We start from the raw sequence: 56,445 nt of genomic DNA, 5'->3' as shown, positions 1-56,445 counted from the left end.
TCAGCTCGCGGTACTCGGGGCGGAAATCGTGCCCCCATTGCGAGACGCAGTGCGCCTCGTCGATGGCGAACAGCGCGATCCGGGCGCGGTCGAGCAGCGACAGGAAGCGCGGCGTGAGCAGCCGCTCGGGCGCCACGTACAGCAGGTCCAGCTCGCCGTCGCGCAGCGCGCGCTCGACCGCCTGCGCTTCCTCCGCGTCCAGGGTCGAGTTGAGATAGGCCGCGCGCACGCCGAGCTGGCGCAGCGCCTCCACCTGGTCCTGCATCAGCGCGATCAGCGGCGAGACCACTACGCCGGTGCCCTCGCGCAGCAGCGCGGGCACCTGGTAGCACAGCGACTTGCCGCCGCCGGTGGGCATGAGCACCAGAGCGTCGCGGCCGGCGGCCACGTGCTCGACGATGGCGGCCTGCTCGCCGCGGAAGTCGGCGTGGCCGAAGACGCGCTGCAGGATCTCGTGCGCGTCGGCTGGAGAGGGGGAGAGCATGCGACTAGGATACCGCCGACGCGTCGCAGCCCCGGGGATCGGGAGCCCGGCGCCCGGCGGCGCGAGCGCGCCGGGGTGCATGCGCCGGTCGGACCCGACGCCGCCGTCGCGCCGGAATCCGCGCCGGTGGCGGGACGCGAGCCGCCGCGTCCGCGCGGCGTTGCGAAAACGCGACGCCCCGCGGCCGGTCGGCGCGCGGGGCGTCGAGGCGACCGGAGCATCGCGCCCCGGCCGCGACCGCATCACTGCAGCAGCGAGCGCAGCATCCAGGCGTACTTCTCGTGGGTCTGCAGGCGCTGGATCAGCAGATCCTCGGTCGGCTCGTCGTCGCCGTCGTCGGCGATCTCGATGGCCTCGCGCGCGCTGCGGCACACGGCCTCGTTGCCCTGGACCAGCTGGCGCACCATCTCCCGCCAGTCCGGCGCGGTCTCCAGGCCCGGCTCCTCCTTGATCGAGGACAGGGCGATGAATTCCGCGTACGAGCCCGGCGCGTTGTAGCCCAGGGCGCGGATGCGCTCGGCGATGTCGTCCAGCGCGTTCCACTGCTCGGTGTACTGTTCCTCGAACATGTTGTGCAGGGCGTTGAACATCGGCCCGGTCACGTTCCAGTGGAAGTTGTGGGTCTTGAGGTAGAGGGTGTAGGCGTCGGCCAGGAACACCGACAGGCTCTGCGCGATCTTCTTGCGATCCTGGTCGGGAATGCCGATATCGATGGCCGGTGCCGACGATTCGGGCGCCGGCGAGGCGACCGGCTGCGGCGACCGGTCCGCGGACTTGCCGGACTTGCCGGACTTGCCCGCCTTGGCGGGCGCGGCGGCGGACTTCTGCTTGGGGGTCTTGCTCTTGGCCATGGGCGGCTCCGTTCGTTGTCTGGGCTGCGACCACGATAATGTGGCCTTCGTAGCGTACATGTGACTGGCAGGACGCGATTGCAAGCGGCGATGAACACCCCACTCCAACCCGAGCGTCCCCAGCAACGCGTCCGCCCCGACGAGGCGCAGGCGCGGGCGCGCCGCGCGATCGACGGCGCCTTGTCGCGCGATCGCGGCCGCCTTCATGGTCTGTGGTCGCAGTGGCGCGCGCGGCCCGGCGACGCCGCCGCGCGGGAGGCGTTCGAGGCCGCCCTGGCCGCCTCGGTCGCCGCGCGCGAGGCGCGCGCCGCGGCGCTGCCGTGCCCGCAGGTGGACCCGGCGCTGCCCATCGCCGCCGAGGCCGAGCGCATCGTCGCGCTGATCCGCGAGCACCCGGTGGTGGTGATCGCCGGCGAGACCGGCTCGGGCAAGACCACGCAGCTGCCCAAGCTCTGCCTGGCCGCCGGGCGCGGCGCCGCCGGCACGATCGGCTGCACCCAGCCGCGGCGCATCGCCGCGCGCGCGGTGGCCCGTCGCGTGGCGGAGGAGCTGCAGACCCCGCTGGGCGGGCTGGTCGGCTTCCAGGTGCGCTTCAACGATCAGGTCGGCGAGCGCACCGCGGTGAAGTTCATGACCGATGGCATCCTGCTGGCCGAGATCGCCTCCGACCGCTGGCTGTCGGCCTACGACACCCTCATCATCGACGAGGCCCACGAGCGCAGCCTCAACATCGACTTCCTGCTGGGCTACCTCAAGCGGCTGCTGGAGAAGCGGCGCGACCTGAAGGTGATCGTGACCTCGGCGACGATCGACACCGAGCGCTTTTCGCGGCACTTCGGCGATGCGCCAGTGGTGAACGTGGAAGGGCGCGGGTACCCGGTCGAGGTGCGCTGGCGGCCCCTGGGCGGCGCGCTCGGCGGCGCCGGAGGCGAGGCGGCGGAGGACGGTCCGGTCTCGGTGCTCGACGGGATCGTCGCCGCCTGCGACGAGATCATGCGCGAGCGCGGCACCGGCGACGTGCTGGTGTTCCTGCCCGGCGAGCGCGAGATCCGCGATGCGCACCAGGCGCTGGAGCGGCGCAAGTACCGCCACACCGAGGTGCTGCCGCTGTACGCGCGGCTGTCGGCGCGCGACCAGGACCGGGTGTTCAATCCGGGCCCGTCGCGCCGGATCGTGCTGGCGACCAACGTCGCCGAGACCTCGCTGACCGTGCCGCGCATCCACTACGTGGTCGATCCCGGCCTGGCGCGGGTCAAGCGCTACAGCCCGCGGCAGAAGCTCGACCGGCTGCACGTGGAGCCGATCTCGCAGGCCGCCGCGGACCAGCGCAAGGGCCGCTGCGGCCGCATCGCGCCCGGTACCTGCATCCGCCTGTACGACGAGGCCGATTTCCTCGCGCGCCCGGCCTATACCGACCCGGAGATCCGCCGCGCGGCGCTGGCCGGGGTGATCCTGCGCATGCTGTCGCTGGGGCTGGGCGAGGCCGCCGGTCGCGGCGGCGGGCGCCGGCGCGGCCGGACGCCCGACGCGCCGGCGAATCCGCGGCTGATCGAGGACTTCCCGTTCGTCGAGCCGCCCGATGCGCGCGCGGTCGCCGACGGCTGGCAGCAACTGGCCGAGCTGGGCGCCGTGGACGGCGAGCGCCGCCTCACCGACATCGGCCGGGCGATGGCGCGGCTGCCGGTGGACGTCAAGCTGGCGCGGATGCTGGTGGCCGCGCAGGCCCACGGCTGCCTGCGCGAGATGCTGGCGATCGCGGCGTTCCTGGGCATCCAGGACCCGCGCGAGCGCCCGGCCGACCAGCGCGCCGCCGCCGACAACGCGCATGCGCTGTTCGCCGATCCGCGATCGGAGTTCGTCGGCATCCTCAAGCTGTGGGAGGCGTACCGTGTCGCGCACGAGGAATCGACGCAGTCGCAATTGCGGCGCTGGTGCGACAAGCACTTCCTCGGTTTCCTGCGCATGCGCGAATGGCGCGAGCTGCACCGCCAGTTGAAGCTGCAGTGCGAGGAGCTGGGCTGGTCGGAGCGACCGGCCGAGGCGGCGCCTGAGCAGGGCGGCGCGGCCGCGCGCGCCTACGCCGCGCTGCACCGGGCGCTGATCGCGGGTCTGCCGACCCAGCTCGGCCAGCGTGGCGACCGCGGCCAGTACGAAGGACCGCGCGGGCGGCGCTTCCAGCTGTTTCCGGGCTCCGCGCTGGCACGCAAGCCGCCGCCGTGGGTGCTGTCGGCCAACCTGCTCGACACCGAGCGAGTCTGGGCGCTGACCAACGCCGCGATCGAGCCGGACTGGGCGATCGCCGAGCTGCCGCACCTGCTGGCGCGCCGCCACTACGACCCGCGCTGGTCGCGCGCGCAGGGGCGGGTGATCGGCAGCGAGCAGATCGGCCTGTTCGGGCTGGTGCTGGCGCCGAAGCGGCCGGTGGACTACGGCCGGCTGTATCCCGAGCAAGCGCGCGCGCTGTTCCTGCGCGACGGCCTGGTCGCCGGCGAGATCGACCTGCGCGCGCCGTTCCTGGCGCGCAACCTGGCCGTGCTGGCGCAGGCGCGCGAGGAGGAGGCCAAGCAGCGCCGTGCCGGCCTGGTGGTCGACGAATCCTGGATGGCGCAGTGGTATCACGACCGCATTCCCGCCGGCATCGTCGATGCGCGCGCGCTCGACGCCTGGTGCCGGCGCGCGTCCGAGGCCGAGCGCCGCGCGCTGGAATGGACGCGGGACGACCTGCTGATGGGCGAGGAGAGCGACGCGGCGCGCTTTCCGCCTGTGTTCGCGGTGGGCAACGCGCGGCTGGAGGTGGTCTATCGCTTCGAGCCCGGCGCGCCGGACGACGGCATGACCCTGCGCCTGCCGCTGCACCTGCTCAACGCGCTCGACCCGTCGCGGCTGTCGTGGCTGGCGCCGGGCTTCGTCGAGGACAAGGCGGCGGCGCTGATCCGCGGCCTGCCGAAGGCGCTGCGCCGCAATTTCGTGCCCGCTCCGGACTTCGCCCGCGCCTTCGCGCAGGCGCATCGCGAGCCGGAGGCCGATGCGCTGACCAGCGCGCTGGCCCGCTTCCTGCGGCGGCTGACCGGCGTGGAGATCGCCGCGACCGACTTCGACGAGGCCGCGCTCGAACCGCACCTGCGCATGAACCTGCGCCTGTTCGCTGCCGACGGCCGCACCGTGCTCGCCGAATCGCGGGACATGGAGGCGCTGCGCGCGCGCTTCGGCGCCGAGGCGGACGCCGCCTTCGCCGAGCGCGCCGCCGAGGGGCTGGCGCAGTCCGGGCTGACCGCGTTCCCGCAGCGGCCGGTGCCGGTCTCGGTGCCGGGCGCGGGCGGGATCGTCGCCTATCCCGCCCTGGACGACGACGGCGACAGCGTGTCGCTGGCGGTCTATCCGGACGCGTCCGAGGCCGCCAGGCGCCACGCGCGCGGGGTGCGGCGCCTGCTGCGCCTGGCGCTGGAGCCGAAGCTGCGGCAGGCGCGCAAGCAATTGCCGGTGCCGTCGAAGACCGGCCTGCTGTACGCGGCGATCGAGGCCGGCGCGCCGCGCGCAGACGTCGAGCGCGGCGGCGACCCGCTGCGGACCGACCTGGTCGAGGGCGCCTTCGAGGCGCTGGCGGCCGACGGCCTGGAGGCGATCCGCGATGCCGACGCCTTCGCCGCCCGCCGCGAGGCGATCTCGCGCGCGCTGTTCGCCGAGGCGACCCGCCGGCTGGCCCTGGCCGAGGAGGTCCTCGACCGTGTCGCCGAGATCCGCGGCCGCCTGGAGGGCGGACTGATGGGCTGGGCGCGCGGCAACCTCGACGACATGCGCGCGCACCTGGATGCGCTGGCGCCGCCGGGCTTCCTGCGGCAGGCGCCGGAGGCGTTGCTGGCGCAGATGCCGCGCTATCTCAAGGCGCTTTCGCTGCGCGCCGAGCGCGCGCTGCGCGATCCGTTGCGCGACCAGCAGCGGATGCTGGAACTCAAGCCGTTCGTGGATGCGTTGCGCGAGGCCGAAGCGGCTGGCCGCGCGGACGCCCCCGAGTGGCGCGCGTTCCGGCAGGACATCGAGGAACTGCGCGTCTCGCTGCACGCGCAGGAACTCGGGGTCCGCGGCCAGGTGTCGCCGAAGCGGCTCGCGGCCGCGCTGTCGCGGCTGCGCGCCTGACCGGGGAACCGCCGCCGAAAACCGTGACCGTCGGCGCCGATGGCCGCGTCCGCAGCGTGCTAGCGTGGTCAGACCCGCGTCGTCTTGCCGGCGCGCGGGCGACGCGGCACCGGCGCCGGATGCGCGGCGCGCTGCCTTTCGGGCCCGTAAAACGATCGGAGGGAACCATGAAGATCATCGCATTGGCTTGCACGCTCGCGCTCTCGGCCTTGCCCGCCGCCGCCGCACTGGCTGCCGGGCCGCCGGCCATGCCCTGCACGGCGGAGACGGAGGGCGAGCATCAGAACGTGGTGTATCCCCGTTACTACGAGGTCTTCCTGTGCACGGGAGGCACGTGGATACCGATCAAGCGCTGCTTCTACGAGAGCGGCGCGGAGTGCATCTACTGGTGATGCCGAGCCGCTCGTGCCATGGCCTTCCGGCACGACGTGGAACTGCGCGCGGCGGCACGGTCGCGCAGGGGTTTCGGCAACTGCGGCGACGTCCCGTTCAAGAAGCACGCCACGTGCTGCGCGGACCTGCTGCCGGGAGGCGCCGTCCGATCCGGCGCCGGGGTGGTGGGACCCCGGAGACCCGGCATACGTGCGGCGTACCCACCCGGCAGACCGGCTGCCGACGGCGTGATGGCGGTATCGTCTCCAGCGCGTGTTGGGTGCTAGGTTAGAACGCGCCGGGTGGCGTGGACGCCGCCCCCGCGCACCCTGCAGGACTGCACGGGCGGCTGGGCATCATCGAACTCAAGGAGAGATCACGATGAAGAAGCAATCGATCAGGGCCGCTCTGTTGGCGTTGTCGCTGGGTTTCGTGGGCAGTGCGTCCGCGGTTCCGGCCACGCCCTGCAACGCAGCGAACGAAGGCGCGCAGGAGTACGTGAGCAACTTCCCCCGCCCCGGAGGGGCGATCTTCCAATGCTTCGGCGGCACGTGGCACCGCGTTGCGGTGTGCGACGACTTCGGGAACTGCATCTGGATCTGATCCAGTCGCCATGCAGGACAGCCGCCTCGCGAGCGCGCGGTGGCTGTCCTGCGTTCGGCGTCACTCCACCCGCTGCACCTTGGCGGTGGTGTTGTAGCCCTCCACCTGCATCCACCACGCGCCCATGAAGCCCGGGCGGATGCGGACCTTGACGTCGCTGCGGCGCACGCCGGCCAGGGTGGCGCTGTCGGTCTGCTCCCAGACTTGGCCGTTCTCGAGCGTGTAGCGGCGGCCCTTGCCGAAGCCGCGGAACTCGCCGGCGATGGCGCTTTCGATGGGCTCCTCGGAACCGAAGTGGAAGAAGCCGCGGTTGCGCTGCACCACTTCCTGCCGACCTTCCTCTCGCGCCTGCTCGGCCGCGGCCGCGGTCTCCTCGCCCACCCGCCGCTGCAGCCAGGTATTGAGGGCGGCGAGTTCGGCCGGGCTCAGCTTGTCGAGGCCGGCGGCGCGGAACTCGTCGGCGGTCATCTGCTCCTGCAGCGGCGGCGCCTGCTGGGCGAGCGCGGCGGAGGATGCGGCGAGCAGGAGGGCGGTGCACAGCAGGCGAACGGGGCGGAGGCGGCGCATGGTCTGTTCCTCGTGGCGACTGCCCGCTAGTGTAGGTCGTCCGCTCCCCGATCCGTGATGCCGTGCCGGTTCCGCCCGTCGATTCTGCCGAAGCCCTGCTTGCGCTGCCTGCGGCGGCCATGACGCCCGCCTTGCGCGCGCTGGTGGCGCCGGCGCTGCGCGAGGCGGCGGCCGCCGGCGGTCCGGCGGAGCCGTGGCCGGTCCTGGCCGACACGCTGCAGTCCCTGGCCCTGCTCAACGCCGATGCCGACGTGGTGGCGGCGGCGATCCTGCACGTGCTGCCGGAGCCCGAGGCCGGCGCCGCCGCGGCGCTGGCGCGCGACCATCCGGCGGTGGCCTCGCTGCTGGAAGGCCAGCGTGCGGCCCGCCAGGTCTGGGCGCTGCACGCCGAGCGCGGTGGCCGCGGCAGCCAGGAGGGGCTGCGGCGTCTGTTGCTGGCGATCGTGCGCGACCTGCGGGTGGTGCCGATCCTGCTGGCCCGCCAGCTCGCGCACATGCGCGCGGCCGCCGCCCGCCCGGAGGCCGAACGCCGCGAACTGGCGCTGCTGACCCGCGACCTGCACGCGCCGCTGGCCAACCGGCTCGGCATCTGGCAACTGAAGTGGGAGCTGGAGGATCTGGCCTTCCGCTACCTCGATCCGGCCACCTACCGGCGCATCGCCGGCCTGCTCGACGACAAGCGTTCCGGGCGCGAGCGCTACATCGAGCAGGTCAAGCGCACCCTGGGCGAGGCGCTGGCCGCGCAGGGCCTGCGCGCCGACGTGGCCGGCCGGCCCAAGCACATCTACAGCATCTGGAAGAAGATGCAGCGCAAGAACGTGCCGATCGGCGAGCTCTACGACCTGCGCGCGGTGCGGGTGCTGGTCGACGACATACCCGCCTGCTACGCCGCGCTGGGCGTGGTGCATGCGCTGTGGACACCGGTGCCGAGCGAGTTCGACGACTACATCGCCCGGCCCAAGCGCAACGACTACCGTTCGCTGCACACCGCCGTGATCGGGCCCGAGGGCAAGACGCTGGAGGTGCAGATCCGCACCTTCGACATGCACGAGCAGGCGGAGCTGGGCGTGGCGGCGCACTGGCGCTACAAGGAGGGCGGGGCGGGCGATGCCGCGCTGGAGCGCAAGATCGAATGGATGCGGCGGCTGATCGAGTCGCACCAGGAGGGCGGCGACGATGGCTCTCTGGCCGGGGCGCTGGATACCGAACTGGTCGAGGACCGCATCTACACCCTGACCCCGATGGGCGAGGTGATCGACCTGCCGCGCGGCGCCACGCCGCTCGACTTCGCCTACCACGTGCACACGATGGTCGGCCACCGCTGCCGCGGGGCCAAGGTCAACGGCCGCATCGTGCCGCTGGACCATCGCCTGCGCAGCGGCGACCGCGTGGAGATCCTCACCGGCAAGACCGCCGAGCCGCGCCGGGACTGGCTGGTGGCGGCCAACGGCTACCTCGCCAGCGGCCGCTCGCGCGACAAGGTGCGGGCGTGGTTCCACAAGCTCGACCGCGAACGCAACGTGCAGGCCGGTCGCGAACTGCTCGAGCGCGAGCTCAAGCGCCTCGGCCTGCAGCAGGCCGATCCGGCGCCGGCGCTGAAGCGCTTCCACGCCGCGACCCTGGACGACCTGTACGTGCTGGTCGCCCTGGGCGACGTCGGCCCGCACCAGGTCGTGCGCGCGCTGGGCGAGGCGGAGGCGGACGCGAAGGCGGCCGCGCAGAAGACCGCTGCGGCCCCGGCGCCCCCGCGCACGCCCCCGCGCGCCCCGCGCCGGACCAGTTCGGAGTTCAGCGTGGTCGGCGTGGACAACCTGCTGGTGCAGATCGCGCGCTGCTGTCGGCCGCTGCCCGGCGAGGCGATCGTGGGCTACCTGACCCGAAGCCGCGGGGTCAGCGTGCACCGCGCCGATTGCGCCGCCTTCGAGCGGCTGGCGGCGCGCGAGCCGCAGCGGGTGCTGCCGGTGGAGTGGGGCGGCACCGGTGGCGCGCACGAGGCCGAGGCCGTGGTCGAGGGCATCGACCGGCGCCACCTGCTCAAGGACCTCACCAACCTGATCGCGCAGGAGGACGCCCACGTGCTCGCCATCCACAGCGAGGGCGCGCGCGGCGTCGGACGGGTGCGGCTGCGGCTGCAGTTGCGGGTGCACGACCACGGTCAGTTCGCCCGCCTGCTGGGCAAGATGGAGGCGATCCCGGGCGTCGAACGCGCCAAGCGTGCCTAGGGTGTGTTAATGCGGACGAAGCGCATCCGCAATACCGGGTCAGCGAAAAGGCGAGGACGCAGCGATCGTCCGCGGCTGCCAGATGAACTTGGGTGGTCCAGCCTCCTCGGGATCGGCCGATGGATTGCGCCGTCCTTGTCGTGCGCCTGTGCCGTCGGGATGCACCTCGACGACAGTGCTGTCGAGGCCGACCGACTCCAGCCGAGTCCTGACCAATTGCTCGGCCTGCAGGCGCGCGAACACGCGATCGATGGTCTGGGTGATGGCAGCAGAGGGGCGGAGATTGTGATTTTGATGCAAAAGGGAAGGGTCTGCTGCAGTGCGATGCTCTATACTGACGTCTTTTGGAAGAAGAGCGATTCGCCGTGATGAGAAAAAATCATGGGCCGGCCCTGGGATTATTGCCACGGGCTGCCGTCATCCTGCTGCTGAGCGCAGGTCTTGCCGCTTGCGGCGACAAAGAGGCGATCGGCGGTCAGGCGTCCGCCACAGGGCAGCAGCAGGTGGAAGATACCTCGGCTGCGGCCCAGAGCGAAGGCCGCAAACTGGCCGGTTATGTGGCGGCTTTTAATGAGCTCTCCAATGAGTACGGTCTCCCGTACCAGGCGGCAAGCTATTTGCGGCAGGATTTCTCCAAGGCGACGGCCAACAGCACGCTGGTTTTCTCCGTATCCAACCTGGATCGACCGCTTGAGAATCTCAAGCAGGCGCGCGGCATCGAAGGTGACGGCTATCAGGACCTCGATGCGATCGCGGACAGGCTGATCGCAGACCTGGATACCTTGTTTGCGCAGCATCGAGAATTGGATGTCTACTATTCTTCCAATGCGTATAAGGACGATGGCGTCGCCAAGGGCAAGGCCGCCGATCCGACGATCCGCAATGCGTTCGAAAGCGCGCTGGCAGCGCTGGATGAGTTCGACGCTGCGCTGGAGGGTCATCTCGATGAGCGTCGCCAGGCCGAGCTGGAAAAGCTGAAGGGCCAGGGCGACAAGCTGCCGTATTACGCTCTGCTCAATATCCAGCTCGGCCAGGATCTGGTCGGCGCCCTGGTCGAGCAGAACGCGTCCGGTGAGAAAATGGCGTTCGAGGCCACCGATGATGTGGCCGCGCAGTTGCAGCAGGCGGCTACCGACCTGAAGAACGAATACCTGCGTCAGAAGGAGACGGCTGGCGAAGGGCGTGCGCCCGCTTTTGCCTATGAGCATCTGGCCGGTGCCATGATCGATGTCCTGGCCTATTACCGCAAGCTGAAGCAGGATGGCGATGCCGATCAGATCGGCGGCATGGTGGATGCCTACAATCGTGGCGTGGCCAGCGCCAACGAGCTCTGAGGGTCATTGCGGGGGAGGGGTCGATATTCTTGCGAAACGGAATGTCGGCCCTTTGTCCGATGCCGTCTGCGTATCCATGAAAGGTTTTCGCATCCTCATCTCCATCGTTTCGCACGGCCCTGTCCGCAGCGCCCGCCAGCGCTCGCGCGCGGACCCTTTCGGGTGACGCCAGCGTTCAGTGTTCTCCTCTATGCTGCGCGCGTGATCCGCCGTGCCCGTCCCGAACCCCCGCAGCACCAAGGCCGGCGCGAGCCGTCGTTCGGGGACGACGGCGGCCTGGAGTCGGCCCCGCCGCGTCGCCGTGCATTCGCGGCCGAGCCACCGGCATGGCGACGACCCGTGCCGATCGCGCTGGCGGCCGGCGGTTGCCTGCTGCTGGCGTTGCTCGTGCTGCGGCAGCCGCTGGCCGACCGTTTTTGGCCGGAGACCCGGGCGCAGGCGTTGCGCGAGCAGGCCGCCACCGCGCTCGCCGAGGGCCGCCTGACCGCCGCCGACGGCAGCGGCGCGCGCGAGCTGTTCGAGGCGGCGCTGGCGATGGACCCCGACCGCAACGAGGCGCGCGAGGGCCTGGCGCAGGTGGCGCGCGCCGCGCTGGCGCAAGCCGACGCCGCGGTGCGGGAGGATCGGCTCGACGACGCCCAGGCCGCGCTGGCGCTGGCCCGGGCGCTTTCCGCGCCGAGGGCGGAGGTCGAGGGCGTGGAGGCGGCGTTGCGCGAACGGCAGATCGCCCGCGCCGGTCTCGACCAGGTGCGCGAGCGCGCGCATGCGGCCTATGCGCGCGGCGATCTGTACGGCAGCGCCGATTCGGCGCTGCCGCTGTTCCGGCGCATCCTCAGCCTGCGGCCGGACGATGCCGATGCCCTGCGCGGGCGCGAGGACGCGCTGGCGGTGGTGCTGCAGCAGGCTCGCGAAGGCCTGCGCCAGGGGCGCTACGCGGAGGCGGCGCGCGCGGTCGCGGTGGCGCGCGAGTTCGACCCCGGCCATGTCGATCTGCCCGATACCCAGGCGCGGCTGGGCGAGGAGCGCGATGCGCTGATGCGCCACGCCGCGGCAGATCGCGCCGCCGGCCGCCTGGACCGTGCGGAGGCGCGCTACCTGAAGCTGCAGGAAGCCGACCCGGAGGCGGCGGACGTGCGCGAGGGCCTGCTGCAGCTTGCCGCGGCGCATGCGCGGCGGGCCGAGCGCGCCGCGGCCGACTTCCGCTTCGCCGATGCGGACGCCGCACTGGCCGCGGCGGCGCGGCTGGCGCCTGGTACCGGCGTCGCCGAGGCCGCGGCGCGGCAGGTGGAGCGGGCGCGGCAGTCGCATGCGCGCCTCGAGCCCACGGGCACCCCGCAGCAGCGGCGCACGCGGGTGCGCGCGCTGCTGGCCGAGGTGGCCGCGGCCGAGCGACGCGGCGACCTGCTGACGCCGCCCGGCGACAGCGCCTACGACAAGTTGCGCGCCGCGCGCGCGATCGCCCCGGACGACGTCGAGGTGCGGCGCGCTGCGGCGCGCCTGTTGCCGGCGGCGGTGGACTGCTTCGAGCGCGAACTGCGCGGCAACCGGCTCGGGCGCGCGCGCGCCTGCCTGGATGCCCGGGTGGCGCTGTCCGAGGACGAGGCGGCGCTGGCCGCCGCGCAGCGGCGTCTGGCGCAGCGCTGGCTGGGCGTGGGCGACGAGCGCCTGGGCGCGGGCGAACTGGCGAACGCGCAGGCCGCCTACGAGGCCGCGCGCGCCCTCGATCCGACGCTGCCGGAGCTGGACGGGTTCGCCGAGCGCCTGCGCGCGGCCGCGCCCAGCGGCGGCGGCACGCGGTAGCCTGCGCGCGACCGCTCAGGACGAGAGGAACAGCCGCCGCACCGTCTGGCGCGCGGCCTCGACGGAAAAGTGCCGCGCCACGTTGGCCAGGCCGCCGTCGGCCAGCCGCCGCCACAGCGCGGGGTCGTCGTGCAGCCGCGCGACCGCGTCCGCGAAGGCCTGCGCGTCCTGCGCGACCAGCACGTCCTCGCCGTCGCGCAGGTGCATGCCCTCCGCGGCGATCGGCGTGGCCACCACCGGCTGTCCGTGGGCCATGCTGAGGTTGATCTTGCCCTTGACGCCGGCGCCGAAGCGCAGCGGCGCCACCGCCACCCGGCAGCCGTCCACGTAGGGCGTCAGGTCGGGGACGTGGCCGTGCACGCGCACGCCGTCGCGGCCGTCGCGGGCGAGCAGGTCGGGCGGCGGGTCGGCGCCGATGCAGTGGAAGACGAGCGCAGGCAACCGCGCGCGCAGGCGCGGCCACACCGCGTCGAGGAACCAGCGCACCGCGTCGGCGTTGGGCGGGTGGTGGAAGCCGCCGACGAAGACCACCCCGTCGCGCGCCTCCCATGCCGGCCCCGGGCCGGCGACCCGGTGCAGGTTGGACAGCAGCTCCACCCGCGCCTGCGGCGCGTCCGCCGCGAGCACCGCGCGCTCGGCCTCGCTGACGACCAGGGTGGCGTCGGCGGCGGCCACCACCGCGAGTTCGCGCGTGCGGGTGGATGCGGCGATCGCGGCGAGCGCGCGGTCGCCCTGGACCTCGGCGGCGCGGCGCTCGCGCAGGTAGTGCAGGTCGACGCTGTCGAACAGCAGGCGCGCGCGGGGCGCGTGCCTGCGCAGCAGCGGCAGCAGCGGCGCGGCGACGAAGTGCCGGCTCAGCATCGCCACGTCGAAGCGCGCGGCGTGGCAGCGCAGCCAGCGCGGCAGGCCGCCCATGTAGGGCGCGTACCACGCCTCCACGCCCATCGCCTGCAGCGCGCGGGTGTGGTCGCCGGCGTAGCGGCCGTCGGTGGGCACGAAGGCGACGTGGGCGCCCTCCTCGATCAGCATCCGCATCAGCGCGACCAGGCGCAGCGAGCCGGAATCGCGGTCGGGCCGCGGGGTGGTCTCGTCGACGATGAGCACGCAGCGCTGGCGGCGGTGCACGGTGGCGGGCGTGGGCGCCTCGCCCGGTGCCGGCTGCTGGGCGAGTTCGGCGGCGCGGTGCGCGGCGAATACCGCGCGGTTGCGCACCTGCGCGGCCTTCATGCCGGATCCGGTGTCGGTGCCGGCGCTGGTGCCCTCGTCGTGGACCACCCGCGCAGCCGGCTGGTAGAGCGTGCGCAGCCCGGCGGCACGCACCGCGAAGGCGAGGTCGGTGTCCTCGTAGTAGGCCGGCGCATAGCGCGCGTCGAAGCCGCCCAGGCGCTGGAACAGCGCGCGCGGGATCGCCAGCGCCGCGCCGCTGACGTAGTCGGCGTCGCGCAGGTAGGCGTAGCGCGGATCGTCGGGCGATTCGAAGCGGCCGTAGTTCCAGGCGCTGCCGTCGGAAAAGACCACGCCGCCGGCCTCCTGCAGGCGGCCGTCCGGGTACAGCAGCTGGGCGCCGACCAGGCCCGCGCGCGGCACCTCGTCGAGCGTGCGCAGCAGCGCGTCGAGCCAGCCCGGTTGCGGCACGGTATCGTTGTTGAGGAAGACCAGCACCTCGCCGCGCGCCAGCCCGGCGCCGGTGTTGCAGGCGGCGATGAAGCCGCCGTTGCGGGCCTGCCTGTGGTAGCGCAGGCCGCCGATGCGCGGCAGCCGCTCGCCGCTGTCGTCGGGCGAGGCGTCGTCGATGACCAGGATCTCGCAGGCGGCCGCCGGCGGGTGGGCGGCGAGCGCGCGCAGGCAGGCCAGGGTGTGGTCGAGGTGGCCGTAGACCGGCACGATGATGCTGGCCCGCACCGCCGCGCCCGGCGCAACGGCGGGCACGGCGAGGGGGGCGGAGGCATCTTCCGGCGGCGGCAGCCACAGCGCCGCGGCCGGCGCCGGCCGCGGCCGCAGCGCGTTGCGCAGCCGCAGGGCGATGCGTTCCAGGGTGGCCCGCCAGCCGCGCGTGCGCAGGCTGCTCCAGGCCCGTCGCGAGAGACCGAGCGCCCGGGCGAGCCGGAAACGCGCCTCGGCCGGGGAGAGCGGCATCCTGTGGAACTCCAGCTGACTGTGGCGGGGCGGCAGGCCGGCGGGGGAAACCCTGCTGGGCTAGACTGCGGCCTGCCATTGTCGCATCCCGGAGAACGTCCTGCAGATGCCCAGACCTCAGGACTCCATGGCCCGTATCGATTACGACGAAGACGATCACGACGACGACCCCGGACGGCCCGACTGGCGCCGCCGCCTGCTCATCGCCGCCCTGGCGGCGGTCGGCCTGGGACTCGGCTTCCTGATCCCCTACACGATCTATCTCAACCAGCAGGTCAGCCGCCATTTCGGCGAGCTGCGCTGGCAGGTGCCCACGCGCGTGTACGGGCGGCCGCTGCAGCTGTCGCCGGGGCTGGCGATGGACGCGCAGACGCTGAAGCTGGAGCTGGAGTCGGCCGCCTACCGCGAAGGCGACGGCGAGCGTCCGGGGACCTACGCCGTGGCCGGGAACGGCCGCTGGACGATCGCCAGTCGCGGCTTCCAGGACGTGGACGGCGCGGTGGCGCCGCGGCGGATCGAGGTGAGCCTGTCGGGCGGGCGCGTTTCGCGCCTGCGCGAGGCCGGCAGCGGCGCGCGCCTGGAGACGGCCCGGCTGGATCCGGCGCGCATCGCCACGCTGTACGGCCAGAAGCAGGAGGAGCGGCGGCTGGTGCGCGTCGAGGACGTGCCGGTGCTGCTGACCGACGCGCTGCAGGCGGTCGAGGACGACGACTTCGCCCACCACCACGGCATCGACGTGCCCGGCATGCTGCGCGCGGCCTGGGTCAACCTGCGCGCCGGCGAGGCGCGCCAGGGCGGCAGCACGCTGACCCAGCAGCTGGCGCGCTCCGGCCTGCTCGGCATCGGCCGCGAGCAGACCTACACGCGCAAGTTCAACGAGATCCTCTACGCGATGCTGATCGAGGCCCGCTACGACAAGGGCACGATCCTGGAGGCCTACCTCAACCAGGTGTACCTGGGCCAGCGCGGGGCGCAGGCGATCCACGGGGTCGCCGCCGGCGCGGAGTTCTGGTTCGGCCGCCGCCTGGACGACCTGGACACCGAGCACGTCGCGCTGCTGGTGGGCATCATCCGCGGCCCCTCATACTACGACCCGCGTCGCCACCCCGAGCGCGCCAAGGCGCGCCGCGACTTCGCCCTGGCGCGGATGCGCGAGGCCGGGCTGATCGACGCGGCCGAATACGCGCGCGCGGTCGCCGCGCCGCTGGGCGTGAGCAGTTCGCCGGGCACGCTGGCCGCCAACCGGTTCCCCGCCTACGTGGACCTGGTGCGCCGCCAGCTCGCCGCCGACTATCCGGCCGACGTGCTGCAGGGCGCCGGGCTGGTGGTGATGACCGCGATGTCGCCGGCTGCGCAGGGCTACGCCGAGGGCGCGGTGCGGCGCACGATCGAGGCGCTGAGCAGCGAGCGCCGGCCCGCGCTGCAGGCGGGGCTGGTGGTCACCGACGTGCACAACGGCGAGGTGGTCGCGGTCGTCGGCGCCGCCGACCCGACCGAGCACGGCTTCAACCGCGCGATCGAGGCGCAGCGCCCGGTCGGTTCGCTGCTCAAGCCCTTCGTCTACCTGCTCGCGCTGGCGCGGCCGACCGAGTTCTCGCTGGCGACCTGGGTCGAGGACGCGCCGGTGAACCTGGTGCTGCCCAACGGGCGGCGCTGGAACCCGGGCAATTCCGACAACCGCAGCCACGGCACGGTGCGCCTGATCGATGCGCTGGCGCGCTCCTACAACCAGGCCGCGGTGCGCGTCGGGTTGCAGGTCGGCCCGCGCGCGCTGGTGGAGCTGCTGCGCGAGCTGGCCGGCATCGAGGCCGAACCGAATCCGGCGCTGATCCTGGGCGCGGTGGACCAGAGCCCCTATGCCATGGCGCAGCTCTACCAGTTCCTCGCCTCGGGCGGCGAGCGGCCGCCGCTGCGGATGGTGCGCGGCGTGCTCGACGCCGAAGGCCGCGTGCAGAAGCGCTACGACGCCCCGCCGGTGAAGGCGCAGCCGGGCGATTCCGCCGCCGCGCGGCTGATCACCCTGGCCCTGCAGCACGCGGTGACCTCGGGGACGGCGCGGCAACTGGTCAACGACGGCCTGGCGCGGCTGAAGGCGGCCGGCAAGACCGGCACCAGCAACGACGGCCGCGACAGCTGGTTCGCCGGCTGGACCGGCGATCACCTGGCCGTGGTGTGGATGGGCAACGACCAGAACGAATCGACCGGGCTGTACGGCGCGACCGGGGCGATGCGCGCGTGGTCGGACCTGTTCCGGCGCCTGCCCAGCGCGCCGCTGGAAGTCGACGACGCGGGACTGGACTGGCAGTGGGTGGTACGCAACGCCGCCACCGACCCCGACTGCCCGGGGGCGCGCCGGTTCGCCTTCATGCGCGGCTACGCACCGCCCTACGAGCCCTGCATGGCCTATCCGGGTTCGCCCTACGATGCGCCGGGCGCCTACCCGGGCGCCGTGCCGCCGGCGCCGGGCGAGGCCGTGCCCGCGGCGCCGGAGCGCGCCAGCGGCTGGCGCCGGTTCTTCGGCTTCGGCGATCGCGCCCGCGAGCCGGCCGCGGACGCGCCGCCCGCGCAACCCGCGCCCGCCCCCGCGCCGGTCGAATCCACCCCGCCCCCCGAAGGAACCCCGCTGCCATGAAGCCGACCTCGCGCCCGCGCACCGTGCGCACGTGCGGCCTGTTGCTGGCCGGCCTGCTCGCCGGCTGCGCGTCCGCGCCGCCACCGCCGGCGCCCGCCGCGCCGGCGCCGCTCACCGATGCCACCCCCGAGCAGATGGTCGCCGCGATCCGCCAGGCCGCCGGCGACGGGGAGGGCGAGCTCTCGGTGCAGCCGCTGCGCGACAGCCGGGTCGAGGACCTGCGCGAGCGCGCCGCCCGCGAGGAGGCCGCGCGCGACTACGCCGCGGCCGCGGCCAGCCTGGATGCGGCGCTGGAGATCGTGCCGCAGGATCCCGCGTTGCTGCAGGAGCGTGCCGAGATCGCCCTGCTGCAGGGCGAGACGGCGATCGCCGGGGAACTGGCGCAGCGCGCCTATGCGCTCGGCGCGCAGGTCGGCCCGCTGTGCCGCCGGCACTGGGCGACCCTGCAGCAGTTGCGGCTGCTGCAGGGCGATGCCGAAGGTGCGGCGCAGGCGCAAGCCCAGATCGACGGCTGCAAGGCCGGCGTGCTGGACCGCTTCTAGGTCCCGGACGCATGGTGGAGACGGCGCAGGAGACGCCGGAAGCGCCCGTCCGGGGCAGCGCGCTGGCCGCCCGCGCCTGCCAGGCGCTGGAGGACGGCGGCGCGCTGGCGCGCGCGCTGCCGCACTTCCGCGCGCGTCCGGCGCAGCAGGCACTGGCGGCCGCGGTCGCCGACGCCTTCGCCGATCGCGAGGTGCTGCTTGCCGAGGCCGGCACCGGCACCGGCAAGACCTTCGCCTACCTGGTGCCGGCGCTGCTGTCCGGGCTGAAGACCATCGTCTCCACCGGCACCCGCGCGCTGCAGGACCAGCTCTATCACCGCGACCTGCCGCGCGTGCGCGACGCCCTGGGCGTCGGCGCGCGGACCGCGCTGCTGAAGGGGCGCGCCAACTACCTGTGCCTGTACCGGCTGGAGCGCGCCAAGGGCGAGCCGCGCTTCGCCTCGCGCGAGCACCTGGCGCTGTTCCAGCGCGTGGTGTCCTGGAGCGGGCGCACGCGGATGGGCGACCTCGCGGAGATCGAGGCGCTGCCCGAGGAATCGCCGCTGATCCCGATGGTGACCTCCACCGTCGACAACTGCCTGGGCGGCGAATGCCCGTTCTGGAACGACTGTTTCGTGGTGCAGGCGCGGCAGCGCGCGCAGGCGGCCGACGTGGTGGTAGTCAACCACCACCTGCTGCTGGCCGACCTGGCGCTGAAGCAGGAAGGCTTCGGCGAGATCCTGCCCGGCGCGCAGGCCTTCGTGGTCGACGAGGCGCACCAGTTGCCGGAGCTGGCCGCGCAGTTCTTCGGCGAGGGACTGAGCGCGCGGCCGCTGGTGGAGCTGGCGCGCGACGCGATCGGCGAGTGCCGCGAGGTCGACGGTGCGCTGGCGGCGGTGCAGCCGTCGGCGCAGCAGCTCGAGCACGCGGTGCGCGCGTTGCGCGCGGCGATGGAGCCGTTGCCCGCGCGCGGCACGCTCGCCCGCGCGCTGCACGACGGCCAGGTGCAGGAAGCGCTGGAAGCGTTGGCCGACGCCCTACGCGACCTGGCCGAGACGCTGGCGCCGCTGCGCGAGGCGGCGCCGGGGCTGGACGCCGCCCATGCCCGCGCGCTGGAGTTCGTCGCCCGCCTCGATCGCTGGCGGCTGCGGCCCGGCCCCGGCGCCTTCGACGACGAGGCCGCGGCGGCGCCCGAGGCCGCGCAGGATGGCAGCGGGGACAACGACGTGCGGTGGTACGAGCTGTCGCCGCGCGGCTTCCGCCTGCAGCGCACGCCGCTCGACGTCTCCGCGCCGCTGCGCACGCACCGCGAGCAGTCGCGCGCGGCCTGGGTGTTCACCTCGGCCACGCTGGCGGTGGACGGCCGCTTCGACCACCTCGCCGGGCGGCTCGGCCTGGAGGCGCCACGCACGCTGCTGGCGCCCAGCCCGTTCGACTGGGCGCGGCAGGCGCTGTGCTTCCTGCCGCCGCGGCTGCCGCCGCCGGCCGCGCGCGACTACAGCCAGGCGCTGGTGGACGCGGTATTGCCGGTGCTGCACGCCTCCGGCGGGCGCGCGTTCCTGCTGTTCGCCTCGCACCGCGCCCTGCGCGAGACCGCGGCGCTGCTGCGCGGCGGGCCGTGGCCGCTGTTCGTGCAGGGAGAGGCGCCGCGCAGCGTGCTGCTGCAGCGCTTCCGCGAATCGGGCAACGGCGTGCTGCTGGGCGCGGCCAGCTTCCGCGAGGGCGTGGACGTGGTGGGCGACGCGCTGAGCGTGGTGGTGATCGACAAGCTGCCGTTCGCCGCGCCGGACGACCCGGTGTTCGAGGCGCGGCTGGAGGCGATCCGCCGCGCCGGCGGCAACCCGTTCGCCGACGAGCAGCTGCCGCAGGCGGTGATCGCGCTGAAGCAGGGCGCGGGCCGGCTGATCCGCAGCGAGCGCGACCGCGGCGTGCTGGTGCTGTGCGATCCGCGCCTGACCGGCCGCGGCTACGGCCGCGTGTTCCTCGGCTCGCTGCCGCCGTTGCCGACCACCCGCGAGCCCGCGGACGTGCAGGCGTTCTTCGCCGCCGCGCCGGTGGACGCGGCCGAGCCGGCAGGCGAGGGTTTCCCCCAGCTGTGACCCGGCGCGGCCGCCTGCTACGGTGGCCGCAACCCTCCCGTCCGGTCCGCGCCATGAACGCTGCAGTCCAGTTCGGCAGTGCCTCGTCGCTTCAGGCCCAGGCCACCGCGCCGCCGCCGGCCGGCGAGGGCGCGGAGCGCAACGCGGCCTGGTGGAACGGCCTGTCGGCCGACCAGCAGCAGGCCTACCTGCAGGCGCAGCCGGCCGCGATCGGCGCCCTGGACGGGCTGCCGGCCGAGGTCCGCCACGAGGCCAACCTCGCGGTGCTGCGCGAGGACGCGGCCGGTGGCCACGACCGCGACAGCGCCCGCGCCCTGCTGGAGCGGATCGAGAACTCGCACAACGGCCCCGAAACCGAACGCATCCACCTGCTGGGCTACACTCCGCCGGGGCCGGGCAACTCGCCCGACGCGCGCGTGGTGGCCAGCATCGGCAACCCCGACACCGCCGACAACGTGGCCGTCTACGTGCCCGGCACCGGCACCGACCTGTCCAACATCGGCGGCTCGATCGACCGCATGGACGACCTGCGCGCGCAGGCCGAGCTGGTGCCCAACTCAGGCACCACCTCGACCATCGTCTGGCTGGGCTACGACGCGCCCGACAACCTGCTGCAGGCGACCCAGGGCGGCTACGCCCGCGACGGCGCGCCGGACCTGCGCGACTTCACCGAGGGGCTGGCCGAGGCGCGGCAGCACCCGGACGGGCGCACCACCGTCATCGGCCACTCCTACGGCTCCACCGTGGTGGGCACCGCCGACGCGATGGCCGGGCGCGGCCTGGCCGCCGACGACATCGTCGCCATGGGCAGCCCCGGCATGGGCTACGAGGCGCCGGAGCGGCAGGGCTGGTTCGACGGGCCGATGGTGGACAACGTCGGCGACATGCACATCGATGCCGAGCACTTCTGGGCCGGCGCCGCCGCCAACGACCCGGTCACCTATACCGAGGTGCACGGCAACAGCCCGGTCGACTGGAGCTTCGGCGGCCAGCGCATCGGCACCGACGGCGCCTCCGGGCATTCCGAGTACTGGGACCCGGGTACCGAGGCCCTGCGCAACCAGGCCTACATCGTGACCGGGCGCTACGACCAGGTGGACACGGTGCGCCGCCGCTTCGGCTGACGGCGCCCGGAGCCCGCGCTTGAGGTCCCGCACGCCGTTCGCGCTTCGTTCCCTGGCCGCGCTGGCCGCCGCCGGCGCGCTCGCGCTCGGCGCTTGCCGCGCCGCCGACGTTCCGGTACAGAGTGAGCCCATGCAATCCAAGGACACCCGGCAGGCCGCGCAGGAGTTCGTGCCCGAGGTCGAGGCGCTGATCGAGGCGCTGGGCCTGGACCGCGAGAAGTTCTCCGTGCGCGCCAACCGCTGCGAAGGCACCGAAGGCGAGCAGCGCGACGACATCTACACGATCTGGGTCGGCCTGCGCGGCGTGGCCCGCGGCGCCGACGCCGCAAGCGCGCTCGAGCAGGCGCACGCCCGCTGGCGGGCGGCCGGCTGGGAGATCACCCGCTTCCGCAGGCTCGACAACGGCGGCGTCAACGTCGCCGCCACCGACCCGGCCACCGGCAACCGCTACGCCCTGGACTCCGGCTTCGAGCCGCCGCCGCAGCGCTACGTGGTCGGCACGTTCAACACGCCGTGCTACCGCGATCCCTCCGGGCGCGCGCCGTTCGGCGACCTCGGCACGCCGTAGACGCGCGCTCGGGCGCCGCCGCCGCGCTACCCTGTGCGGCCCCGCCGCCGCCCGGAAGCCGATGAGACTGCTCGCGTTCGAGACCGCCACCGAGGCCTGCTCGGTCGCCCTGCTGGTGGACGGCGAGGTGCGCGAGCGCTTCGAGGTGGCGCCGCGCCGGCACGCCGAGCTGGCGCTGCCGTGGGCCGACGCGCTGCTGGCCGAGGCCGGCGTCGCGCGCGCGCAGCTCGATGCGATCGCGGTCGGGCGCGGGCCCGGGGCGTTCACCGGCGTGCGCCTGGGGATCGCGCTGGCGCAGGGGATCGCGCTGGCGCTGGATCGGCCGGTGGTGCCGGTCTCCACCCTGGCCGCGCTCGCCGCGCCGGCGCTGCGCGCGGACCCTGCGCACGGCGTGCTGTCGGCCATCGACGCACGCATGGGCGAGGTCTATGCCGGCGCCTACCGCGACCGGCAGGGCTTGCCGGAAGCGCTCGAAGGCGAACGCGTGCTGCCGCCCGAGGCGGTGGCGCCGCCTGGCGACGGGCCGTGGACCGGCGTCGGTACCGGATTCGCCGCCGCGCAGGGCGCGCTGGCGGCGCGGCTGGCCGGACGGCTGTTGCGGGTGGATGCGACCGCCTTGCCGCACGCGGCGGACACCGCGCGGCTGGCGGCGCGCCTGTACGCCGACGGCGCGGGCGTCGCGCCGGAGGCGGTGGAGCCCGCCTACCTGCGCAACGACGTGGCGCTGACGCTGGCCGAGCAGGCGGCGCGGCGCGGCCCGGGCTGAGCCGCCGCCAGCCTCGCCGCGCCGGGCGATCGGTTGAACTTTCCGCGCTGACGCGCGTCCAAGGGCAGCGGCCCCGCGCCGCCAGCCCCATCGAGGAGCACCGCATGCAGACCGCCGTTCCGCCGCCTTCCCGCGCCGCGCGCACCGCCGCCTGGCTGCGTCGCGAGGCGCTGCCGATGCTGGTACTGATCCTGCTGCTGACGGCGGCGCGCTCCTCGTTCGCCAACCACTACCACGTCCCCAGCGGTTCCATGCAGCCCGCCCTGCAGCCGGGCGACCGGGTGGTGGTGGACATGCGCGCCTACGGCTGGCGGTTGCCGTTCACCATGATCGACGTGGTGCCGGGGCGCGATCCCGAGCCCGGCGAGGTGGTGGTGTTCGATTCGCCCGCCGACGGCACCCGCCTGATCAAGCGCGTGGCCGCGGTGGCGGGGCAGACCGTGGCGGTGCGCGACGGCCGCCTGAGCGTCGACGGCCGCGTGCTCGCCGCGCTGCCGGGGCCGCCGCTGGAGCGCTTCGGCACGCGCGAGGTGCCGCTCGACCTCGGCGACGGCGGCGGCGCCGACCTGCCGCCGCTGGTGGTGCCCGACGGCCAGGTGCTGGTGCTGGGCGACCACCGCGGCGCCAGCTTCGACGGGCGCTACTTCGGGCTGGTGCCGGTGGACGCGTTCTACGGCCGCGCGATCGCGGTCTACCACCGCCGCGGCGACGGCTTCGTCTGGAAGCGGCTGTAAGCGCGCGTCGGGGCCGGTCGGAAAGGGCGCGTCTCAGCCGTCCACCAGCGCGCCCGCCGGCAGGAACTGCCAGGTGCGGGTGACGTGGAGGATGTCGATGTCGTCGTCGGTACGCGGCAGCGGCGGGTAGGGCTCGGCGAGCCGGGCGATGCGCAGCGCGGCCTCGTCGAGCAGCGGGATGCCGCTGGAGCGGATGACCCGCGCGCCTTCCACCGAGCCGTCGCGGCGGATCGCGATGCTGATCACCAGTTCGCCGGCCAGGCCGCGCCGGCGCGCCTCGTCGGGATAGTTGAGGTTGCCGACCCGCTCGACCCGGTCCACCCAGGCGCGCAGGTAGCGGGCGTAGGCGTACTCCCGGGTGCTGGCGGAGACGAACTTGCGCTTGGGCCGGCGCGCGTAGGCCTCCGAGCGCAGGTGGATCTCGGCGGCCAGGCGGGCCATTTCCATGTCGCGCTCGATGCGGTCCTGGCCGCGCGGCAGCAGGCTCGGGTCGGCCTGCGGCGTCGGGTCGGGCGCGGCCGCCTCGCGCTCGCCGCGATGGCTGGCGACCACCCGCGCGCGCGGCGGCGGATGGGCGTCGGGCGACTGCGCGCGCAGCGGCTCCGGCGCCACGCCCGGCGCCTCCTGCGGCGCCACCCCGAGCTGCGACTCGCGCGGGCGCCGCGGCGCCTCGTGCTCGCCGCCGCCCTGGTTGCTGGCCTGGGCCAGGAAGTCGGCCTGCGCCTGGGTCAGCGGGCTGGTGGTCTCGGTCAGCACCACGTCCAGCGTCGGCATCACCGGCGCGGCCTCGTCCAGGGCGAAGCCGATCCCCAGCACCAGCAGCGCGTGCAGCGCCAGCGACAGCGCCATGGTCGCGCCCAGGCGCCCGCGCTCGCCGATCAGGGGCCGGCTGGACGACGTCATGTCGGCGGGAGGGCGGGATCCTGCAGGAAGGCGGGACTCGGGACGCGGGACGCGGGACTCGACGGGCATGCAAGCCGTTGCCGGCCGGATGCAGCCGATCTTCCGGTGCCCCGCTTCATGGCCGGCTTGCGGATTGTTCGCGCGCTTTGTCGAAGTCCCGGGTCCCGCGTCCCGGGCCACGCTTCTTTTCGATGGCGTCGAACATCAGCCCGGCGATGTTGAGCCCGAACTGCGCGTCCAGTTCGCGGATGCAGGTGGGGCTGGTGACGTTGACCTCGGTCAGCCAGTCGCCGATCACGTCCAGGCCCACGAACAGCATGCCCCGGCGCTTCAGCTCGGGCCCGACCTGGGCGGCGATCCAGCGGTCGCGTTCGCTCAGCGGACGGCCCTCGCCGCGGCCGCCGGCGGCGAGGTTGCCGCGGAACTCGTCGCCCTGCGGGATGCGGGCCAGGCAGTAGTCCACCGGCTCGCCGTCGACCAGCAGGATGCGCTTGTCGCCGTCGACGATCTCCGGCAGGTAGCGCTGCGCGACCACCAGGCGGCGGCCGCCGTCGAGCAGCGTCTCCAGGATCACGTTGAGGTTGGGGTCGCCGATGCGGGTGCGGAAGATTGAGCGGCCGCCCATGCCGTCCAGCGGCTTGACCACCGCCTCGCCGTGCTCGCCGACGAAGGCCTTGAGCGCGGCGGCGTCGCGGCTGACCAGGGTCGGCGGGCAGCACTGCGGGAATTCCAGCGAGGCCAGCTTCTCGTTCATGTCGCGCAGGCCCTGCGGATCGTTCACCACCAGCGCGCCGGCGCGCTGGGCGAGCCCCAGGATCTGGGTGTCGTGGACGTACTCCTCGTCCACCGGCGGATCCTTGCGCATCAGCACGACGTCGCCGGGGCCGAGCGCGCGCTGGGATCGCGGTCCCAGCTCGAACCAGCCGGCAGGGTCGTCGCGCACCGTCAGCGGCGCCAGTTCGGCCCGGGCCTCGCCGCCGGCCACCGACAGCCCGCCGGGCACCACGTAGGACAGGGCGTGGCCGCGGCGCTGCGCTTCGAGCAGCATCGCGAAGGTCGAATCCTTGGCGATCTTGATCGACCCGATCGGGTCCATCACGACGACGACGTGCAGGGGCATGGCGGGAGGCGGCTGCGGCGACCGCGCGATGTTAGCAGGGCGCCCGCGGCGGCCGGGCGCGACGGGCGCTTTTTCGTGCGCGCGGTCCGGGCAAACGCACCTTCGCGCTTGACACCGCGCTCGCCAACCGGAGTATAAAGCCGGTTCGCGCGGTGCCGCCGGCTCGGCTCATCGCATCGCGCCCGGGGAATCGACCAGTCATGACGCAGGACGAAAAACGCGCGGGCAGCCTCGAGGGCCTGCGGGTGATGGTGATCGACGATTCGAAGACCATCCGCCGGACCGCCGAGACCCTGCTCAAGCGCGAGGGCGCCGAGGTGGTGACCGCTGTGGACGGGTTCGAGGCGCTGGCCAAGATCGCCGACCAGAAGCCGCAGATCATCTTCGTCGACATCATGATGCCGCGGCTGGACGGCTACCAGACCTGCGCGCTGATCAAGAACAACCAGGTGTTCCGGCACACGCCGGTCATCATGCTGTCGTCCAAGGACGGGCTGTTCGACAAGGCGCGCGGGCGCATCGTCGGTTCCGAGCGCTACGTCACCAAGCCGTTCACGCGCGAGGAGCTCCTCGACGCGATCCGCCAGCACGTCAACGCCTGACCGGGGGGCAGGCAGCCTATGGCACGCATCCTGTTGATCGAGGATTCGCCGACCGACACCGCGGTCCTCACCCAGTTGCTCGAGCGCCACGGCCACCGGGTGCTGGCCGCGCCCAGCGCCGAGGACGGGCTGGAGGCGGCGCGCCGCGAGCGGCCCGACCTGATCCTGATGGACGTGGTGCTGCCGGGCATGAACGGCTTCCAGGCCACCCGCGCGCTGTCGCGCGATCCCGACACCGGCGCGATCCCGGTGCTGATCGTGAGCACCAAGGGCATGGAGACCGACAAGGCCTGGGGGCTGCGGCAGGGCGCCAAGGGCTACATCGTCAAGCCTCCGGAAGAGCGCGAACTGATCGCCCGCATCGACGAGCTGCTCGGCGCCGGCGCATGAGCGGCGGGCTGCGCCAGGGAGCCGGCGACGCGTTCGCCCTGCTGCTCGACTACGAGCGCCGCAGCCTCGCGCACGCGCCGGGGCTGCCCGAGCAGCTGGATGCGCCGGGCCTGTGGCGCGGCGTGGGCTACCGCATCGGCGCGCGCCGGCTCGCCTCCGAGTACGGCGCCGTGGTCGAGATCCTGCCGCTGCCGCCGATCACCCCGGTACCGGGCGCGCAGGCGTGGATGCTCGGGGTCGCCAACGTGCGCGGCAACCTGCTGCCGATCGTGGATCTCAAGCAGTTCCTCGAGGGCGAGCGCACCGTGCTGCACGAGGGCCAGCGGGTGCTGGTGGTGCGCCAGCCCGGCGGCGACGTCGCGGTGACCATCGACGAGCTGTTCGGTCAGCGCAGCTTCCACGAAGACAACGAGGTGCCCGCGCACGCGCTGGCGCAGGGACGCTACGCGCACTTCGTCGAGCGCGCGTTCCGCCTGGGCGAACACGAATGGGGCATCTTCAGCCTCGACCGGCTGGCGCGCACGCCGGAGTTCAGACAAGCCGCGGCCTGACCGCGGCCACGCAACGACGAGGGGGCAATCCATGAGTACCGCAATGGACAACGTGGCCGGCAAGGGTCGCAGGTTCGGCACCAATTTCTGGCTCGCGTTGCTCGCGGTGGCGCTGCTGATCGTGGTCGCCAACACCGGCTTCGCGATCTTCAAGGCCTCGCGCCTGGGCGGCGCCAGCACGGCGGCCTCCAGCCTGCAGGTGAACTCGCAGCGGCTGGCCATCCAGGGCCGCGAGGCGGTGGCCGGCGACGCCGACGCCTACGCTGCGTTCAAGGCCACCAAGGCGCGGATCGAGCAGGACATCGCGCGCCTCAACGCCGACTTCGGCGACACCACCGGCGTCTCCGGCCCGATCGCCACCGTGACCCAGACCTGGGCGCCGCTGGCCGCGCAGGCCGAGCAGGTGGTGGCCGGCGAGCAGGCGGTGCTCGCCTTCGCCGGAAACGCCGGCAGCTTCACCGGCCAGGTGCCGCAATTGCAGGCCCAGCTGGACGAACTGGTGCGGGCGATGTCCACCAGCGGCTCGCCCGCCTCGCAGATCTACATCGCCCTGCGCCAGGTGGTGCTGGCCTCCACCATGGCCCGCCGCGTGGCCGAGATCCAGGCCGGCGGCGCCGGCGCGCAGGTGGCCGGCGAGGCGCTGGCGCGCGACGCCGGCGTGTTCGAGCAGGTGCTGCAGGGCCTGCGCGCCGGCGACGAGGCGATGAACGTGCAGGCGCTGTCCAACGCCGGCGCGCTGGCCGCGCTGGAGCAGTCGACCGAGCTGTGGACGCGGATGAAGCAGGACCTGGACGCGATCCTGGCGGCCGCGCCGGGCGTGTTCGGCGCGCAGTCGGCCGCGGCCGCGCTCACCGCCGGCTCCGACCGCCTGCTGTCCGACAGCGAGGCGCTGTTCCAGGCCTTCACCGCGTTCGGCTCGCTGGCCGACCGCAGCTTCCTCGGCAACATCTGGATCAGCATCGGCTTCGGCCTGCTGACCATCTTCGCCATCGGTGGCCTGCTCTACGAGCTCAACCGCGCCCAGCGCGAGCGCTACGCGACCTCACTGGAGCTCAACAACCGCAACCAGGAGGCGATCATGCGCCTGCTGGACGAGATGGGCTCGCTGGCCGAGGGCGACCTGACGGTCAAGGCGACGGTCACCGAGGACATGACCGGCGCGATCGCCGACTCGATCAACTTCGCCGTCGAGCAACTGCGCAACCTGGTGCAGACGATCAACGACACCTCGGTGCAGGTGTCGGCCAGCGCGCAGGAAACCCAGGCCACCGCGATGCACCTGGCCGAGGCGGCGGAGCACCAGGCGCGCGAGATCACCTCGGCGTCGAGCCGCATCAACGAGATCGCCGCCAGCATCGACCAGGTGTCGCGCAACTCCGCCGAGTCGGCCGAGGTGGCGCAGCGCTCGGTGCGGATCGCGACCAAGGGCGCGGGCGTGGTGCGGCAGACGATCCAGGGCATGGATTCGATCCGCGACCAGATCCAGGAGACCTCCAAGCGCATCAAGCGCCTGGGCGAGAGCTCGCAGGAGATCGGCTCGATCGTGGAACTGATCAACGACATCTCCGAGCAGACCAACATCCTGGCGCTCAACGCCGCGATCCAGGCCGCTTCCGCCGGCGAGGCGGGCCGCGGCTTCGCGGTGGTGGCCGACGAGGTGCAGCGGCTGGCCGAGCGCGCGTCCAACGCCACCAAGCGCATCGAGACGCTGGTGCAGACGATCCAGTCCGACACCAACGAGGCGGTCAGCTCGATGGAGCAGACCACCTCGGAAGTGGTCGCCGGCGCGCGCCTGGCCGAGGACGCCGGCACCGCGCTGGGCGAGATCGAGAGCGTGTCGACCAGCCTGGCCGAGCTCATCCAGGGCATCTCCAGCGCCGCGCAGCAGCAGTCCGCGGCCGCCTCCAACATCACCCAGACCATGGGCACGATCCAGTCGATCACCGCGCAGACCTCGCAGGGCGCGAACCGGACCGCCGAGTCGATCGGCAACCTGGCGCAGCTGGCGGCGGACCTGCGCCGCTCGGTGGCCGACTTCAAGCTGCCGGCTTGAGGCAGGGGCCAGAGGCCAGAGGCCAGGGCGGAGCGGATTTTTGGAGATCGCGAGCGAGATGAGGATCGTGGCTAGAACGTCGACATCGGGACGCCCCTGCGGACGTGCGCGTGCCTTCGCGCGCTGCGCCCGCGCGTCGCGCCCCTGGCCCCTGGTCCCCGGCCCCCGGCCCCTGCGCTCCGAAGGAGCGCCCCCATGACCACCGCGCTGCGCGAGGCGATCGACCATTCCGCGCTGGGCTGGATCAAGCCCGAGCTCGACGAGACCCTGCGCCAGGCGCGGCTGGAGATCGAGTCCTTCGTCGACGATCCGGCCGACGTCCGTCGCATGCGCTTCTGCGCAGGCTACCTGCACCAGGTGCAGGGCACGCTGCGCATGGTGGAGCTGTACGCGCCGGCGATGGTGGCCGAGGAGATGGAGCGGCTCGCGCAGGCCCTGGCCGACCAGGAGGCCGCCGACCGCGACACCGCCTGCGCCACGCTGATGCGCGCGGTGGTGCTGCTGCCCGACTACCTGGAACGCCTGCAGGGCGGGCACAAGGACATCCCGATCGTCCTGCTGCCGCTGTTGAACGAGCTGCGCGCCGCGCGCGGCCTGCCCGGTCTCAATGAGAGCGTGCTGTTCGCGCCCGACCTGCAGGCGCCGTTGCCCGCGGACCTGCCCGCCGCCGCGGCGGTCCCGGCGGCCGAGCGCAAGGACATCGCCGGCGCCCGCGCCGCCGACGTCGCCGCGCGCATGAGCGCGTGGCCCGAGGGCGGCGCGCCGGGCGATCCGGCGGCGCTCGCGCGCGCGATCGAAGCGCTGCTGCCGCTGACCGCCGCGGACGCGGTGCGGCGCATGCTGTGGGTCGCCGTGCGCGTGCTCGACGCGTTGCAGGCCGGCGCCATCGAAGCCACGCCGGCGCTGCGGCACGGCTTCGTCGGCGTGGCCCGCGAGATCCGCCGCCAGTTCCAGGACGACGGCTTCGGGACCCCCGGCGCGGACACCGCGCTGGAGCCGACGCGTCAGCTGCTGTACGCCATTTCCGCGGCCGCCGCCGACCATCCGGCCCTGCAGGAGCTGCGCGAGGTGTTCGGGCTGCACGCGCAGCCCGCCAGCGAGGCCGAGATCGACCATGCCCGCGGCAGCCTGAGCGGGCGCAACCGCGCGCTGCTCGATACCGTGGCCGGCGCGGTCAAGGAGGACCTGCTGCGGATCAAGGACGCGCTGGACCTGCACCTGCGCACCGGCGCCGGCGATGCCGCGGCGCTGGCGCCGCAGCTGGAGGCGCTGTCGCAGGTGGCCGACACCCTGGGCATGCTCGGGCTCGGCGTGTCGCGCAGCGTGGTGCAGCAGCAGCGCGAGGCGATGGCCGCCATCGTCGCCGGCGAGCGGCCGGCCGACGAGGATGCCTTGCTCGACATCGCGGGATCGCTGCTGTACGTGGACGCCTCGCTCGACGACCAGGTCGCGCGGCTGGGCGGCGCCGACGGCGCCGGCGACGAGGATCCGCTGGCCGGCGAGTCGCGCAAGGCGCTCGAGGTGATCGTGCGCGAGGCCATCGCCAACTTCGCCGACGCGCGCCAGGCCTTCGTCGCCTTCGTCGAGACCGGCTGGGAGCACGACGAACTGGTCGAAGTGCCGCGCCTGCTGCAGGAAGTGGCCGGCGCGCTGCGGATGCTGGAACTCGACGAACCGGTCGGGTACCTGACCGGCATCGGCCGCTACGTCGAGACCGAGCTGCTGGCGCGCCGCCGGGTACCGAGCGGGCGCCAGCTCGACACCTTCGCCGACGCGCTGGCCAGCCTGGAATACGCGCTGGAGGCCCTGCGCGAGCGGCGTCCCGATTTCGGCGAGATCCTGGCCATCGCGCGCAACAGCCTGGAAGCGCTGGGCTACTGGCCGTTGCCGGAAGCGGGCGCCGACGCGTCCGCGGCGGCCGCGTCCTCGCCGCTGGACGAGGACACCCTGGAGGCCGTCGCCTCGGTCATCGACCGCGGGCTGTCCCGGCTCGGGCCGCCGCAGGCGCCGTCCGCGCCGCCGCCCGCCACGCCGCCCGCGGCGGGCGCGCCGCCCCCGCCCGCGTTGCCGACGGCGGCCGCCACCGGCATCGCCAGCGGCTTCGAGGCCGCCGGCGACGACATCGACGACGAGATCCGCGAGGTCTTCCTGGAGGAGTTCTCCGAGGAGATCGACAACCTCGGCCGCCTGCTGCCGCCGTGGCGCGAGCGCCCGGACGACCTGGAGCGGCTGCGGCCGATCCGCCGCGTGTTCCACACCCTCAAGGGCAGCGGCCGCCTGGTCGGCGCCAACGCGCTCGGCGAGTTCAGCTGGAAGATCGAGAGCCTGCTCAACCGGGTGCTCGAAGGCAGCCGCGCGCCGAGCCCGGCGGTGGTGGCCACCGTCGAGCGGGCGTTCGCGCTGTTGCCCGCGCTGCGCGATGCCTTGCGCGGCGAGGCCGCCGTGCCGCCGGTCCTGGCCGGCCTGCAGGCCGATGCCGAGCGCATCGCCGCCGGCGACGAGTCGATGCCGAGCGCAGCGCCCGCCGCGGTGCCCGTCGCGGAGGCGCAGACCGACACCGTGCCGCAGGCCGCACCGGCCGACGTCGCGGTGCAGACCATCGCCGCACCGGCGCCTGCGTCCGACGCTGCGCCGGAGGCCGGCATCGCGCCCGCCGACCGCGTGCCGGCCGCGGTGGACGCGCTGCTGCTGGAGATCCTCGACGCCGAGGTGACCGGCCACCTGGCCACGCTCGATGCCTGGGCCGCACGCGCGGCCGAGGCGCCCACCGGGGCCGACAACGCGCTGTTGCGCGCGGTGCACACGATGAACGGCGCGTTCGCCATGGCCGAGGTGCCGGTGGTGAACGCCGCGCTCGGACCCGCCGAGGCCTACGTGCGCCGGTTGCTGGCCGCCGAAGCGGCAGCCAGCGCCGACGGGGTCGAGGCGATCGTCGCGCTGGCCGGGCTGGTCCGCGCGACTCTGGCCGGCCTGCACGACGCGCGCAGCTACGTGCCGCGCTGCGACGCCCTGGCCGCGCGATTGGCCGCGCTGCGCGACGGCCTGCCGGAGCCGGCGCGGGCGCACCCCGAGTTCGACGACGCGGGCTTCGGCGACCTGCCCGCGCCGGCGGGCATCGAGCCCCTGGACGGCGAACTGAGCGCGCTCGACCTGTCCGCCTATGGCGACCTTGCGGACGACGCGGACGCCGAGGCCGAGGCGGCGCTGCGTCAGCTCGAGACGGAGCTGCTGGACGTCGAGCGACGCGACGCGGAACGCTTCGAAGCCGCGCGCCTGGAAGCCGAACGGCGCGCGGCCGAGCGCGCGGAGGCCGAGCGACTGGAAGCGGAGCGCCTGGCGGCGGAGCGGGCGGACGCCGAACGGCGCGCCGCCGAGCGCGCCGAGGCGGAGCGCCTGGAAGCGGAGCGGATGGAGGCCGAGCGAGCCGAAGCCGCGCGCCTGGAGGCCGAACTGCTCGCCACCGAACGCCTCGAGGCCGAGCGCTTCGAGGCGGAGCGCCTGGAAGCGGAACGCCTGGCGGCCGAGCGCGCGGAAGCCGAGCGGCTCGCGGCCGAGCGCGCGGAGGCCGAGCGCCTGGAAGCGGAGCGCGTGGCGGCGGAACGGGCGGCGGAGGCCGAGCGCCGGGCGAAGGAGGCGCAGGCCGACCGCGAACTCACCGATTACGTGGAGACCGAACTGCTGGAAGCCGAGCGCCTAGCGTCCGAGCGCTTCGAAGCGGAACGGCTGGAACTCGCCCGTGCGGAGGACGCGCGGCGCGCGGCCGCACGCGAGACGGAGCGGGCCGAGGCGGAGCGCGTGGCGGCCGAGCGCGCCGAGGCCGAACGTCCCGCCGAGGCGCAGGCCGAGGCCGAGCGCCCGCAGGACGCGGAGCTGGCCGCCCCGGAGGCCGATGCCGAAGGCCCGGTCGGGACCGCGGCGGACGCCGGGCCCGGACCGGTGCCGACCCCGACCCCGACCCTGCCCGACGCGCGCGCCGAAGCCACGCCAGCGGCCGAAGCCGCTGCCGACGCAGGCGAAGGCGCGCAGGACGCCGAAGCATCCGAGGCCCGGGAAGCGTCCGCAACGCCCGAGCCCGCCGCCACGGAGCCCGCCGGCAGCGCCGCCGATGCGGCGCAGTCCACGCCCGTCCCCGCGACCGGCGACGAGTCCGATCCCGAGCGGCCGCTCGACATGGAAGCGCTGGATGCGGAACTGCTCGACATCTTCGTCGAGGAAAGCGTGGACCTGCTGGACCACGCCGACCGCCTGCTCGCGCAGCTGCGCGATGCGCCGGGCGAGCGCGAGCCGCTGATCGGCCTGCAGCGCGACCTGCATACCATCAAGGGCGGTGCGCGGATGGCCGGCATCATGGCCATCGGCGAGCTCGGCCATGCGATGGAGACGCTGCTGGAAGCGGTGGTCGAACAACGCTGCGAACTCGGCAGCGATGGCATCCCGCTGCTGGAGCGCGGCTTCGATCGCCTGCATGCGATGGTCACCCGCGTCGGCGATCGGCGTGCGGTCTCGGTGCCCGAGCGCCTGGTCGCCGCGTTCGACGCGCGCGCCCGCGGGCGGCATGCGGCCGACGCGGCGGGGCCGGAGGTCGTGGCCGAGACGCGCGCGACGCCGGCGCCGCTGGCGCCGCTGTCCGCGCCGATCGGCGACGGCCACGGCCCGGGTCTCGACGACGACCCGCACGTGCCCGCGCCGCAGGAGCAGGTGCGCATCCGCGCCGACCTGCTCGACCGGCTGGTCAACTATGCCGGTGAGGTCGCCATCTATCGCGCGCGCCTGGAGCAGCAGCTGGGTGCGTTCCGCGGCGCGATGGGCGAGATGGAGCAGACCAATGCGCGTCTGCGCGACCAGCTGCGCCGCCTCGACATCGAGACCGAGGCGCAGATCATCGCCCGCTACCAGCGCGAGGGCGACAGCGCCGACGCCGCCTTCGACCCGCTGGAGCTGGATCGCTTCTCCACCCTGCAGCAGCTCTCGCGCGCGCTGGCCGAATCCGCCAACGACCTCGCCAGCCTGCAGGGCACGCTGGACGACCTGACCCGGCAGTACGAGACCCTGCTCTTGCAGCAGTCGCGGGTCAGCTCGGAATTGCAGGAGGGCCTCATGCGCACGCGCATGGTGCCCTTCGATACCCTGGTCCCGCGCCTGCGGCGGGTGGTGCGGCAGGCGGCGGCGGAAACCGGCAAGCAGGTCGCGCTGAAGCTCGACGGCGCCCACGGCGAACTCGACCGCAACGTGCTCGCGCGCATCACCGCGCCGCTCGAGCACATGCTGCGCAACGCCGTGGCGCACGGCCTGGAGTCGCCCGAGCAGCGGCGCCATGCGGGCAAGCCGGAGGAAGGCACGGTGCGCGTGGCGGTGCGCCGCGAAGGCTCCGAGGTGGTGCTGGAGGTCGGCGACGACGGCCGCGGCCTGGACCGCGACGCGATCCGCAGGCGCGCCGAGGCGCGCGGGCTGCTGCGGCCCGGGGCCGCACTGGCCGATGGCGCGCTGGACGCGCTGATCTTCGAGCCGGGCTTCTCCACCGTCGACGAGGTCAGCCGACTGGCCGGGCGCGGCGTGGGCATGGACGTGGTGGTCAGCGAGGTGCGCCAGCTGGGCGGCAGCCTGGACATCGACACCCGCGTCGGCGCCGGCACCACCTTCACCCTGCGCCTGCCGCAGACGCTCGCGGTCACCCAGGCGGTGTTCGTGCGCATCGGCGAGACCAGCTTCGCGGTGCCGATCGCGTCGGTGCGCGGCGTCGGCCGCATCGCCCGCGAGGACATGGCCGCGGCGGACGCCGCCTACCGCTACGGCGGCGAGGACTACGCGCTGTACGACCTCGGCCAGCTGGTCGGCCAGCCGCCGGCGCGCGCCGACGGCCAGTTGCAGGTGCCGCTGCTGCTGGTCGGCGCCGGCGACCTGCGCGCCGCGGTGGCGGTGGACCAGATCGTGGGCAACCGCGAGATCGTGGTGAAGCCGGTGGGGCCGCAGGTGGCTTCGATCCCGGGCATCTTCGGCGCGACCATCATGGGCGACGGCAGCGTGCGGGTGATCCTGGACGTCGCGCCGCTGGTGCGCCGCCACGCCGCGAAGGCGGCGCTGGAGCGCGAGCAGGCGCGGGCGCCCGCCGCGGAGCGCAGGCAGGTACCGCTGGTGATGGTGGTGGACGACTCGATCACCATGCGCAAGGTCACCGGCCGCGTGCTCGAGCGCCACAACCTGGAAGTGGTCGCCGCGAAGGACGGCGTGGACGCGCTGGAGCGGCTGGAGGAGCGCGTGCCCGACCTGATGCTGCTGGACATCGAGATGCCGCGCATGGACGGCTACGAGCTGGCCGCGCACATGAAGTCCGATCCGCGCCTGCGCGGCGTGCCGATCGTGATGATCACCTCGCGCACCGGCGAGAAGCACCGCCAGCGCGCCTTCGACCTGGGCGTGGCGCGCTACCTGGGCAAGCCGTACCAGGAGGGCGAGCTGATGCGCCATGTCCACGAGATGCTGGGCCGGGAGCGCGGCGGTGAGTGAGGCGCGGGCGCGGGCGGTGGTGCTGGCGCGGCCGGGCGAGGCCAGCGCGAAGCTGCAGGACGCCGTGCGCGGCGCCGGCGCGGAGCTGCTGGGCGCCTTCGATCCGACCGCGACCACGGCCGAGGCGGTCGCGGCGCTGTCGCCGCAGGCGGTGCTGGTCGCGCTGGAACCCGCGCTGGAGGAGGCGCTGGACGCCTTCGAGCCGCTGCTGGCGCGGCCCGACGTCACCGTGATCTTCGACGAGGCCGAGCTGGCCGTGCAGCGCACCGGCTGGGACGCGCAGCGCTGGATCCGGCATCTGGCGGCCAAGCTGCATCGGCACCACGACGTGCTGCCGCCCGGCCGGGCGACCGCCGCCGCCGCGCCCGCCGCCGCGGCGCCGGCCCAGGCGGAACCCGGGAGCGAGCCGGCGCCGGGGCCGGCGCGCGTCGGCACCGGCGACGTCGTGGAGGCGCCGATCCCCGAGCTCCCCGCGCCCGACGATCTCGAAATCGTGGACGCTGCCGCCGAAGGTCTCGCGGTCGAGGCGCTCGCGCTGGACGCCGAGGGCGCCGCCGCGGCCTGGCCGCTCGACGAGATCGCGCCGGGCGGCGTGCGCCTGGACGACGTGGCGTTGCCGGACTCGAGCGACGGCGATGCGGCGGCCGGTGCCGACGGCGGCCTGGCCGAACTGCTGCAGGCCGGCGCCTCGTTCGATGACCTGGTGCATGCGGCCGGGGACGATGGCCTGCGGCTGCCGGAAGACGCCCGCGAGTTCCTGGACCCGGTGGAGGCACGCTGGGATGGGGACGACCCGGCGGCGCCGACCGGCGTTCGCGCAGGCCACGGCGATGCCGACGAAGCCGCGGCCGCCGATGCGCCGCACGCGCCCGGTATCGCCGGCCTGACCCTGGCCGGACCCGACGCCGGGCCGCTGGGCACCGCGCCGGCGGCCGCCGACGCGCGGCTGGCCGATCTCGAGCGCCGCATCGGTGCGCTCTCGCTGGCCGACGTGGACAGCTACGGCTTCGGCGCGCTGCAGGGCGCGGTGCTGATCGAGGCCGGCCTGGGCGGGCCGGATCCGGTGCGGCGCCTGCTGGCGGCGATGCCCGACGACTTCGGCCGCCCGCTGCTGGTGCGCCTGCGCCTGGGCGGCGGCCGCTACGACCGTCTGGTGGCGCAGATGGCGCGCGCGACCACGTTGCCGGTCTGCCTGGCCGAACCCGGCGCCGTCGCCGAGCGCGGCACGGTCTACTTCCTGCCGCCCGAGCTCGGCCTGGAGCAGGAGCGCGCGCAGTTGCGCTTCGTCGCCGAAGCGGGCGCCGAGACCCGCCTGCCCAGGGCGCTGCCGGCCGCCGACAGCGCGGTGGTCTTCCTCAGCGGCGCCGATGCGGGGCTGGTGGAGGCGGCCGCCGGCGCGGACTGGGCGGGCGCGCTGCTCGTCGCCCAGTCCCCGGACGGCTGCTACGACGCGGCGGCGCCCGCCGCGCTGGTCGAGCGCGGCGGCATCGCCGCGGCGCCGGCCGACATCGCGGCGCTGCTGGTGCGGCGCTGGACGCCCGGCGCCGACGCGACCGAGATCGAACTCGAGGCTGCTGCCGATGAATGATGCGCCCGCTGCGCCCGCCGAGATCCGCGGCGTGCTGATCCAGATCGCCCAGGCGCGGCTGCTGCTGCCCAACGCCACCATCTCCGAGGTGCTGTCCTACGCCGATCCCGAGCCCGTGGACGGCGCCCCGGACTGGCTGCTCGGGCGCATCGCCTGGCGCGGCTGGTCGCTGCCCCTGGTCGCGTTCGCGCGCATGGCCGGGCTTGCCGCCGACGAGCGCGGCGGGCTGGGCAGCAAGGTCGCGGTGATGAAGAACCTGCGCGCCGGCGACCGCCTGCCCTACATCGCGTTGCTGACCCAGGGCTTCCCGAGGCTGGTCAACGTCTCGGCGCGGACGCTGGAGGCCGACGACGGCGACGGGGCGTTGCCGCCGGCGGTGAGCGCGCGCGTGCGCATCCGCGACGACGCCGCGCTGGTGCCCGATCTGGACGCCGTCGCCGCGCGCGTGGACGAGGCGCTGCGCTAGGCTGGATCCGAGGCTCGGCGCGCGAAAGGCCCCCCTGTCCTCCGCATGCGGGGACCATGCTGCTTTTCCTTCCCCCGCAAGCGGGGGGCACGCGGTTTTTTCCTTCCCCCGCAAGCGGGGCCATGTTTTCTTTCCCTTCCCCCGCAAGCGGGGGAAGGTGCCGAAGGCGGATGGGGGCGCGCCGCAGGCGTGCAAAGCGGCCCTCATCCGGCGGCGGGAGAAGGAACGACATGCCCCCGCTTGCGGGAGAAGGGACGGCAATTCACCCGCTTGCGGGAGCGGGGACGGCTTCGGCGCTGCAAGTCGAATGTCGATACGCGCTCGGCGCCTGCGCGGCAGAAACGCTTGAAGCGAACGGTTCGCCGGCGGAGCGGACAGCGCGCCTAGACCAGATCGCCGAAATGCGCCTGCAGCGCGGCGATCGCGGCCAGGCCGGCGGTCTCGGTGCGCAGCACGCGCGGTCCCAGGCGGATGCCCTCGAAGCCGCAGGCCGCCAGCGTCTGCCGGTCGCGCGGCGACCAGCCGCCCTCGGGGCCGACCGCCAGCACCAGGCGGCCGTCCTGCGGCGCTTCCAGCGTGGCGAGGGTGCGTTCGGCGCCGGGGTCGAGCAGCAGCCGCAGTCCGCCGCCACCGGGCGGCGCCGCGGCCGCCTCGTGCAGCGGGCGCGGCGCCGCGACCGCCGGCAGCCGCGCGCGGCCGCTCTGCTCGCAGGCGGCGACCACCACGCTGTTCCAGTGCGCGAGCCGCTTGTCGGCGCGGGCGCCGTCGAGCTTCACCTCGCTGCGCTCGCTGTGCACCGGCGCCACCGCGGCCACGCCCAGTTCGGTGGCCTTCTGCAGGATCCAGTCCATCTTCTCGCCGCGCGCGATGCCCTGCAGCAGCACGATGCACAGCGGCGATTCGTTGTCCACGGCGCGCCGGGCCAGGATCTCGGCTTCGCCGCCGCGCTTGCCGGCGGCGACGAGGCGGGCGTCGTAGTCGTGCCCGTCGCCGTTGAACAGCACGCAGGCGTCGCCCTCGCGCAGCCGCAGCACCCGCAGCAGGTGCGCCGCGGCCGCCTCCGGCAGGGCGACGCGCGCGCCCGGCGCGAGGTCCAGATCGACGTGGGCACGGGTCAGGCGCACGGGGCGGGCTCCGGCCGCGGGTTCATGCGGTCGCCGCGTCGATGGCGGTGCGGGTGACGTCGGCCAGCAGCGCGAGCTGGGCCTCGTCGATGCAGTAGGGCGGCATCCAGTACAGCACGTCGCCCAGCGGCCGCAGCAGCACGCCGCGCGCGAGCGCATGGCGGTAGGCGCGCAGGCCGGTGCGGCGGGCCGGGTCGAACGGCGCGCCGCGGCGGCCGCCCTCGGCCAGCTCGAAGGCCACGATCATGCCGGCCTGGCGGACGTCGGCCACGTGCGGGTGCGCGCGCAGCGGCGCGGCCAGTTCGGCCATGCGCGCGGCGGTGGCGCGGTTGCGCGCGATGACGTCGTCGGCCTCGAAGATGTCGAGCGTGGCCAGCGCCGCCGCGCAGGCCAGCGGGTTGCCGGTGTAGCTGTGCGAGTGCAGGAACGCGCGCTCGCGGGAGTCGTCGAGGAAGCCGTCGTAGAGCGCCTGCGTGGCCAGCACCGCCGACAGCGGCAGGAAGCCGCCGGTCAGGCCCTTCGACAGGCACAGCAGGTCCGGCTGTATCCCGGCCTGCTCGCAGGCGAACATGGTGCCGGTGCGGCCGAAGCCGACCGCGATCTCGTCGGCGATCAGGAACACGCCGTGCACGTCGCACAGCTCGCGCGCGCGCTTGAGGTAGACCGGATCGTGCATGCGCATGCCGCCGGCGCACTGCACGCGCGGCTCCAGCACCAGCGCGCAGACCTCGCCGGCGTGCTCGTCGAGCAGGCGCGCAAGCGCGTCGGCGGCGTCCTCGGCGTGGCCGGCGGCGCTCTGTCCGTCGCGGGCCAGGTAGGCGTCGGGCGAGGGCGCGAACAGCGCCTCGGCCAGCAGCGGCGCGTAGACGCGGCGATACAGCGGGATGTCGCCGACCGCCAGCGCGCCCAGGGTCTCGCCGTGGTAGCCGTTCTCCAGCGCCACGAACTTGGTGCGCCTGGGCTCGTCGCCGCGATTGGCGTACCACTGGAACGCCATCTTCAGCGCCGCCTCGACCCCCGCCGAGCCGTTGTCGGCGTAGAACACCCGCGCCAGCGGCGCGCGCCCGGGCTGGCGCGGCGCCAGCGCCAGCAGCCGCTCGGCCAGCTCCACCGCCGGCAGGTGCGAGCAGCCGGCCAGGATCACCTGCTCCAGCGTGCGCGCCTGGCGGGCGATGGCCTCGGCGATGCGCGGCTCGGCGTGGCCGAACAGGTTCACCCACCAGCTGGAGACCGCGTCCAGGGTGCGGCGGCCGTCCGGCCCCACCAGCCAGGCGCCGTCGCCGCGCGCCACCTGCAGCAGGGGCAGGGTGTCCGGGTGCTCGCGCATCTGCGTGCACGGGTGCCAGAGCACGGCCAGGTCGCGGGAACGCCAGGCGTCGGCCTCGGCTAGAATGGCGGGATCGTGGAACTGCTCGGTCATCCCCGCATTATCGCCCCGACCGCCGCCGGATGCCGGCGATGACGCGTCGCCTGCCCATCATCCACGCGATCACCGAGCACGACGCCGGCCCCTATCGCATGGAGCGGCTCGACCTGGAGTTCTCCAACGGCGAGCGCCGTCTCTACGAACGCCTGCACGGCCGCGGGTACGGCGCGGTGGCGGTGGTGCCGATGCTCGACGACGACACCGTGCTGCTGGTGCGCGAGTACGCCGCCGGCGTGCATCGCTACGAGCTGGGGCTGGTGAAGGGCCGCATGGATGCCGGCGAGACGCCCGAGCAGGCCGCCGACCGCGAGCTGAAGGAGGAGGCCGGCTACGGCGCGCGCCGGATCGAGGTGTTGCGTGCGTTGTCGCTGGCGCCGACCTACATGAGCCACCAGACCTGGGTGGTGCTGGCGCGCGATCTCTATCCCGAGCGCCTGCCCGGCGACGAGCCGGAGGAACTGGAGGTGGTGCCCTGGCGGCTGGACGCGCTGGACGAGCTGGTGCTGCGCGAGGACTGCTCGGAAGGGCGTTCGATCGCCGCGCTGTTCATCGCCCGCGAGCACCTGCGCCGGCATGCGCGTGGATGACGCGCTGCGCGAGGGGCTCATCGCCATCGCGCGCGACGCCGCCGACGCCATCCTGGCCGTGTACGCCGGCGCGTTCGAGGTCGAACGCAAGGTCGACGCCTCCCCGGTCACCGCCGCCGACCTCGCCGCGCACCACCGCATCCTCGACGGGCTCGCCGCGCTGACGCCCGCCATCCCGGTGCTGTCGGAGGAATCCGCCGACGAGGTGCCGTGGCAGCGCCGGCGCGGCTGGACCCGCTACTGGCTGGTGGACCCGCTCGACGGCACCCGCGAGTTCGTCAAGCGCAACGGCGAGTTCACCGTCAACATCGCCCTGATCGACGATGGCGTGGCGGTGTTCGGCCTGATCCAGCAGCCGGTCGGCGGCGCGCTGTGGTACGGCGCCCCGGGCGAGGGCGCGTGGCTGCGCGAGGGCGGCGCCGAGCGCGCGCTGCGGGTGCGCCGGCCCGCGCGCGCGCCGCTGCGGGTGGCCGCCAGCCGCTCCCACCCCGATCCGCGCAGCCGCGCGCTGCTGGCGCGGCTGGGCGACGCCGAGCAGGTCGCGCTGGGTTCCTCGTTGAAGTTCTGCCGGATCGCCGAGGGTCGGCTGGACGTCTACCCGCGCTTCGGCCCGACCAGCGAATGGGACACCGCCGCCGGGCAGGCGATCCTGGAAGGCGCCGGCGGCTGCGTGCTCGACCCGCAGGGGCGCCCGTTCCGCTACAACCGCCGCGACACGCTGCTCAACGGCGATTTTCTCGCGCTCGGCGACCCGGACCTGCCTTGGCGGTCGTGGCTGCGCGAGTGAGCGGCATGGCCGATTTCTTCACCAGGAGCCTCGACCCGTGACCGATTCCCCGCGCGACATCCGGGCGCTGATCGCGATCATGGCGCGCCTGCGCGATCCCGACGGCGGCTGCCCCTGGGATCTGGCGCAGGATTTCGCCAGCATCGCGCCCTACACGATCGAGGAAGCCTACGAGGTCGCCGACGCGATCGACCGGGGCGACCTGGACGACCTGCGCGACGAGCTGGGCGACCTGCTGCTGCAGGTGGTCTTCCATGCGCGGATGGCCGAAGAGGCGGGCGCCTTCGCCTTCGGCGACGTGGTCGCGGCGATCTGCGACAAGATGGTGCGCCGCCACCCGCACGTGTTCGGTGGCGCCGCCGCGGAGGACGCCGGGGCGGCGACGCGCGGCTGGGAGGCGATCAAGCGCGAGGAGCGGCGCGCGCGCGGCGAGGCCGATGCTTCGGCGCTGGCCGGGATCTCGCGCGGGCTGCCGGAGTGGCAGCGCGCGGCCAAGCTGCAGCAGCGCGCCGCCCGCGTCGGCTTCGACTGGCCGTCGCCCGCGCCGGTGATCGCCAAGCTGCGCGAGGAACTGGGCGAGGTGGAGGCCGAATTCGACGCCGTCGCCGCCGCGCCCGGCGATGCCGCCGCGCAGGCGCGGCTGGAGGCCGAGCTGGGCGACGTGCTGTTCGTCGCCGCCAACCTGGCCCGCCATGCCGGCGTGGACGTCGGCCGCGCGCTGCGCGGCGCCAACCACAAGTTCGAGCGCCGCTTCCGCGCCATGGAGGCCATGGCCGCCGCCGAGGGCGCGCCGCTGGAGGCGCGCTCGCTGCCGGAGCAGGAAGCGCTGTGGGCGCGGGTCAAGCAGGCGGAGGACGGGACATGCTGAAGACGCTCGCGCTGTTCGTCGCCACCGCGCTGGCCGAGATCGTCGGCTGCTACCTGCCCTGGCTGTGGCTGCGCCGCGACGGCAGCCCCTGGCTGCTGCTGCCGGCGGCCGCGGCGCTGGCGCTGTTCGTCTGGCTGCTCACCCTGCACCCGACCGCCAGCGGGCGCGTCTACGCGGCCTATGGCGGCGTCTACGTGACCGTGGCCCTGGCTTGGCTGTGGTGGGTGGACGCGGTCCGGCCGACCCGCTGGGACCTGGCCGGCGCCGGTTTGTGCCTGGCCGGGATGGCGGTCATCATGCTGGGGTCGCGCAACGGCTGACGTCCGGGAGGGGAGATGGCCCGCTCTGACCGCGGTTTCTCGAGTTTCCGCGAGTTCTACCCGTACTACCTGAGCGAGCACGCGCACCCGGTCTCGCGCCGCCTGCATTTCGTCGGCAGCTGGGGCGTGCTGGTGCTGGTCGCGGTGGCGGCCTGGCGGCGCGAGCCGGCCTGGCTGCTGGCGGCGCTGGCCTGCGGCTACGGCTTCGCCTGGATCGGGCACTTCTTCTTCGAGAAGAACCGCCCGGGGGGTGAGGGCGCGACGAGCAGTCGAACCGCCCCACCGCCCCCCACCCGTTCGCAGCGCCGCCGCCCGGCACCGCGCCCGCCCGGCACCATCGCCCCTCTTCCGCGTGCGGGAGAGGGGATGGGGTGAGGGCGACGCGACGAGCAATCGAACTGCGCCCCCCACCCGTTCGCAGCGCCGCCGCCCGGGCACCGCGCCCGCCTGGCACCATCGCCCCTCTCCCGCGTGCGGGAGAGGGGATGGGGTGAGGGCGCGACGAGCAATCGAACCGCTCCGCCGCCTCAGGCCGCGTCGCCGCCCGGATCGGGGGACCACACATCGGATCTCAGGTCTCCAGGAAGATCAGCCATGCGGCGACCGCGATCAGCGCGAAGCCGGCCCAGTGGTTCCATTTCAGCGGCTGGCCCAGGTACCAGCTCGAGAACCAGGCGAACACCAGCAGCGTGATCACCTCCTGCATGCCCTTGAGCTGCGGCGCGGAGTAGACCGCGTAGCCGATCCGGTTGGCCGGCACCATCAGCAGGTACTCGAAGAAGGCGATGCCCCAGCTGGCCACGATGGCCAGCAGCAGCGGCGCGCTGCGGTACTTCAGGTGGCCGTACCAGGCGAAGGTCATGAAGACGTTGGAGGCCAGCAGGAGCAGGATCGGAAGGACGCGTTCGAAGCCGGGCATAGCGGGATCGGGGAGGGGCGGGACGCCAAGCCTAAGCCGCCGGCCGCCTTCACGGCCTCTCCACCCCCGGATCGGCTAGCTTCACAAAGCTGAAGCTCGCTGAGAGCGTCTCATTTCCATCTCCCTGGAGTGCATATGCGCGCAACCCAAGAACCGGGCGGCCTGGTCCTCATCGTCGAAGACAACCGCAACATCTCCGAGATGATCGGCGAGTACCTGGAAGGCAAGGGGTTCGAAGTCGACTACGCGTCCGACGGCCTGGACGGCTACCGCCTCGCGTCCGAGAACAGTTACGACGTGATCGTGCTGGACCTTATGCTGCCGCGTCTGGACGGCATCGAGGTCTGCAAGCGCCTGCGCGAGGAGGCCCGCAAGTCCACGCCGGTGCTGATGCTGACCGCCCGCGACACCCTGGACGAGAAGCTCACCGGCCTGGGCTCGGGCGCCGACGACTACCTCACCAAGCCGTTCGCGATCCAGGAGCTGGAGGCCCGCCTGCGCGCGCTGATCCGCCGGGAGCGCCGGCAGGTCGGCTCCGAGGTGCTGAAGGTGGCCGACCTGGTGCTCGACCCGGCCAGCCTGCGCGCCACCCGCGCAGGCCAGGAGCTGCAGCTCTCGCCGATCGGCCTCAAGCTGCTGACGATCCTGATGCGCGAGTCGCCGCGGGTGGTCAGCCGGCAGGAGATCGAGCGCGAGATCTGGGGCAACAGCCTGCCCGATTCCGACACCTTGCGCAGCCACCTCTACAACCTGCGCAAGACGATCGACAAGCCGTTCGACAAGCCCCTGCTGCACACCGTCCAGAGTGCCGGCTACCGGATCGCCGACATCGAGCAGTCCCCGGCCTGACGGTCGCCTGCTCCGATGCCGCAGGGCCTTCCGAAGAAGCTCCGCCGCGCGTTCAGTCTCCAGGCCGCCCTCGGCAGCCTGGCGATCGTGCTCGGGGTGGCGATCGCGTTCTCGGTCTCGCTGCGTCTGCTGGTGAAGGCGCGGCTGGAGGCGCAGGCGGAGCAGTACTGGTCGATGCTCCAGCGCGATGGCGACGCGTTGCTGCCGCGCACGGCGACGGTGGAGGCGTACTTCGTGACGCCTGGCGGTGAGGCCGCGCTGCCCGAGCGGCTGCGCGGGCTCGAGCCGGGCCGGCACTTCGTGCGCGAGCAGCGCCGCGACGTGCTGGTCGAGCGCCGCGACGGCGGCACCCTGTACCTGAGCATGCAGTTCGACCACGCCCGCAAGGTGCTGTGGACCGCCGCGGTGCTGCTGATGCTCGGCGGGATCGGCGTCATCCAGCTGGTGAGCTGGCTGACCTACCGCATGACCCGGCGCATGGTGGTGCCGGTGAGCTGGCTGGCCGAGCAGGTCTCGCGCTGGGACCCCGGCGATCTCGACGATGCCGCGCTGGTACGCGAGCGCATCCCCGGCGTGGTCGGGCGCGAGGTCGACCAGCTCAGCGGCGCGCTGCGCGTGCTGTCCTCGCGGGTGCAGGCCTTCGTGCAGCGCGAGCGCGATTTCACCCGCGACGCCAGCCACGAGCTGCGCACCCCGTTGACGGTGATCCGGGTGGCCAGCGACGTGCTGCTGGCCGACCCGGAAACGCCGGCGCGCTCGCAGCGCTCGCTGCAGCGCATCCAGCGCGCCAGCCGCGACATGGAGGCGGTGATCGACGCGTTCCTGATCCTGGCCCGCGAGCACGACACCGCGCCCCAGGGCGAGGAGTTCGACGTGCGCGAGGTGGTGCTGGAGGAGGTGGAGAAAGCGCGGCCGCTGCTGCAGGGCAAGCCGGTGACGCTGAAGGTGGTGGGCGATGCCCGGCCGCGTCTGGATGCGCCGTCCCGGGTGCTGGCGGTGATGCTCGGCAACCTGCTCAACAACGCCTGCGTCTTCACCGAGGAAGGCGAGATCGAGGTCGCGATCCACGACGACCGCATCGAGGTGCGCGATTCGGGCATCGGCATGACCCCGGAGGTGCTGCAGCGCGTCTACGACCCGTTCTACCGCGTCGATCCGTTCCGCTCCGGCGGCAAGGGCATGGGCTTGTCGATCGTGCGCCGGCTCGGCGAGCGCTTCGGGTGGCCTGTGAGCCTGGAGAGCAAGCCCGGGCAGGGCACCGTGGCGACGATCCACCTGGCCTGAGCGGGCGCCGCGCGCGCGTCGTGCGTCCCGGCGCGGCGACGGGGCGCGCGGCACGCTTTAGGATCGGCAACGCCGCCCGGGGCGATGTCAACGCCGCCGGTGCCGGCGCGTTATCGCCTTCGTCCTCCTTGCCTCCGGTCACGCATGAGCCAGCCAGCCTCCCCGCCAGCCCGCAGTCCCCGTCCGCGCCGGCGCCCGGCGCGCTGGCCGCGCATCGTCGCCGCGCTGGCCGCCCTCGCGCTGGCGGTCGCGGGCGCCTGGTGGTTCCAGCAGCGCCGTGCCGCCGCCGATGAGGGGCAGTGGCGCACCGCGGCGGTGGAGCGGGGCGACATCCGCGTGGCGATCTCCGCCACCGGTACGCTGAGCGCGATCAGTACGGTCATCGTCGGCTCGCAGATCTCCGGCCAAGTCACCGACGTGCTGGTCGATTACAACGACCCGGTCGAGCAGGGACAGGTCATCGCCCGGATCGACCCCAGCACCTACCAGGCGCAGATCGAGCAGGGCAACGCGCAGGTCGCCGCCGCCCGCGCCTCGCTGGCGCAGGCGGAGGCCACGCTGGCCAATGCGGAGCTGGACTACCGCCGCAAGGCCGATCTCGGCGAGCGCCAGCTGGTCGCGCGCGCCGACGTGGACCTGGCGCGCGCCGCGCTGGAGCAGGCGCGCGCGCAGCGCGATTCGGCGCGCGCGCAGATCGTCCAGCAGACCGCGGCCACCCGCACCACCCAGGTCAACCTGGAGCGCACGGTGATCCGCTCGCCCGTCGATGGCGTGGTGCTGGTGCGCAACATCGAGCCCGGCCAGACCGTGGCCGCCAGCCTGCAGGCGCCGGAGCTGTTCACCATCGCCGAGGACCTGGGGCAGATGCAGATCGAGCTGGAGGTGGACGAGGCCGACATCGGCCAGGTCGAGGTCGGCCAGCGGGTCTCCTTCACCGTCGATGCCTTCCCGGATCGCCAGTTCCGCGGCGAGGTGCGGCAGGTCCGGCTGTCGGCGACCAACACCAACAACGTGATCACCTACCCGGTGGTGGTGGCGGTGGACAACAGCGACGGCACCCTGCTGCCCGGCCTGACCGTGAACGCCGAGATCGAGGTGAGCCGCCGCGACGGCGTGCTCAAGGTCTCCAACGCCGCGCTGCGCTACCGGCCTGCCGATGCGCAGGCGGCCGGCGCGGCGGCAGGCCCGCGCGGCGGCGGCGACCTGTCCGCCGACTTCGCCCGCGCGGCGGAGCCGCTGGCGCTGTCGCCGGCGCAGCGCGCGGAGCTGGATGCGGCGCTGGCCGCGATCGGCGAGCGCGCCGCCGCGCGCCAGCAGGCCGCCGCGCAGCCGCAGGGCCAGGGCGCGGCGGCACCGGGCATCTTCGGGCCAGGACCGGGCATGCGTGCCCCGGGCGGCGCGGCGGCCGACAGCGGGCAGATGCGCCAGCGCATGCTGCAGCGCTTCCAGCAGGATTTCGCCGCCTTCCGCGACAGCCTCGACGAGGACCAGCGCGCGCAGTGGGACCGCGCGCTCAACGCCATCGCCAGTGCGCGCCGCGCGCCGGTCTACAAGCTGGTCGATGGCCGCCCGCGGATGGCGATGGTGCGCATCGGCGCCAGCGACGGCAGCAGCACCGAAATCGCCGGCGACATCGCCGAGGGCGACCTGCTGATCACCGGCGAGCGCGCCGCGCCATGAGCGCCGCACGCGCCGGCGTGCCGGTGATCGAGACCCGGGGGCTGGGCAAGGTCTACTCGCCCGGCACCGAGGCCGAGGTGGTCGCGCTGAGGGGCGTGGACCTGCGCATCGCGCACGGCGACTTCGTCGCGATCATGGGGCCGTCGGGCTCGGGCAAGTCCACGCTGATGAACCTGATCGGCTGCCTGGACACGCCCAGCAGCGGGGCCTATTTCTGCGACGGCGTCGACGTCTCGACGCTGGACCCGGAAGCGCTGGCGGGACTGCGCCGCGACAAGATCGGCTTCGTGTTCCAGGGCTTCCACCTGCTGCCGCGCATGAGCGCGCTGGAGAACGTGGCGATGCCGCTGGGCTACGCGCGGGTGCCGCCGGCCGAGCGCGTCGAGCGCGCGCAGCAGGCGCTGGAATCGGTGGGGCTGGGCGCGCGCGCCTCGCACCGGCCCAACGAACTGTCCGGCGGCCAGCAGCAGCGCGTGGCGATCGCGCGCGCGCTGATCAACCGGCCGCCGGTGCTGCTGGCCGACGAGCCCACCGGCGCGCTGGATTCCAGGACCGGCGAGGAGATCCTGGCCCTGTTCAAGCGCCTGCGCGACGACGGCCATACCGTGGTGCTGATCACCCACGACGCCGACGTCGCCGCGCACGCCGACCGCACCTTCGTCATGCGCGACGGCGAGCTGCACGAGGAACCGGGTCCGGGGATGGGGGAAACGGGACCGGAGACGGCCCGGCCATGACCCGTCCCGCATCGCGTCCCGCGCATCGCCCCGCTTTCCCGAATCCGCGCGCCCCACTCTCGGAACCCCGCTCCCGATGAACTTCTCCGACATCCTGCGTACCGCCTACCACGCGCTGCGCGGCAACTGGATGCGCAGCACGCTGACCTCGCTGGGCGTGATCATCGGCATCGCCGCGGTCATCGTCATGGTCTCGGTCGGCCAGGGCACCCAGGCCGAGCTGGACAAGCTGGTCTCGGGGCTCGGCTCGCAGCGGCTGGACATCTCCCCCGGCGCGCGCCGCGGTCCGGGCGGCGCGCGCGGCTCGGCATCGAGCTTCTTCACCCTGACCGAAGGCGACGTCGATGCGATCCGCGACGAGATCCCCGAGGTGCAGTACATCTCCGGCTCGCTGAGCGGCAGCACTCAGGCGGTGTTCGCGGAGAACAACTGGGCGGCGAGCTGGCGCGGGGTGCAGCCGGACTTCTTCGTCATCAACGGCTGGACGCTGGCCGAGGGCGAGGGGTTCCAGCCGCAGGACTACACCGGCGCGGGCAAGGTCGCCGTGCTCGGCGAGACCGTGCGGCGCGAGCTGTTCGGCGATCGCAGCGGCATCGGCGAGACCATCCGCCTCGGCCGGGTGCCCTTCACCGTGGTCGGCACGCTGGCGCCCAAGGGCCAGGGCGGGTTCGGCCAGGACCAGGACGACGTGGTCATGGTGCCGATGGCCACCGGCCGGCGCAGCCTGCTGGGCGCGATGGGCCTGCCGCCGAAGGCGGTCATGCAGATCGCCCTGACCACCGGCAGCGCCGACGACCTGGGTTACGTGCAGGGGCAGATCGAGGCGCTGCTGCGCCAGCGCCACCGCATCGGCCCCGGCGACGAGGACGACTTCACCGTGCGCAACATGTCCGAGATCATCGCCACCCGCACCGAGACCACGCGGCTGATGTCGCTGTTGCTGGGCGCGGTGGCCACGATCTCGCTGATCGTCGGCGGCATCGGCATCATGAACATCATGCTGGTCTCGGTGACCGAGCGCATCCGCGAGATCGGCCTGCGCATGGCGGTGGGCGCGGGGCCGTCCGACGTGCGCAGGCAGTTCCTGGCCGAGGCCATGCTGATCTCGCTGATCGGCGGCGCGATCGGCATCGCCATCGGCATCGCCGGGGCGTTGCTGGTCGGCCAGACGAGCTCGCTGCCGGTGGCGCTCAACGGCAACGTGATCGCGCTGGCCGCCGGCTTCTCGGTCGCCACCGGGCTGTTCTTCGGCTACTACCCCGCGCGCAAGGCCTCGCTGCTCGACCCGATCGAGGCGCTGCGGCAGTAGGGCCTGCGGGCCTCGCTGGCGGCGCCGCCGATCAAGGGGTCTCGGGCCGGAGATTCGGCGAATCGGCGCCGTCGCCCGCCGGTAGGCCCGGGGCGGTGTGGGCGGTGAGCCAGCCGCCGACCGTCGAAGGCGGGGCCAAAGGATGGTGTTCCAGATACATGGCGATGGTGCCGGCGATGATGGCCGCCGCCATCGAGGTGCCGTTGAGGGTCTGGGTCGCGGTGGGACCGATGTGCCAAGCCGAGGTGATGCCGACGCCCGGTGCGAGCCGGTTCACGCAACTGCCGTGATTGGAGAATACCGCGACCGCGTCGGTCGCCGTGGTCGCGCCCACGGTGATCGCGCCCGATACCCGGGCGGGCGAGTAGTTGCAGGCGTTGGCGGCATTGTTGCCGGCCGGGACCACGGTGGTGAGCCCGCTGTAGATCAGGTTGGTGGTGGCCGTGTCGAGTACCGTCGAGGCCGTGGTGGTCACGCCGATGAGGGCGACCGCCGGCTTCACGTGATTCGCGCGCACCCAGTCGATGCCAGCGACTACGGCGGAAGTCATCGTACTGGTGCTGCAGCCGAACACGCGCACCGGAACCAGCGATACCTCCTTCGCCACGCCCCAGGTGGTGCCGCCGACGAGGCCAGCCAGATGGGTGCCGTGGCCGAGACAGTCGCCGTTGAGGACGCCATCGACCATTGCGCTATAGCCCGGCAGGACCCGGCCGCCGAATTCGACGTGATCGGCGCGGATACCGCTGTCGATCACGTAGGCGCGCACGTTGGCGCCGGTGGCGTAATAGATGTACAGGCCGTCCAGCGGCAAGTAGGGCTGGTCGATGCGGTCGAGGTGCCAGGGCGCGTCGGTCTGGACGGCCGACGGCACGGCGAACCCGTCCTCCTCGACATAGGCCACGCGCGGGTCGGCGAGCAGCCGCCGCACCGCCTCGGGAGCCGCGCGCACCGCCATGCCGCGCACGGCGTGGGCATAGATCCGGGAGACCGTGAGGTCGTGGCGCGCGGCGAGATCGATCGCGGTGTCCTCGACCGCGGCGGCGATCGCGGAGGACCGCGAACCGTCGTCGTCGGCCGGTGCGGGGGCGCCGTCGTCGACAACGTCGTCCTGGAACACCACGATGTAGTGCCCGGGCATCGGGCGCTCGACCCGGCGCAGTTCGGTCGCGAGCGCGGGCAGAGAGAGGGAGGCGGCGACAGCCAGAGCGATCAGGCGACTGGCGAACATGGGGCGATCCTCCGTTCGGGCATGCGCGCCGACGGGCGATCCGCACAGCGCGCCTCGGTTCCAAAGGGGGCGCCGGCGGGCGATGCCGCGACCGCCGTGGGGGGGCGCGGCCACGGCGGCGTCGCGCCGCAGGCGCCAAGGCCGGGGCGGCCGGAGGGGAGGCCGGCCGCCCCGGAGACCGGTCAGCGGGTATAGAGCAGGCGGTTCGGGGAACCGGTGCCGATGCCGGTCAGCACGCCGGTGGTGGCGTTGGTGTACAGCCAGTTGCGCACGGCGGCGGGCGTCGCCGTGGGGTTGGTCTGCAGGTACAGCGCCGCCGCGCCGGCCACGTGCGGGGCCGCCATCGAGGTGCCGCTGAGGATGGCCGAGGCGGTGGGGCTGGTGTTCCAGGCCGAGGTGATCTCGCTGCCGGGCGCGAAGATGTTGACGCAGGTGCCGAAGTTGGAGAACGAGGACCGCGCATCGGTGCGGGTGGTCGAGCCCACCGTCACCGCGTTGGGCACGCGCGCGGGCGAGTAGTTGCAGGCGTTGGCGTTGCTGTTGCCGGCCGCGGCCACCACGGTGACACCGGCGTTGTTGAGGTTGTTGGTGGCGGTATCCAACGCGGAGGAGGCGCCGCCGCCCAGGCTCATGTTGGCCACCGCCGGCTTCACGTGATTGAGGCGCACCCAGTCGATGCCGGCGACGATCGCCGCCGTGGTGGTGGTGTTGCCGCAGCCGAACACCCGCACCGGCACCACGCGCGCCTGCTTGGCCACGCCCCAGGTGGTGCCGGCCACGGTGCCGGCCACGTGGGTGCCGTGCCCGTTGCAGTCGCTGGTGCCGTAGCCGTCGCTGATCGCGGTGTAGCCCGACAGCAGGCGGGAGCCGAACTGGTTGTGCGCGCTGATGCCGGTGTCGATGATGTAGGCGCGAACGTTCGACCCGGTGTAGTCGTAAATGTAGGTCGTGTTGAGCGGCAGGTTGCGCTGGTCGACGCGGTCCAGGCCCCAGGTGGCGTTGGTCTGCGTGGCGGACAGGGTGAAGTAGCCGTTCTCCTCCACGTAGGCCACCCGCGGGTCGTTGAGCAGCTTCTCGATGGCCGCGGGTTCGGCGGTGACCGCCATGCCCTGCAGTGCGTGCGCGTAGACGCGGCCGACCTGGAGGTCGTGGGCCGCGGCGACGTCGACCACGGTGTTCTCGACCTCGGCCGCGAGCGCCGCGCGTTCGGCAGCGGCGTCGGCGCGTCCGGCCCGCGCGGCGAGCGCGTCCTGCACCTGGTTGCGGATGACGTCTTCGTGGAACACCACGATGTACTGGCCGGGGACGGGGTTGTCGACCTTGCGCAGTTCGGCGGCGAGCGCGGAACCGGACAGGGCGGCGGTCACGGCGAGGACGAGCAGGCGCTTCTTGAACATGACTTCCTCCGATGAAGTGAACAAGACGGTGGCGGGATGCCCGCGGCGGACGCGCGACGGGTCCGCACGCCCATACGCCATCGGCGTTCCACGCGTGTCAATCGGGGTTTCGGCCGATGTTCAGAAGCGCGAGAACCGCCGACTATGAACTGTGCCGTCTCTCACCGCGCGCCCGGCCGCGCCGCCCGCATGGCGCCGGCCCCGGCCGTGCGCTGCGGCGGTGCGGCAACGATTGCGCGCTGCTAAGCTCGGCCTCGCCCTTCGCAACGGTCCTCGTCATGCCGCCTTTCGTCCGCGCCGCCCTTTTCCTGGCCTGCCTGCTGCCGGCCGTCGCCGCGTCCGCGACCGGCGCCGCCGAGCAGCGGCCGACCGCACTGGCGATCCACGGCGGTGCCGGAGTGATCGAGCGCGGCTCCCTGTCCGCGGAGGACGAGCGCGAGATCCGCGCCGCCCTGGATGCCGCGCTCGACGCCGGTCACGCGGTGCTGGCCGCCGGCGGCACCGCGCTGGATGCGGTCGAGGCCAGCGTGCGGGTGCTGGAGGAATCGCCCCGCTTCAACGCCGGCAAGGGGGCGGTGTTCAATGCCGAGGGCGGGCACGAGCTCGACGCGTCGGTGATGGAAGGCCACACGCGCCGGGCCGGCGCGGTGGCGGCGGTGACCACCGTGCGCAACCCGGTCCGGCTGGCGCGCCGGGTGATGGAGCGCTCGCCGCACGTGATGCTGATCGGCCAGGGCGCGGAGCGCTTCGCCGACGAACACCCCGACCTCGAGCGCGTGCCCAACGCCTGGTTCGACACCCCGCACCGCCGCGAGCAACTCGAGCGCGCCCGCGAGCGGGAGCGCGCGCAGCGCGACGCCGGCCTCGCAGCGCCGGCCGCGACCTATTTCGGCACGGTGGGCGCGGTGGCGCTCGACGCGCACGGCCATCTCGCCGCGGCCACCTCCACCGGCGGCATGACCAACAAGCGCTGGGGGCGGGTGGGCGATTCCCCGCTGATCGGCGCCGGCACCTGGGCGGACGCGCGCTGCGCGGTGTCGGCCACCGGCTGGGGCGAGTTCTTCATCCGCAACGCGGTCGCCCACGACATCTGCGCCCGCGTGGCCTACCGCGGCGACAGCCTGCAGGCGGCGGCGGACGAGGTCGTGGGCCGGGTGATCCCGGAGCAGGGCGGCGACGGCGGCGTGATCGCGCTCGATGCCGACGGCCGGATCGCGCTGCCGTTCAACACCGCGGGCATGTACCGCGCCTGGATCGGCCCCGACGGCAGCCGCGGCACCGCCATCTTCGAAGGGGAGTGAGGCGGTGCCCGCGCCCCTGGACGCGGCCGCGCTGGGACGCCTGCGCGCGCAGGCGCGCCGCCTGAGCCGGCGTCCGGAGGAGGCCGAGGACCTGCTGCAGGACGTGCTGCTGGCCGCCGTCGTGCGGCAACGCTACGAGCCGGCCTGGCTGGCCGGGGTCATGGTGCGCCGGGCCGCGTTCGTGGCCCGTACCGCTGCCCGCCGTCGCCATCGGGAGACGGCCGCGGCCGCGCCTGCCGACGCTGCCGCGGCGCCGGCGGCAGCGCTCGAAGCCGGCTCCGCCGCGCTCGCGGCTGCCGCGCTGCTCAGGCGCCTGCCCGCAGGCCAGCGCCGGCTGGCGGCGCTGGCCGCGCACGGGCTGGGCGCGCCGGCGCTGCGCTGGCTGCTCGGGATCGGACCGGCGGCGTTGCGCCAGCGGCAGTGCGCGCTCAGGCGCCGCGTCGCCGGCTGGAACGCGGCCGAGCGCGCGCTGTGGGCGAAGCTGCCGGAACTGGCCCTCTGGCGCCGCGATCCGCGGCTCGCGGCCGGACCGCTCCGGCGCGCGCTGCGCGCGGCGCAGCGGTTCGTGCCGGCGCTGGGCGCGCACGACCCCGACGGGCATCCGCTGCTGGTCGCATCCGCGCCTCACGCCGCGCCGCCGGCCGGCAACTGAAGAAGGCCCGGGTGTCCGGGCGTCGCGACGGAGATTCCCATGCTGGCCCAGGCGAGGCTCGAGACCCTGGTCTTTTTCGTATCCGATCCCGCGCGCAGTGCGGCGTTCTACGGCGACACGCTCGGCCTCGCCGTGGAGCGCGTGTCCGGGCACGACGGCGAGCTCGTCGTCGCGCAGGCGGGCGCGGTGTCGCTGGTGTTCCTGCCGCGCCCGGCACGAGCGGGCGAGAGCCCGATCCCGGTGTTCTCGGTGGACGGCGGGATCGACGACTGCGCCGAGCGGCTGGCGGCGCAGGGCGTGGAACTGGTCACGCCGGTGGAGGAGGCGCCCGACGGCGGGCTGACCTTCGACTTCCTGGATCCGGACGGCCACGTGCTGAGCCTGCACCAGCCGGCCGGTGCCCCGCGGCGGGCCGCCCGCTAGGCGCGCCTAGGGTCGACCCCATCGGGGCCGGCCCCGGGTTGTCGCGGCGCGCGAGCCCGCCGAGACTGGGGCGGTCGATCGACGCGCAGCGCGAGGCAATGCCATGACGGCCATCGGAAGCCATGCCATCGGATTCGGAGATACGTTGTCGCAGCTCGCGCAGCGTTTCGGCAGTTCGGTGGACGCGCTGATGGCGCTCAATCCGCAGATCCGCGATCCGGACCTGATCTACGCCGGGGACACCCTGCGCCTGGGCGGCGAGGCGCCTTCGGGCGCCGCCGCGCCCGCGACCGGCGGCGGGGTGCAGGGCGTCGACGGCGTGCGCGACGTCTCCGCCAGCGGCGACAACGCCGCGGCGATCGCGCAGCAGTTCATCGGCCGCAACGCCGGCGAGCTCAAGCACAGCGACGAACTGCCCATGCAGTCCTGGGTGCCGGACAACGTCAACTGCGCCAACTTCGTCTCCGCCTGCCTGCAGAAGGCCGGGCTGATCGACGGCGGCCAGGCCAGCGCCTCGGTCGACCAGCTCGCCAGCAACCTCAAGGGCGACGGCTGGCAGACCGTCTCGCTGCAGGATGCGCGGCCCGGCGACGTGGTGCTGATGCAGCGCGACGGGCAGTCGCACGTGGTGCTGTTCGCCGGCTTCAAGGACGGCAAGCCGCAGTTCATCGGCTCCAACAACGTCAACCCGGACGGTTCCCAGCGCATCAGCTGGGGCGGCGCCTCGGGCCGCTACGAGATCATCGCCCCGCCGCGCTAGGCATCGGCGCCGCGCCGCGCCGCGGTCGCAGGCGCGCGTCGAGCGGGCACGAACGCGGGCGCCCGCGCGGGCCCCCGCTAGAACCCGAACAGCTGCCGCGGCGCGGCGTGCGCGTCGGGCCAGCCGAGCCAGACCACGTCGCCCGGGCCGATCGCGTGGTCGACCAGGGTCCAGTCGCCGGTCTCGTCCTCGCGACGCAGCAGGGCCACGTAGAGATCGGACATGCCGCCTTGCGCGGCGCGCTCGGCGTAGTCGGTGCCGGCGTAGTCCGGCCGTCCGCCCGACGGCGCCTCCAGCTGCCCCTGCACGAAGGCCCAGGGACCCAGGACGTCCAGGCGCTCGATGCGGACCCGGACGGCGTCGCCGAAGGCCTCGCGCACCGGCGCCAGCGCGGCGTGCGACACCGCGGAATAGCCCGGGTCGGCGGGCAGCAGGGCAACGGGTGTGGACTGCGCGAACGAGGTCGTCATGGCGGCTCCGGAGGCGAGGATCAGGGCGGCGAGCAGGGTCCTGTGCACGGCGGCGGTTTCAGCGCGACGGGCGTCCAGGTTGCGTCGCCGGGCATGCGGGGCGGGTGAACGAGCGCGCCTGATTTTCCTTCCTCCGCAAGCGGGGCCATGCTCTCTTTCCCTTCCCGCAAGCGGGAAGCACTCTGTTGTTTCCCTTCCCCCGCAAGCGGGGAGCATCTTGCTTTTCCCTTCCCCCGCAAGCGGGGGAAGGTGCCGAAGGCGGATGGGGGCGAGCCGCAGGCGCCCAAAGCGGCCCTCATCCGGCCCCGCTTGCGGGAGAAGGGAGGGCATGCCCCGCTTGCGGGAGAAGGGACGATATGCGCCCGCTTGCGGGAGAATGCCGAGCCCCCTCTACTGCGCGGGCGGCTGCCGGAGATAGTCGCCGATGACCCGGCGCCAGATCGCGTAGCCCGCCGCATTCATGTGCAGCCGGTCGGCCACGAACAGGTCCTCGCGCGGCTGGCCGTCGGCATCGAGCATCGGCGTGAAGACGTCGATGTAGTCCACCTGCGGCGTGCGCGCGGCCCAGGCGGCGATCAGGGCGTTGGCCTCGCGCTGCACCGGCATCAGCTGCGCGCGCGAGGGGCTGGGCTTGATCGAGATGTAGGCCACGGGGGTGCCGGGCAGGTCGCGCTGGATGCGCTCGACGAAGCGCTGGAAATCCGCCAGGACCTGTGCCGGGCCGCGCCCGTCCATGGTGTCGTTGTCGCCGGCGTAGATCAGGATCCGGCTGGGCCGGTAGCGGATGGCGACCTCGTCGGCGTAGTGCACGGCATCGCGCAGGTGCGAGCCGCCGAAGCCGCGGTTGAGGACCGGGTACTGCGGGAAGTCCTGCGCCAGCGTCTCCCACAGGCGCACCGAGGAGCTGCCGGTGAACACCACCGGGCGCGGCGGCGGCGGACGGGCCGCGTCCTCGGCGGCGAAGCGCGCCATGTCCTGGACCCAGTCGGGGGAGGACACCGGGTCCAGTCCGGCGGCGGCCGCGGTGGCGGCCACGGGCGGCGGGCCGCCGGCGCAGGCGGCGGCGCCGATCGCAACGGCGAGGAGGAGGGCGAGCAGCGACAGCGGACGGCGCATGGGGGACCAAGCGGGAGGGGAACGCGGGCCAATCTAGCACGCGCGATCCGTGCGCCCATGAGGCGAGCGGGACGGGCCGTG

The 56,445-nt window shown here is 73.8% G+C and carries 47 protein-coding genes and 1 pseudogene (1 of these 48 cut by a window edge); 35 read left to right on the top strand and 13 right to left on the bottom strand.

The features are described from left to right. Positions 1 to 484: pseudogene (gene recQ / locus Z164_RS0114215) on the bottom strand (DNA helicase RecQ); its annotated part reaches 1,325 nt to the left of the window's first position; the annotation flags it as partial. Between the two features lie 242 nt (positions 485 to 726). Next, positions 727 to 1,335, bottom strand: coding sequence for a ferritin-like domain-containing protein (locus tag Z164_RS0114210; RefSeq protein ID WP_024891351.1), 609 nt, complete (start codon positions 1,333 to 1,335; stop codon positions 727 to 729). A gap of 90 nt (positions 1,336 to 1,425) precedes the next feature. On the opposite strand from Z164_RS0114210, the gene hrpA reads away from it, so the two are divergent. From hrpA to Z164_RS0114195, 3 genes are all read left to right on the top strand, one after another. Then, complete coding sequence (hrpA, locus tag Z164_RS0114205) at positions 1,426 to 5,469, top strand: ATP-dependent RNA helicase HrpA (protein WP_024891350.1); 4,044 nt, start codon at positions 1,426 to 1,428, stop codon at positions 5,467 to 5,469. Positions 5,470 to 5,636: 167 nt separating this feature from the next. Further along, a complete protein-coding gene (locus tag Z164_RS0114200) occupies positions 5,637 to 5,861 on the top strand; it encodes a hypothetical protein (protein ID WP_024891349.1) in 225 nt (74 codons plus the stop codon). A 361-nt stretch (positions 5,862 to 6,222) separates the two neighbouring features. Then, positions 6,223 to 6,444 (top strand): hypothetical protein, encoded by a 222-nt coding sequence (locus tag Z164_RS0114195; RefSeq protein WP_024891348.1) that lies wholly within the window; start codon positions 6,223 to 6,225, stop codon positions 6,442 to 6,444. Positions 6,445 to 6,504: 60 nt separating this feature from the next. Here Z164_RS0114195 and Z164_RS0114190 read toward each other — a convergent pair whose 3' ends face one another. Further along, a complete protein-coding gene (locus tag Z164_RS0114190; protein ID WP_024891347.1) occupies positions 6,505 to 7,011 on the bottom strand; it encodes a hypothetical protein in 507 nt (168 codons plus the stop codon). Between the two features lie 119 nt (positions 7,012 to 7,130). Here Z164_RS0114190 and Z164_RS0114185 point away from each other — a divergent pair, with 119 nt between their 5' ends. The 4 genes from Z164_RS0114185 (at position 7,131) to Z164_RS0114170 (ending at position 12,367) form a co-directional block, all read left to right on the top strand. After that, positions 7,131 to 9,233: a RelA/SpoT family protein gene (locus tag Z164_RS0114185; protein WP_024891346.1), complete on the top strand. Its 2,103-nt coding sequence runs from the start codon at positions 7,131 to 7,133 to the stop codon at positions 9,231 to 9,233. Between the two features lie 159 nt (positions 9,234 to 9,392). Next, positions 9,393 to 9,602: a hypothetical protein gene (locus Z164_RS22520; protein ID WP_024891345.1), complete on the top strand. Its 210-nt coding sequence runs from the start codon at positions 9,393 to 9,395 to the stop codon at positions 9,600 to 9,602. Continuing rightward, complete coding sequence (locus Z164_RS0114175; RefSeq protein ID WP_081770189.1) at positions 9,602 to 10,567, top strand: DUF3829 domain-containing protein; 966 nt, start codon at positions 9,602 to 9,604, stop codon at positions 10,565 to 10,567. The genes Z164_RS22520 and Z164_RS0114175 overlap by 1 nt, the downstream gene beginning before the upstream one ends. 339 nt (positions 10,568 to 10,906) lie before the next feature. Further along, positions 10,907 to 12,367 carry a hypothetical protein gene (locus Z164_RS0114170; RefSeq protein ID WP_052338456.1) on the top strand — a complete coding sequence of 487 codons (1,461 nt, stop codon included), beginning with the start codon at positions 10,907 to 10,909 and terminating at the stop codon, positions 12,365 to 12,367. A 15-nt stretch (positions 12,368 to 12,382) separates the two neighbouring features. On the opposite strand, the gene Z164_RS0114165 is transcribed toward Z164_RS0114170, so the two are convergent. After that, on the bottom strand, positions 12,383 to 14,503 hold the full coding sequence (locus Z164_RS0114165; RefSeq protein WP_024891342.1) for a glycosyltransferase: 2,121 nt from the start codon (positions 14,501 to 14,503) through the stop codon (positions 12,383 to 12,385). Between the two features lie 106 nt (positions 14,504 to 14,609). Between Z164_RS0114165 and mrcB the strand changes: the two genes are divergently transcribed. The 7 genes from mrcB to lepB all read left to right on the top strand — a co-directional run bounded on the left by mrcB (position 14,610) and on the right by lepB (position 22,947). After that, entirely contained in the window at positions 14,610 to 17,135 is a 2,526-nt protein-coding gene (gene mrcB / locus Z164_RS0114160) for a penicillin-binding protein 1B (RefSeq protein WP_024891341.1), read from the top strand. After that, entirely contained in the window at positions 17,132 to 17,677 is a 546-nt protein-coding gene (locus Z164_RS0114155) for a hypothetical protein (RefSeq protein ID WP_024891340.1), read from the top strand. Before mrcB ends, Z164_RS0114155 begins: the two co-directional genes overlap by 4 nt. Before the next feature lie 11 nt (positions 17,678 to 17,688). Then, entirely contained in the window at positions 17,689 to 19,755 is a 2,067-nt protein-coding gene (yoaA, locus tag Z164_RS0114150; RefSeq protein WP_024891339.1) for a DNA repair helicase YoaA, read from the top strand. A 53-nt stretch (positions 19,756 to 19,808) separates the two neighbouring features. After that, entirely contained in the window at positions 19,809 to 20,879 is a 1,071-nt protein-coding gene (locus Z164_RS0114145) for an alpha/beta hydrolase (protein WP_024891338.1), read from the top strand. Positions 20,880 to 20,898: 19 nt separating this feature from the next. Then, positions 20,899 to 21,447, top strand: a complete 549-nt coding sequence (locus Z164_RS0114140; RefSeq protein ID WP_024891337.1) for a hypothetical protein — start codon at positions 20,899 to 20,901, stop codon at positions 21,445 to 21,447. 61 nt (positions 21,448 to 21,508) lie between these two features. Then, positions 21,509 to 22,213 carry a tRNA (adenosine(37)-N6)-threonylcarbamoyltransferase complex dimerization subunit type 1 TsaB gene (gene tsaB, locus Z164_RS0114135; RefSeq protein ID WP_024891336.1) on the top strand — a complete coding sequence of 235 codons (705 nt, stop codon included), beginning with the start codon at positions 21,509 to 21,511 and terminating at the stop codon, positions 22,211 to 22,213. A gap of 104 nt (positions 22,214 to 22,317) precedes the next feature. Continuing rightward, complete coding sequence (lepB, locus tag Z164_RS0114130; protein WP_024891335.1) at positions 22,318 to 22,947, top strand: signal peptidase I; 630 nt, start codon at positions 22,318 to 22,320, stop codon at positions 22,945 to 22,947. Between the two features lie 33 nt (positions 22,948 to 22,980). On the opposite strand, the gene Z164_RS0114125 is transcribed toward lepB, so the two are convergent. Beyond that, complete coding sequence (locus tag Z164_RS0114125; RefSeq protein ID WP_024891334.1) at positions 22,981 to 23,850, bottom strand: energy transducer TonB; 870 nt, start codon at positions 23,848 to 23,850, stop codon at positions 22,981 to 22,983. 115 nt (positions 23,851 to 23,965) lie between these two features. Continuing rightward, the gene (gene gshB / locus Z164_RS0114120) at positions 23,966 to 24,970 is read right to left on the bottom strand and encodes a glutathione synthase (protein WP_024891333.1); all 1,005 of its coding nucleotides are present in this window, start codon (positions 24,968 to 24,970) and stop codon (positions 23,966 to 23,968) included. Positions 24,971 to 25,170: 200 nt separating this feature from the next. Here gshB and pilG point away from each other — a divergent pair, with 200 nt between their 5' ends. The 7 genes from pilG to Z164_RS0114085 all read left to right on the top strand — a co-directional run bounded on the left by pilG (position 25,171) and on the right by Z164_RS0114085 (position 37,124). Then, a complete protein-coding gene (pilG, locus tag Z164_RS0114115) occupies positions 25,171 to 25,572 on the top strand; it encodes a twitching motility response regulator PilG (protein ID WP_024891332.1) in 402 nt (133 codons plus the stop codon). Positions 25,573 to 25,590: 18 nt separating this feature from the next. Next, positions 25,591 to 25,962, top strand: a complete 372-nt coding sequence (locus Z164_RS0114110) for a response regulator (RefSeq protein ID WP_024891331.1) — start codon at positions 25,591 to 25,593, stop codon at positions 25,960 to 25,962. After that, positions 25,959 to 26,513: a chemotaxis protein CheW gene (locus Z164_RS0114105; protein WP_024891330.1), complete on the top strand. Its 555-nt coding sequence runs from the start codon at positions 25,959 to 25,961 to the stop codon at positions 26,511 to 26,513. The genes Z164_RS0114110 and Z164_RS0114105 overlap by 4 nt, the downstream gene beginning before the upstream one ends. A 31-nt stretch (positions 26,514 to 26,544) precedes the next feature. Further along, positions 26,545 to 28,566 carry a methyl-accepting chemotaxis protein gene (locus Z164_RS0114100; RefSeq protein ID WP_024891329.1) on the top strand — a complete coding sequence of 674 codons (2,022 nt, stop codon included), beginning with the start codon at positions 26,545 to 26,547 and terminating at the stop codon, positions 28,564 to 28,566. A gap of 195 nt (positions 28,567 to 28,761) precedes the next feature. Beyond that, positions 28,762 to 35,070, top strand: coding sequence for an Hpt domain-containing protein (locus tag Z164_RS23560; protein ID WP_024891328.1), 6,309 nt, complete (start codon positions 28,762 to 28,764; stop codon positions 35,068 to 35,070). Next, positions 35,063 to 36,658 (top strand): chemotaxis protein CheB, encoded by a 1,596-nt coding sequence (locus tag Z164_RS21440; protein ID WP_152540954.1) that lies wholly within the window; start codon positions 35,063 to 35,065, stop codon positions 36,656 to 36,658. The genes Z164_RS23560 and Z164_RS21440 overlap by 8 nt, the downstream gene beginning before the upstream one ends. Beyond that, the gene (locus tag Z164_RS0114085; protein WP_024891326.1) at positions 36,651 to 37,124 is read left to right on the top strand and encodes a chemotaxis protein CheW; all 474 of its coding nucleotides are present in this window, start codon (positions 36,651 to 36,653) and stop codon (positions 37,122 to 37,124) included. The genes Z164_RS21440 and Z164_RS0114085 overlap by 8 nt, the downstream gene beginning before the upstream one ends. A 383-nt stretch (positions 37,125 to 37,507) precedes the next feature. On the opposite strand, the gene Z164_RS0114080 is transcribed toward Z164_RS0114085, so the two are convergent. After that, the gene (locus tag Z164_RS0114080; protein ID WP_024891325.1) at positions 37,508 to 38,248 is read right to left on the bottom strand and encodes a 16S rRNA (uracil(1498)-N(3))-methyltransferase; all 741 of its coding nucleotides are present in this window, start codon (positions 38,246 to 38,248) and stop codon (positions 37,508 to 37,510) included. A gap of 22 nt (positions 38,249 to 38,270) precedes the next feature. Beyond that, entirely contained in the window at positions 38,271 to 39,668 is a 1,398-nt protein-coding gene (gene bioA, locus Z164_RS0114075) for an adenosylmethionine--8-amino-7-oxononanoate transaminase (RefSeq protein WP_024891324.1), read from the bottom strand. A gap of 38 nt (positions 39,669 to 39,706) precedes the next feature. On the opposite strand from bioA, the gene nudE reads away from it, so the two are divergent. The 5 genes from nudE to Z164_RS21995 all read left to right on the top strand — a co-directional run bounded on the left by nudE (position 39,707) and on the right by Z164_RS21995 (position 42,611). After that, a complete protein-coding gene (gene nudE, locus Z164_RS0114070; RefSeq protein WP_043690175.1) occupies positions 39,707 to 40,261 on the top strand; it encodes an ADP compounds hydrolase NudE in 555 nt (184 codons plus the stop codon). Continuing rightward, positions 40,248 to 41,048: a 3'(2'),5'-bisphosphate nucleotidase CysQ gene (gene cysQ, locus Z164_RS0114065; RefSeq protein ID WP_024891322.1), complete on the top strand. Its 801-nt coding sequence runs from the start codon at positions 40,248 to 40,250 to the stop codon at positions 41,046 to 41,048. Before nudE ends, cysQ begins: the two co-directional genes overlap by 14 nt. 79 nt (positions 41,049 to 41,127) lie before the next feature. Beyond that, the gene (gene mazG / locus Z164_RS0114060; RefSeq protein ID WP_052338460.1) at positions 41,128 to 41,916 is read left to right on the top strand and encodes a nucleoside triphosphate pyrophosphohydrolase; all 789 of its coding nucleotides are present in this window, start codon (positions 41,128 to 41,130) and stop codon (positions 41,914 to 41,916) included. Next, positions 41,910 to 42,236 (top strand): YnfA family protein, encoded by a 327-nt coding sequence (locus Z164_RS0114055; RefSeq protein ID WP_152540953.1) that lies wholly within the window; start codon positions 41,910 to 41,912, stop codon positions 42,234 to 42,236. The genes mazG and Z164_RS0114055 overlap by 7 nt, the downstream gene beginning before the upstream one ends. A 15-nt stretch (positions 42,237 to 42,251) precedes the next feature. Beyond that, positions 42,252 to 42,611, top strand: a complete 360-nt coding sequence (locus tag Z164_RS21995) for an Mpo1-like protein (protein ID WP_024891319.1) — start codon at positions 42,252 to 42,254, stop codon at positions 42,609 to 42,611. A 196-nt stretch (positions 42,612 to 42,807) separates the two neighbouring features. Here Z164_RS21995 and Z164_RS0114045 read toward each other — a convergent pair whose 3' ends face one another. Next, positions 42,808 to 43,155, bottom strand: coding sequence for a DMT family protein (locus Z164_RS0114045; protein ID WP_024891318.1), 348 nt, complete (start codon positions 43,153 to 43,155; stop codon positions 42,808 to 42,810). A gap of 135 nt (positions 43,156 to 43,290) precedes the next feature. Between Z164_RS0114045 and Z164_RS0114040 the strand changes: the two genes are divergently transcribed. The 5 genes from Z164_RS0114040 to Z164_RS0114020 all read left to right on the top strand — a co-directional run bounded on the left by Z164_RS0114040 (position 43,291) and on the right by Z164_RS0114020 (position 49,014). Next, complete coding sequence (locus tag Z164_RS0114040) at positions 43,291 to 44,004, top strand: response regulator transcription factor (protein ID WP_024891317.1); 714 nt, start codon at positions 43,291 to 43,293, stop codon at positions 44,002 to 44,004. Positions 44,005 to 44,019: 15 nt separating this feature from the next. Further along, positions 44,020 to 45,288 (top strand): sensor histidine kinase, encoded by a 1,269-nt coding sequence (locus Z164_RS0114035; RefSeq protein ID WP_024891316.1) that lies wholly within the window; start codon positions 44,020 to 44,022, stop codon positions 45,286 to 45,288. A gap of 144 nt (positions 45,289 to 45,432) precedes the next feature. Next, on the top strand, positions 45,433 to 46,968 hold the full coding sequence (locus Z164_RS0114030) for an efflux RND transporter periplasmic adaptor subunit (protein ID WP_024891315.1): 1,536 nt from the start codon (positions 45,433 to 45,435) through the stop codon (positions 46,966 to 46,968). Continuing rightward, complete coding sequence (locus tag Z164_RS0114025; protein WP_052338455.1) at positions 46,965 to 47,705, top strand: ABC transporter ATP-binding protein; 741 nt, start codon at positions 46,965 to 46,967, stop codon at positions 47,703 to 47,705. The genes Z164_RS0114030 and Z164_RS0114025 overlap by 4 nt, the downstream gene beginning before the upstream one ends. Before the next feature lie 76 nt (positions 47,706 to 47,781). Then, a complete protein-coding gene (locus Z164_RS0114020; protein WP_024891313.1) occupies positions 47,782 to 49,014 on the top strand; it encodes an ABC transporter permease in 1,233 nt (410 codons plus the stop codon). A 31-nt stretch (positions 49,015 to 49,045) separates the two neighbouring features. Here Z164_RS0114020 and Z164_RS0114015 read toward each other — a convergent pair whose 3' ends face one another. Next, on the bottom strand, positions 49,046 to 50,245 hold the full coding sequence (locus tag Z164_RS0114015) for a S8 family peptidase (protein WP_024891312.1): 1,200 nt from the start codon (positions 50,243 to 50,245) through the stop codon (positions 49,046 to 49,048). A gap of 182 nt (positions 50,246 to 50,427) precedes the next feature. Then, complete coding sequence (locus Z164_RS0114010) at positions 50,428 to 51,642, bottom strand: S8 family peptidase (RefSeq protein WP_024891311.1); 1,215 nt, start codon at positions 51,640 to 51,642, stop codon at positions 50,428 to 50,430. 278 nt (positions 51,643 to 51,920) lie between these two features. Between Z164_RS0114010 and Z164_RS0114005 the strand changes: the two genes are divergently transcribed. From Z164_RS0114005 to Z164_RS0113990, 4 genes are all read left to right on the top strand, one after another. Continuing rightward, on the top strand, positions 51,921 to 52,943 hold the full coding sequence (locus Z164_RS0114005) for an isoaspartyl peptidase/L-asparaginase family protein (RefSeq protein ID WP_024891310.1): 1,023 nt from the start codon (positions 51,921 to 51,923) through the stop codon (positions 52,941 to 52,943). A gap of 4 nt (positions 52,944 to 52,947) precedes the next feature. Next, entirely contained in the window at positions 52,948 to 53,595 is a 648-nt protein-coding gene (locus tag Z164_RS0114000) for a hypothetical protein (RefSeq protein WP_024891309.1), read from the top strand. A gap of 39 nt (positions 53,596 to 53,634) precedes the next feature. Then, on the top strand, positions 53,635 to 54,018 hold the full coding sequence (locus Z164_RS0113995) for a VOC family protein (protein WP_024891308.1): 384 nt from the start codon (positions 53,635 to 53,637) through the stop codon (positions 54,016 to 54,018). 103 nt (positions 54,019 to 54,121) lie between these two features. After that, positions 54,122 to 54,778 carry a C40 family peptidase gene (locus Z164_RS0113990; RefSeq protein WP_043690174.1) on the top strand — a complete coding sequence of 219 codons (657 nt, stop codon included), beginning with the start codon at positions 54,122 to 54,124 and terminating at the stop codon, positions 54,776 to 54,778. A gap of 77 nt (positions 54,779 to 54,855) precedes the next feature. On the opposite strand, the gene Z164_RS0113985 is transcribed toward Z164_RS0113990, so the two are convergent. Continuing rightward, positions 54,856 to 55,248: a hypothetical protein gene (locus Z164_RS0113985; RefSeq protein WP_024891306.1), complete on the bottom strand. Its 393-nt coding sequence runs from the start codon at positions 55,246 to 55,248 to the stop codon at positions 54,856 to 54,858. A 390-nt stretch (positions 55,249 to 55,638) separates the two neighbouring features. Continuing rightward, on the bottom strand, positions 55,639 to 56,364 hold the full coding sequence (locus tag Z164_RS0113980; protein ID WP_024891305.1) for an SGNH/GDSL hydrolase family protein: 726 nt from the start codon (positions 56,362 to 56,364) through the stop codon (positions 55,639 to 55,641). Positions 56,365 to 56,445 lie beyond the last annotated feature (81 nt).

The organism is Luteimonas huabeiensis HB2 (assembly GCF_000559025.1).
Taxonomy (GTDB): domain Bacteria; phylum Pseudomonadota; class Gammaproteobacteria; order Xanthomonadales; family Xanthomonadaceae; genus Luteimonas; species Luteimonas huabeiensis.
The sequence above is the reverse complement of the archived record's forward strand: the minus strand, read 5'-3'. Positions and strand labels throughout refer to the sequence as shown.

Excerpts from the sequence above, each read along its gene's own strand:
- Z164_RS0114210 (WP_024891351.1), bottom strand. The coding sequence starts at position 1,335 with ATGGCCAAGAGCAAGACCCCCAAGCAGAAGTCCGCCGCCGCGCCCGCC.
- hrpA (WP_024891350.1), top strand. The coding sequence starts at position 1,426 with ATGAACACCCCACTCCAACCCGAGCGTCCCCAGCAACGCGTCCGCCCC.
- Z164_RS0114200 (WP_024891349.1), top strand. The coding sequence starts at position 5,637 with ATGAAGATCATCGCATTGGCTTGCACGCTCGCGCTCTCGGCCTTGCCC.
- Z164_RS0114195 (WP_024891348.1), top strand. The coding sequence starts at position 6,223 with ATGAAGAAGCAATCGATCAGGGCCGCTCTGTTGGCGTTGTCGCTGGGT.
- Z164_RS0114190 (WP_024891347.1), bottom strand. The coding sequence starts at position 7,011 with ATGCGCCGCCTCCGCCCCGTTCGCCTGCTGTGCACCGCCCTCCTGCTC.
- Z164_RS0114185 (WP_024891346.1), top strand. The coding sequence starts at position 7,131 with ATGACGCCCGCCTTGCGCGCGCTGGTGGCGCCGGCGCTGCGCGAGGCG.
- Z164_RS22520 (WP_024891345.1), top strand. The coding sequence starts at position 9,393 with ATGCACCTCGACGACAGTGCTGTCGAGGCCGACCGACTCCAGCCGAGT.
- Z164_RS0114175 (WP_081770189.1), top strand. The coding sequence starts at position 9,602 with ATGAGAAAAAATCATGGGCCGGCCCTGGGATTATTGCCACGGGCTGCC.
- Z164_RS0114165 (WP_024891342.1), bottom strand. The coding sequence starts at position 14,503 with ATGCCGCTCTCCCCGGCCGAGGCGCGTTTCCGGCTCGCCCGGGCGCTC.
- mrcB (WP_024891341.1), top strand. The coding sequence starts at position 14,610 with ATGCCCAGACCTCAGGACTCCATGGCCCGTATCGATTACGACGAAGAC.
- Z164_RS0114155 (WP_024891340.1), top strand. The coding sequence starts at position 17,132 with ATGAAGCCGACCTCGCGCCCGCGCACCGTGCGCACGTGCGGCCTGTTG.
- yoaA (WP_024891339.1), top strand. The coding sequence starts at position 17,689 with ATGGTGGAGACGGCGCAGGAGACGCCGGAAGCGCCCGTCCGGGGCAGC.
- Z164_RS0114145 (WP_024891338.1), top strand. The coding sequence starts at position 19,809 with ATGAACGCTGCAGTCCAGTTCGGCAGTGCCTCGTCGCTTCAGGCCCAG.
- tsaB (WP_024891336.1), top strand. The coding sequence starts at position 21,509 with ATGAGACTGCTCGCGTTCGAGACCGCCACCGAGGCCTGCTCGGTCGCC.
- lepB (WP_024891335.1), top strand. The coding sequence starts at position 22,318 with ATGCAGACCGCCGTTCCGCCGCCTTCCCGCGCCGCGCGCACCGCCGCC.
- Z164_RS0114125 (WP_024891334.1), bottom strand. The coding sequence starts at position 23,850 with ATGACGTCGTCCAGCCGGCCCCTGATCGGCGAGCGCGGGCGCCTGGGC.
- gshB (WP_024891333.1), bottom strand. The coding sequence starts at position 24,970 with ATGCCCCTGCACGTCGTCGTCGTGATGGACCCGATCGGGTCGATCAAG.
- pilG (WP_024891332.1), top strand. The coding sequence starts at position 25,171 with ATGACGCAGGACGAAAAACGCGCGGGCAGCCTCGAGGGCCTGCGGGTG.
- Z164_RS0114110 (WP_024891331.1), top strand. The coding sequence starts at position 25,591 with ATGGCACGCATCCTGTTGATCGAGGATTCGCCGACCGACACCGCGGTC.
- Z164_RS0114105 (WP_024891330.1), top strand. The coding sequence starts at position 25,959 with ATGAGCGGCGGGCTGCGCCAGGGAGCCGGCGACGCGTTCGCCCTGCTG.
- Z164_RS0114100 (WP_024891329.1), top strand. The coding sequence starts at position 26,545 with ATGAGTACCGCAATGGACAACGTGGCCGGCAAGGGTCGCAGGTTCGGC.
- Z164_RS23560 (WP_024891328.1), top strand. The coding sequence starts at position 28,762 with ATGACCACCGCGCTGCGCGAGGCGATCGACCATTCCGCGCTGGGCTGG.
- Z164_RS0114085 (WP_024891326.1), top strand. The coding sequence starts at position 36,651 with ATGAATGATGCGCCCGCTGCGCCCGCCGAGATCCGCGGCGTGCTGATC.
- bioA (WP_024891324.1), bottom strand. The coding sequence starts at position 39,668 with ATGACCGAGCAGTTCCACGATCCCGCCATTCTAGCCGAGGCCGACGCC.
- nudE (WP_043690175.1), top strand. The coding sequence starts at position 39,707 with ATGACGCGTCGCCTGCCCATCATCCACGCGATCACCGAGCACGACGCC.
- cysQ (WP_024891322.1), top strand. The coding sequence starts at position 40,248 with ATGCGCGTGGATGACGCGCTGCGCGAGGGGCTCATCGCCATCGCGCGC.
- mazG (WP_052338460.1), top strand. The coding sequence starts at position 41,128 with ATGGCGCGCCTGCGCGATCCCGACGGCGGCTGCCCCTGGGATCTGGCG.
- Z164_RS0114055 (WP_152540953.1), top strand. The coding sequence starts at position 41,910 with ATGCTGAAGACGCTCGCGCTGTTCGTCGCCACCGCGCTGGCCGAGATC.
- Z164_RS21995 (WP_024891319.1), top strand. The coding sequence starts at position 42,252 with ATGGCCCGCTCTGACCGCGGTTTCTCGAGTTTCCGCGAGTTCTACCCG.
- Z164_RS0114045 (WP_024891318.1), bottom strand. The coding sequence starts at position 43,155 with ATGCCCGGCTTCGAACGCGTCCTTCCGATCCTGCTCCTGCTGGCCTCC.
- Z164_RS0114040 (WP_024891317.1), top strand. The coding sequence starts at position 43,291 with ATGCGCGCAACCCAAGAACCGGGCGGCCTGGTCCTCATCGTCGAAGAC.
- Z164_RS0114035 (WP_024891316.1), top strand. The coding sequence starts at position 44,020 with ATGCCGCAGGGCCTTCCGAAGAAGCTCCGCCGCGCGTTCAGTCTCCAG.
- Z164_RS0114030 (WP_024891315.1), top strand. The coding sequence starts at position 45,433 with ATGAGCCAGCCAGCCTCCCCGCCAGCCCGCAGTCCCCGTCCGCGCCGG.
- Z164_RS0114025 (WP_052338455.1), top strand. The coding sequence starts at position 46,965 with ATGAGCGCCGCACGCGCCGGCGTGCCGGTGATCGAGACCCGGGGGCTG.
- Z164_RS0114020 (WP_024891313.1), top strand. The coding sequence starts at position 47,782 with ATGAACTTCTCCGACATCCTGCGTACCGCCTACCACGCGCTGCGCGGC.
- Z164_RS0114015 (WP_024891312.1), bottom strand. The coding sequence starts at position 50,245 with ATGTTCGCCAGTCGCCTGATCGCTCTGGCTGTCGCCGCCTCCCTCTCT.
- Z164_RS0114010 (WP_024891311.1), bottom strand. The coding sequence starts at position 51,642 with ATGTTCAAGAAGCGCCTGCTCGTCCTCGCCGTGACCGCCGCCCTGTCC.
- Z164_RS0114005 (WP_024891310.1), top strand. The coding sequence starts at position 51,921 with ATGCCGCCTTTCGTCCGCGCCGCCCTTTTCCTGGCCTGCCTGCTGCCG.
- Z164_RS0113995 (WP_024891308.1), top strand. The coding sequence starts at position 53,635 with ATGCTGGCCCAGGCGAGGCTCGAGACCCTGGTCTTTTTCGTATCCGAT.
- Z164_RS0113990 (WP_043690174.1), top strand. The coding sequence starts at position 54,122 with ATGACGGCCATCGGAAGCCATGCCATCGGATTCGGAGATACGTTGTCG.
- Z164_RS0113985 (WP_024891306.1), bottom strand. The coding sequence starts at position 55,248 with ATGACGACCTCGTTCGCGCAGTCCACACCCGTTGCCCTGCTGCCCGCC.
- Z164_RS0113980 (WP_024891305.1), bottom strand. The coding sequence starts at position 56,364 with ATGCGCCGTCCGCTGTCGCTGCTCGCCCTCCTCCTCGCCGTTGCGATC.